Origin of the sequence: Sulfitobacter sp. M05, assembly GCF_029285175.1 — a bacterium.
Classification (GTDB): Bacteria; Pseudomonadota; Alphaproteobacteria; order Rhodobacterales; family Rhodobacteraceae; genus Sulfitobacter.
Map to the genome: position 1 here is coordinate 280,207 of NZ_JABEDH010000003.1, position 56,013 is coordinate 336,219.

At 58.5% G+C, this 56,013-nt stretch carries 57 protein-coding genes, 1 pseudogene and 1 riboswitch (2 of these 59 cut by a window edge); of the genes and pseudogenes, 38 read left to right on the forward strand and 20 right to left on the reverse strand.

Going from position 1 to position 56,013, the window contains the following annotated elements; all coding sequences use genetic code 11:
* A protein-coding gene (locus HKX44_RS15100; RefSeq protein WP_276152193.1) for a hypothetical protein crosses the window boundary here: on the forward strand, nt 1-267 show its end. The gene continues 642 nt to the left of window position 1, outside the view; the window shows 267 of its 909 coding nt (coding positions 643-909); its start codon lies beyond the left edge, outside the window; it ends in the stop codon at nt 265-267.
* Between the two features lie 97 nt (nt 268-364).
* Here HKX44_RS15100 and HKX44_RS15105 read toward each other — a convergent pair whose 3' ends face one another.
* Nucleotides 365-1,234, reverse strand: a complete 870-nt coding sequence (locus tag HKX44_RS15105; RefSeq protein ID WP_276152194.1) for a hypothetical protein — start codon at nt 1,232-1,234, stop codon at nt 365-367.
* Nucleotides 1,235-1,350: 116 nt separating this feature from the next.
* On the opposite strand from HKX44_RS15105, the gene miaB reads away from it, so the two are divergent.
* The 8 genes from miaB (at nt 1,351) to metK (ending at nt 9,245) form a co-directional block, all read left to right on the forward strand.
* Nucleotides 1,351-2,670, forward strand: coding sequence for a tRNA (N6-isopentenyl adenosine(37)-C2)-methylthiotransferase MiaB (gene miaB / locus HKX44_RS15110; RefSeq protein WP_276152195.1), 1,320 nt, complete (start codon nt 1,351-1,353; stop codon nt 2,668-2,670).
* 215 nt (nt 2,671-2,885) lie between these two features.
* Nucleotides 2,886-3,473, forward strand: coding sequence for an OmpA family protein (locus HKX44_RS15115; RefSeq protein ID WP_276152196.1), 588 nt, complete (start codon nt 2,886-2,888; stop codon nt 3,471-3,473).
* Nucleotides 3,474-3,529: 56 nt separating this feature from the next.
* Nucleotides 3,530-3,811, forward strand: a complete 282-nt coding sequence (locus HKX44_RS15120; protein ID WP_276152266.1) for a hypothetical protein — start codon at nt 3,530-3,532, stop codon at nt 3,809-3,811.
* A 130-nt stretch (nt 3,812-3,941) separates the two neighbouring features.
* Entirely contained in the window at nt 3,942-4,952 is a 1,011-nt protein-coding gene (locus HKX44_RS15125; protein WP_276152197.1) for a PhoH family protein, read from the forward strand.
* 86 nt (nt 4,953-5,038) lie between these two features.
* The gene (gene ybeY / locus HKX44_RS15130; RefSeq protein WP_276152198.1) at nt 5,039-5,542 is read left to right on the forward strand and encodes an rRNA maturation RNase YbeY; all 504 of its coding nucleotides are present in this window, start codon (nt 5,039-5,041) and stop codon (nt 5,540-5,542) included.
* Nucleotides 5,543-5,577: 35 nt separating this feature from the next.
* Nucleotides 5,578-6,477, forward strand: coding sequence for a hemolysin family protein (locus HKX44_RS15135; RefSeq protein ID WP_276152199.1), 900 nt, complete (start codon nt 5,578-5,580; stop codon nt 6,475-6,477).
* Nucleotides 6,474-7,979 carry an apolipoprotein N-acyltransferase gene (gene lnt / locus HKX44_RS15140; RefSeq protein ID WP_276152200.1) on the forward strand — a complete coding sequence of 502 codons (1,506 nt, stop codon included), beginning with the start codon at nt 6,474-6,476 and terminating at the stop codon, nt 7,977-7,979. Before HKX44_RS15135 ends, lnt begins: the two co-directional genes overlap by 4 nt.
* Before the next feature lie 33 nt (nt 7,980-8,012).
* Nucleotides 8,013-8,060, forward strand: a riboswitch (SAM-SAH riboswitch).
* 3 nt (nt 8,061-8,063) lie between these two features.
* Complete coding sequence (metK, locus tag HKX44_RS15145) at nt 8,064-9,245, forward strand: methionine adenosyltransferase (protein WP_276152201.1); 1,182 nt, start codon at nt 8,064-8,066, stop codon at nt 9,243-9,245.
* Between the two features lie 171 nt (nt 9,246-9,416).
* Here metK and HKX44_RS15150 read toward each other — a convergent pair whose 3' ends face one another.
* On the reverse strand, nt 9,417-10,193 hold the full coding sequence (locus HKX44_RS15150; protein WP_276152202.1) for a response regulator: 777 nt from the start codon (nt 10,191-10,193) through the stop codon (nt 9,417-9,419).
* Nucleotides 10,194-10,395: 202 nt separating this feature from the next.
* Here HKX44_RS15150 and HKX44_RS15155 point away from each other — a divergent pair, with 202 nt between their 5' ends.
* The 8 genes from HKX44_RS15155 (at nt 10,396) to HKX44_RS15190 (ending at nt 17,363) form a co-directional block, all read left to right on the forward strand.
* A complete protein-coding gene (locus tag HKX44_RS15155; RefSeq protein WP_276152267.1) occupies nt 10,396-11,097 on the forward strand; it encodes a tRNA (guanine(46)-N(7))-methyltransferase TrmB in 702 nt (233 codons plus the stop codon).
* Nucleotides 11,098-11,277: 180 nt separating this feature from the next.
* Nucleotides 11,278-12,630: a 3-phosphoshikimate 1-carboxyvinyltransferase gene (aroA, locus tag HKX44_RS15160; protein ID WP_276152203.1), complete on the forward strand. Its 1,353-nt coding sequence runs from the start codon at nt 11,278-11,280 to the stop codon at nt 12,628-12,630.
* Entirely contained in the window at nt 12,627-13,136 is a 510-nt protein-coding gene (locus HKX44_RS15165; RefSeq protein ID WP_276152204.1) for a hypothetical protein, read from the forward strand. Before aroA ends, HKX44_RS15165 begins: the two co-directional genes overlap by 4 nt.
* Nucleotides 13,133-13,756, forward strand: coding sequence for a d(CMP) kinase (locus HKX44_RS15170; protein WP_276152205.1), 624 nt, complete (start codon nt 13,133-13,135; stop codon nt 13,754-13,756). The genes HKX44_RS15165 and HKX44_RS15170 overlap by 4 nt, the downstream gene beginning before the upstream one ends.
* Nucleotides 13,757-14,122: 366 nt before the next feature.
* A complete protein-coding gene (rpsA, locus tag HKX44_RS15175; RefSeq protein ID WP_276152206.1) occupies nt 14,123-15,796 on the forward strand; it encodes a 30S ribosomal protein S1 in 1,674 nt (557 codons plus the stop codon).
* Nucleotides 15,797-16,072: 276 nt separating this feature from the next.
* Nucleotides 16,073-16,357, forward strand: coding sequence for an integration host factor subunit beta (ihfB, locus tag HKX44_RS15180; RefSeq protein ID WP_276152207.1), 285 nt, complete (start codon nt 16,073-16,075; stop codon nt 16,355-16,357).
* A complete protein-coding gene (locus HKX44_RS15185) occupies nt 16,357-16,707 on the forward strand; it encodes a LapA family protein (protein ID WP_276152208.1) in 351 nt (116 codons plus the stop codon). The genes ihfB and HKX44_RS15185 overlap by 1 nt, the downstream gene beginning before the upstream one ends.
* Nucleotides 16,708-16,715: 8 nt before the next feature.
* Nucleotides 16,716-17,363: a phosphoribosylanthranilate isomerase gene (locus tag HKX44_RS15190; protein WP_276152209.1), complete on the forward strand. Its 648-nt coding sequence runs from the start codon at nt 16,716-16,718 to the stop codon at nt 17,361-17,363.
* 178 nt (nt 17,364-17,541) lie between these two features.
* Here the strand turns inward: HKX44_RS15190 and HKX44_RS15195 are convergent, their stop codons facing one another.
* The 6 genes from HKX44_RS15195 to HKX44_RS15220 all read right to left on the reverse strand — a co-directional run bounded on the left by HKX44_RS15195 (nt 17,542) and on the right by HKX44_RS15220 (nt 23,793).
* Nucleotides 17,542-19,038, reverse strand: a complete 1,497-nt coding sequence (locus HKX44_RS15195; protein ID WP_276152210.1) for a phosphomannomutase/phosphoglucomutase — start codon at nt 19,036-19,038, stop codon at nt 17,542-17,544.
* Between the two features lie 14 nt (nt 19,039-19,052).
* Nucleotides 19,053-19,886, reverse strand: a complete 834-nt coding sequence (gene kdsA, locus HKX44_RS15200; protein WP_276152211.1) for a 3-deoxy-8-phosphooctulonate synthase — start codon at nt 19,884-19,886, stop codon at nt 19,053-19,055.
* A complete protein-coding gene (locus HKX44_RS15205; RefSeq protein ID WP_276152212.1) occupies nt 19,883-21,580 on the reverse strand; it encodes a capsule biosynthesis protein in 1,698 nt (565 codons plus the stop codon). Before HKX44_RS15205 ends, kdsA begins: the two co-directional genes overlap by 4 nt.
* Nucleotides 21,558-22,217: an ATP-binding cassette domain-containing protein gene (locus HKX44_RS15210; RefSeq protein WP_276152213.1), complete on the reverse strand. Its 660-nt coding sequence runs from the start codon at nt 22,215-22,217 to the stop codon at nt 21,558-21,560. The genes HKX44_RS15205 and HKX44_RS15210 overlap by 23 nt, the downstream gene beginning before the upstream one ends.
* Before the next feature lie 198 nt (nt 22,218-22,415).
* A complete protein-coding gene (locus HKX44_RS15215; protein ID WP_276152214.1) occupies nt 22,416-23,456 on the reverse strand; it encodes a permease in 1,041 nt (346 codons plus the stop codon).
* On the reverse strand, nt 23,449-23,793 hold the full coding sequence (locus tag HKX44_RS15220) for a metalloregulator ArsR/SmtB family transcription factor (protein WP_276152215.1): 345 nt from the start codon (nt 23,791-23,793) through the stop codon (nt 23,449-23,451). The genes HKX44_RS15215 and HKX44_RS15220 overlap by 8 nt, the downstream gene beginning before the upstream one ends.
* A 114-nt stretch (nt 23,794-23,907) precedes the next feature.
* Here HKX44_RS15220 and HKX44_RS15225 point away from each other — a divergent pair, with 114 nt between their 5' ends.
* The 4 genes from HKX44_RS15225 (at nt 23,908) to HKX44_RS15240 (ending at nt 26,419) form a co-directional block, all read left to right on the forward strand.
* A complete protein-coding gene (locus HKX44_RS15225; RefSeq protein WP_276152216.1) occupies nt 23,908-24,495 on the forward strand; it encodes a uracil-DNA glycosylase family protein in 588 nt (195 codons plus the stop codon).
* Entirely contained in the window at nt 24,488-25,270 is a 783-nt protein-coding gene (locus tag HKX44_RS15230) for an SseB family protein (RefSeq protein WP_276152217.1), read from the forward strand. The genes HKX44_RS15225 and HKX44_RS15230 overlap by 8 nt, the downstream gene beginning before the upstream one ends.
* A gap of 130 nt (nt 25,271-25,400) precedes the next feature.
* Complete coding sequence (locus HKX44_RS15235; protein WP_276152218.1) at nt 25,401-25,925, forward strand: YHS domain-containing (seleno)protein; 525 nt, start codon at nt 25,401-25,403, stop codon at nt 25,923-25,925.
* Entirely contained in the window at nt 25,925-26,419 is a 495-nt protein-coding gene (locus HKX44_RS15240) for a rhodanese-like domain-containing protein (protein WP_276152219.1), read from the forward strand. The genes HKX44_RS15235 and HKX44_RS15240 overlap by 1 nt, the downstream gene beginning before the upstream one ends.
* A gap of 54 nt (nt 26,420-26,473) precedes the next feature.
* Here the strand turns inward: HKX44_RS15240 and mdoH are convergent, their stop codons facing one another.
* The 8 genes from mdoH to HKX44_RS15280 all read right to left on the reverse strand — a co-directional run bounded on the left by mdoH (nt 26,474) and on the right by HKX44_RS15280 (nt 37,212).
* On the reverse strand, nt 26,474-28,348 hold the full coding sequence (gene mdoH / locus HKX44_RS15245) for a glucans biosynthesis glucosyltransferase MdoH (RefSeq protein WP_276152220.1): 1,875 nt from the start codon (nt 28,346-28,348) through the stop codon (nt 26,474-26,476).
* Nucleotides 28,345-29,874: a glucan biosynthesis protein G gene (locus HKX44_RS15250; protein ID WP_276152221.1), complete on the reverse strand. Its 1,530-nt coding sequence runs from the start codon at nt 29,872-29,874 to the stop codon at nt 28,345-28,347. Before HKX44_RS15250 ends, mdoH begins: the two co-directional genes overlap by 4 nt.
* Nucleotides 29,871-31,121, reverse strand: coding sequence for an OpgC domain-containing protein (locus HKX44_RS15255; RefSeq protein ID WP_276152222.1), 1,251 nt, complete (start codon nt 31,119-31,121; stop codon nt 29,871-29,873). The genes HKX44_RS15250 and HKX44_RS15255 overlap by 4 nt, the downstream gene beginning before the upstream one ends.
* Nucleotides 31,122-31,140: 19 nt before the next feature.
* Nucleotides 31,141-32,490 (reverse strand): tetratricopeptide repeat protein, encoded by a 1,350-nt coding sequence (locus tag HKX44_RS15260; protein ID WP_276152223.1) that lies wholly within the window; start codon nt 32,488-32,490, stop codon nt 31,141-31,143.
* Between the two features lie 184 nt (nt 32,491-32,674).
* Nucleotides 32,675-33,880 (reverse strand): CoA transferase, encoded by a 1,206-nt coding sequence (locus HKX44_RS15265; protein WP_276152224.1) that lies wholly within the window; start codon nt 33,878-33,880, stop codon nt 32,675-32,677.
* The gene (locus HKX44_RS15270; RefSeq protein WP_276152225.1) at nt 33,867-35,483 is read right to left on the reverse strand and encodes a thiamine pyrophosphate-binding protein; all 1,617 of its coding nucleotides are present in this window, start codon (nt 35,481-35,483) and stop codon (nt 33,867-33,869) included. Before HKX44_RS15270 ends, HKX44_RS15265 begins: the two co-directional genes overlap by 14 nt.
* A gap of 138 nt (nt 35,484-35,621) precedes the next feature.
* Entirely contained in the window at nt 35,622-36,200 is a 579-nt protein-coding gene (locus HKX44_RS15275; protein ID WP_276152226.1) for a GcrA family cell cycle regulator, read from the reverse strand.
* A gap of 103 nt (nt 36,201-36,303) precedes the next feature.
* A complete protein-coding gene (locus tag HKX44_RS15280; RefSeq protein WP_276152227.1) occupies nt 36,304-37,212 on the reverse strand; it encodes a DMT family transporter in 909 nt (302 codons plus the stop codon).
* Nucleotides 37,213-37,487: 275 nt separating this feature from the next.
* On the opposite strand from HKX44_RS15280, the gene HKX44_RS15285 reads away from it, so the two are divergent.
* From HKX44_RS15285 to HKX44_RS15295, 3 genes are all read left to right on the forward strand, one after another.
* The gene (locus HKX44_RS15285; RefSeq protein ID WP_276152228.1) at nt 37,488-38,663 is read left to right on the forward strand and encodes an aspartate aminotransferase family protein; all 1,176 of its coding nucleotides are present in this window, start codon (nt 37,488-37,490) and stop codon (nt 38,661-38,663) included.
* Nucleotides 38,664-38,730: 67 nt separating this feature from the next.
* Nucleotides 38,731-39,636, forward strand: coding sequence for an ornithine carbamoyltransferase (gene argF, locus HKX44_RS15290; RefSeq protein ID WP_276152229.1), 906 nt, complete (start codon nt 38,731-38,733; stop codon nt 39,634-39,636).
* Nucleotides 39,626-40,675 carry a 2-dehydropantoate 2-reductase gene (locus HKX44_RS15295; RefSeq protein WP_276152230.1) on the forward strand — a complete coding sequence of 350 codons (1,050 nt, stop codon included), beginning with the start codon at nt 39,626-39,628 and terminating at the stop codon, nt 40,673-40,675. Before argF ends, HKX44_RS15295 begins: the two co-directional genes overlap by 11 nt.
* On the opposite strand, the gene HKX44_RS15300 is transcribed toward HKX44_RS15295, so the two are convergent.
* A complete protein-coding gene (locus tag HKX44_RS15300; protein ID WP_276152231.1) occupies nt 40,661-41,119 on the reverse strand; it encodes an NUDIX hydrolase in 459 nt (152 codons plus the stop codon). The genes HKX44_RS15295 and HKX44_RS15300 overlap by 15 nt on opposite strands.
* Before the next feature lie 153 nt (nt 41,120-41,272).
* Between HKX44_RS15300 and gndA the strand changes: the two genes are divergently transcribed.
* Nucleotides 41,273-42,703 (forward strand): NADP-dependent phosphogluconate dehydrogenase, encoded by a 1,431-nt coding sequence (gndA, locus tag HKX44_RS15305; protein WP_276152232.1) that lies wholly within the window; start codon nt 41,273-41,275, stop codon nt 42,701-42,703.
* 48 nt (nt 42,704-42,751) lie between these two features.
* On the opposite strand, the gene truA is transcribed toward gndA, so the two are convergent.
* Nucleotides 42,752-43,525, reverse strand: a complete 774-nt coding sequence (truA, locus tag HKX44_RS15310) for a tRNA pseudouridine(38-40) synthase TruA (protein ID WP_276152233.1) — start codon at nt 43,523-43,525, stop codon at nt 42,752-42,754.
* A 91-nt stretch (nt 43,526-43,616) separates the two neighbouring features.
* On the opposite strand from truA, the gene HKX44_RS15315 reads away from it, so the two are divergent.
* From HKX44_RS15315 to HKX44_RS15335, 5 genes are all read left to right on the forward strand, one after another.
* A complete protein-coding gene (locus HKX44_RS15315; protein WP_276152234.1) occupies nt 43,617-45,032 on the forward strand; it encodes a YcjX family protein in 1,416 nt (471 codons plus the stop codon).
* On the forward strand, nt 45,029-45,472 hold the full coding sequence (locus HKX44_RS15320) for a GNAT family N-acetyltransferase (RefSeq protein ID WP_276152235.1): 444 nt from the start codon (nt 45,029-45,031) through the stop codon (nt 45,470-45,472). Before HKX44_RS15315 ends, HKX44_RS15320 begins: the two co-directional genes overlap by 4 nt.
* Nucleotides 45,472-46,470: a TIGR01620 family protein gene (locus HKX44_RS15325; RefSeq protein ID WP_276152236.1), complete on the forward strand. Its 999-nt coding sequence runs from the start codon at nt 45,472-45,474 to the stop codon at nt 46,468-46,470. Before HKX44_RS15320 ends, HKX44_RS15325 begins: the two co-directional genes overlap by 1 nt.
* A 286-nt stretch (nt 46,471-46,756) precedes the next feature.
* Nucleotides 46,757-49,669 carry an isoleucine--tRNA ligase gene (gene ileS / locus HKX44_RS15330; RefSeq protein ID WP_276152237.1) on the forward strand — a complete coding sequence of 971 codons (2,913 nt, stop codon included), beginning with the start codon at nt 46,757-46,759 and terminating at the stop codon, nt 49,667-49,669.
* 83 nt (nt 49,670-49,752) lie between these two features.
* On the forward strand, nt 49,753-50,208 hold the full coding sequence (locus tag HKX44_RS15335; protein WP_276152238.1) for a methylated-DNA--[protein]-cysteine S-methyltransferase: 456 nt from the start codon (nt 49,753-49,755) through the stop codon (nt 50,206-50,208).
* Nucleotides 50,209-50,312: 104 nt separating this feature from the next.
* Here the strand turns inward: HKX44_RS15335 and HKX44_RS15340 are convergent.
* Nucleotides 50,313-51,005, reverse strand: a pseudogene (locus HKX44_RS15340) (CDP-alcohol phosphatidyltransferase family protein).
* Nucleotides 51,006-51,194: 189 nt separating this feature from the next.
* Between HKX44_RS15340 and HKX44_RS15345 the strand changes: the two are divergent.
* The 5 genes from HKX44_RS15345 (at nt 51,195) to HKX44_RS15365 (ending at nt 53,294) form a co-directional block, all read left to right on the forward strand.
* Complete coding sequence (locus tag HKX44_RS15345) at nt 51,195-51,566, forward strand: hypothetical protein (protein WP_276152239.1); 372 nt, start codon at nt 51,195-51,197, stop codon at nt 51,564-51,566.
* Between the two features lie 63 nt (nt 51,567-51,629).
* A complete protein-coding gene (locus HKX44_RS15350) occupies nt 51,630-51,893 on the forward strand; it encodes a hypothetical protein (protein ID WP_276152240.1) in 264 nt (87 codons plus the stop codon).
* A 139-nt stretch (nt 51,894-52,032) separates the two neighbouring features.
* Nucleotides 52,033-52,332, forward strand: a complete 300-nt coding sequence (gene rpmB / locus HKX44_RS15355) for a 50S ribosomal protein L28 (RefSeq protein ID WP_276152241.1) — start codon at nt 52,033-52,035, stop codon at nt 52,330-52,332.
* Between the two features lie 103 nt (nt 52,333-52,435).
* On the forward strand, nt 52,436-52,777 hold the full coding sequence (locus tag HKX44_RS15360) for a hypothetical protein (RefSeq protein ID WP_276152242.1): 342 nt from the start codon (nt 52,436-52,438) through the stop codon (nt 52,775-52,777).
* A 37-nt stretch (nt 52,778-52,814) separates the two neighbouring features.
* Entirely contained in the window at nt 52,815-53,294 is a 480-nt protein-coding gene (locus HKX44_RS15365) for a copper chaperone PCu(A)C (protein WP_276152243.1), read from the forward strand.
* Nucleotides 53,295-53,380: 86 nt separating this feature from the next.
* Here HKX44_RS15365 and HKX44_RS15370 read toward each other — a convergent pair whose 3' ends face one another.
* Nucleotides 53,381-54,073 carry an NAD-dependent deacylase gene (locus HKX44_RS15370; protein WP_276152244.1) on the reverse strand — a complete coding sequence of 231 codons (693 nt, stop codon included), beginning with the start codon at nt 54,071-54,073 and terminating at the stop codon, nt 53,381-53,383.
* Nucleotides 54,074-54,202: 129 nt separating this feature from the next.
* Here HKX44_RS15370 and HKX44_RS15375 point away from each other — a divergent pair, with 129 nt between their 5' ends.
* The 3 genes from HKX44_RS15375 to HKX44_RS15385 all read left to right on the forward strand — a co-directional run.
* Entirely contained in the window at nt 54,203-55,078 is an 876-nt protein-coding gene (locus HKX44_RS15375; protein ID WP_276152245.1) for a carbon-nitrogen hydrolase family protein, read from the forward strand.
* A gap of 179 nt (nt 55,079-55,257) precedes the next feature.
* The gene (infA, locus tag HKX44_RS15380) at nt 55,258-55,476 is read left to right on the forward strand and encodes a translation initiation factor IF-1 (protein ID WP_005978431.1); all 219 of its coding nucleotides are present in this window, start codon (nt 55,258-55,260) and stop codon (nt 55,474-55,476) included.
* Nucleotides 55,477-55,517: 41 nt separating this feature from the next.
* Nucleotides 55,518-56,013, forward strand: partial view of a Maf family protein gene (locus tag HKX44_RS15385; protein ID WP_276152246.1) — the 5' portion only. Its footprint extends 80 nt past the window's final position; 496 of the gene's 576 nt are visible here — the first part of the coding sequence; it begins with the start codon at nt 55,518-55,520; its stop codon lies beyond the right edge, outside the window.

Below are 56,013 nucleotides of genomic sequence, written 5' to 3' on the forward strand. Positions count from 1 at the left end.
GACTCCGCGCGTGATCTGATTGAGGCAGGTGACCTGAAAGCGGCGAAAGGCTATATCAAAAAGGCAGAAATGCTGGTGAAAAAGCTGAAGCCTTGGGCCAAAGATGCCAAGACTGCTTCGACCAAAATGAAGGCAGAGATCAAGGCGAACGAGGACGCCAAAGCGATTGATGCGCTGATCAAGAAAATGACCGATACCTATAAAGACGGTGAAAGTCAGATTGAGGAGCTGACGAAAGAGTTGAAAATTCAGGAAAACGCCAAGTGATCAAGTGAAAAGATGCAGCGCAGATGGGGCCTGAGACTATGGTGATGCCAAAGGGGAATGACCCGCGCTAGCATCTGACACGCGTTATTTCGCCGCTCTAAAACCATTGTCCCGGTTCCATCAGCCCAAGGTCGAGCAGCTGGCGTGAATGCCATTCAAAGGGCGCGGAATTGTGCCATTTGAAACTGTCGATTTCGTATCTGCTGCCGGGGTTGGTCTTGAGCGCTTTTGCGGTGCGGAACGAACAGACCGCGGCGGTGATGTTGTGATGCCATGGGCAGGCAAAGGTATTGTATTCCTCATCCGAAAACGTGTGATCCCATCGGATTTCCAACCCCTTCTTGGCGCGAAATAGCGGGATGCGATCAATCTTGCGCCGCAGTTTCGGCACATGTTCCTCAAAGCGCCAGCGTAATCCGCCGAAAAAGTCGAGCTGGCGTTCTTTGGGGTGGCCGTGGTTGTCGGCATCGGGCCGTGCCAGCGCATAATAGCCAGAGCGATCCATATGGGCGTTGTCCAGAGACACCGCATTCGGATGCAGTTCCAGATCGTCCGAATAAAGATCAATCACATAGGCCAGCATCGCGTCACGCCGTTCCTCGGTATGAAAAGCCAGCATTTCGACAACATTTCGGGTCTCGCAGAACGGGAAAAACAGAAACTCTGCATTATAGCAATAGTAGAGCCATTGACCTGCCGCAGGCTCCATCAACGCGTTGATTGCCTGCTCCATGGCGTGGTAGTCGGACATGTTGTAATCGACGCGGATTACGGTTTCTTCTAAATCGCGGGGCAGGTCGAAAACCGCCGGCATCAAGGCGACAACTGCTTTGAATCCCATCTGCTGGTGGTGGCGCAAAGAGGTGGCAACCTCGACATCGTCCTCGATCATGACGACGGCCAGCGGCCCTTTGGCAAGGGTTGCGGCCTCTGCTGTGATCATCTGTGATAGGTTGGCGTACTGCATGGGGCCTCTTGTCGGCGCGATTTTCTGGCAGAATCGGTTAAATTGGCGTGCATTGCAAGCCATGGGTGGCCCTGCTATGCCGCCTTTGATTTTTCCGCACCGGTTGGACCGATATCATGACTGCGCCCAAAAAGCTGTTTATCAAAACCTATGGCTGTCAGATGAATGTTTATGACAGTGAACGCATGGCCGAAGCGCTGGGCGGTCAGGGGTATGTCGAAACATCGCAGGCTGAAGATGCCGATATGATTTTGCTCAACACCTGCCACATCCGTGAAAAAGCTGCGGAAAAAGTATATTCCGAGCTGGGTCGGCTGAAGCCCTTGAAGGATGCCAAACCTGATTTGAAAATCGGGGTTGCGGGATGTGTGGCGCAGGCCGAAGGGGCCGAGATCATGCGCCGCCAACCGGCGGTCGATCTGGTGGTGGGGCCGCAAAGCTATCATCGCTTGCCCGAGATGGAGACAAAGATTCGCGATGGCGGCACCGCGCTCGACACGGATTTCCCCGCAGAGGACAAGTTTGAACATCTGAAATCCCGCCCCAAGGCGCAACGTGCCCCAGCTGCGTTTTTGACCGTTCAGGAAGGCTGTGACAAATTCTGTGCCTTCTGCGTCGTGCCCTATACCCGCGGTGCTGAGGTCAGCCGCCCCGCCAGCCGCGTCTTGCAAGAGGCCCGCGATCTGGTGGAACGCGGCGTGCGCGAAGTGACGCTTTTGGGTCAGAACGTAAACGCCTATCACGGGGCAGGGGATACCGGTGATATGACGCTGGCCCAGCTCATTCGCGCCTTGGCCAAGGTCGACGGGTTGGAACGTATCCGTTACACGACCAGCCATCCAAACGACATGGACGATGATCTGATTGCTGCCCACGGCGAAGTGCCCGAACTGATGCCCTATCTGCATCTGCCGGTGCAATCCGGGTCCGACCGGATTCTCAAACGGATGAACCGCAGCCATACGGCAGAAAGCTATTTGCGGCTGCTGGAGCGGATCCGTGCCGCGCGGCCTGATATCATCCTCTCAGGTGATTTTATCGTCGGCTTCCCGGAAGAGACCGACGCCGATTTCGAGGCCACAATGGATTTGGTGCGAGAAGTGAAATACGGCTATGCCTATTCCTTCAAGTATTCGACCAGACCGGGCACGCCGGCGGCGGAACGCCCCTTGGTCGATGCCGAGGTGGCGGACGCGCGTTTACAACGTCTGCAAGCGCTGATCACTGGCCATCAACGCGAAATTCAGGAAAGCATGGTCGGGCGAGATGTTTCGGTTCTGATCGAACGGACGGGGCGTGAAAGCGGGCAGATGCTGGGCAAATCCGAATATTTGCATTCGGTCCATATTGATGAGTGTACTGCACAGATCGGCGACATCCTGAATGTCCGCGTTGTGGATGCAAAAACGAACTCTCTCACCGCGCGGTCGCTCTGACAAGGTGCCACAACCCTAGGGCATTGTCGGGCATCTGGTGCGGGTTTGCCACATTTTCGCCATAATTCGATGTGTTCGCCCTGCAAATAACCACTAAATGTAGATAACAGTGCTTCACAGCCCGCCAAATATTACGTATCGTGAGAAGTTAATCGGGGCTGGGCGATCGTGCAGTCGGACAAGCCTTATCCGTGGGAACAAAAAAGGAAAATGCTGTGGTGAACACAATCTCTAAAGCAATCCGCGCGGTGGCGAGCCTGTCACTTGCAGCAGTGATTGCCGTGCCGATGGCCCTCGCGCCAGCAAATGTCGATGCGCAAACCCCGTCACAGGCCGGCCGCGACAAGGGGGTCTATACGCCGACGATCTGGGTTGATCCCGATGGCTGCGAGCATTGGGTGATGGATGATGGTGCCGAAGGATATATGACACCGCATACAACCCGTCAGGGCATTCCGGTTTGCCGCCGTGGCAATGTTTGTGGGGTGATGAAATCGGATCAGTTCTTTGCCACTGACAGCTACCGTATCCACAAAGCGGGCAAGGCGCGACTGAAAGAGTTTTTCGCAAAAACCGGCGCTGTTTCATACATCATTACCGGTCATACCGACAGCCGCGCCTCTGATGCCTACAACATGAAACTCAGCTTCAACCGTGCGAATGCTGTTGCGGCAATTGGGGCGGCAAGCGGTGCACGCATTGCTGACGTACGTGGCTATGGCGAACGGATGCCGGTTGCCGCAAATAACTCTTCGCATGGGATGGCCAAAAACCGTCGCGTCGAAATCATCTGCATTCGCTAAGGGGACGTGTCGTGATCAAAACCAAAATCCTAACCGTGTTGGCCTGCGTTGCAGGGCTGTCCGCTTGCGGTGATATCGAAACTGGCGTGCCATTCCAGGGGTTGCCGTCTGACAAATCCGTTGACCGTGGCGTCAACGCCCACCACCTGAGCACACTTCAGGCCGGTATCTGGGTCGATCCGAATGGCTGTGACCACTGGATCATCGACGATGGTGTCGAGGGTTACCTGTCTGCCCGTCTGGACAAGTATGGCAAGCCCGTCTGCTCCGGTGTTGCGCCCCCCACCCACACGGTTGGCGACTTCAAAGGTGGTTCCAATATCCCGGATCCAAACTGATTTTTGCTGAAATCACAGCAAGGTCGGGCCGGGGTGTTATACGCCCCGGCCCTTTCTGTATGTTAGAGGGTGTATTTTCCGGCGTTTGTCCCTACCTGACTTCTAACCGTCTTATTCCAAGGAGCTTCCCTTGCCCCCAAGCGACCAAATCACAGCACCGCCACCGGCTGATCCAATTGTGCTTGAATTTGCCGACAACAGGCTGCTGATTGACCTGTGCGGTGCCTATGACGCCCATCTGGCTGCAATCGAAAAGGCGCTGATGGTCCAAATCATTCGGCGCGGCAACCAGTTGAGCATTCTGGGCGACACGGACAGCAAACAGCAGGCCGAAGCTGTGCTGAACACGCTTTACGCGCGTCTGGAAAGTGGCCGATTGGTGACCCCGGCCGAAGTCGAAAGCCTGTTGCGTATGGAGCGGCCAAAGCCCGGCACGCGGCCACAGGTTGGCGGCCAGCTTGAAATGCCGGTGGGCGATACGCTTGAAATCCAGACCCGCAAAAAACGTGTCGAGCCGCGCACCGATGCGCAAAAAGCCTATGTCAAAGCTCTGTTTGACGACGAGCTGACCTTTGGCATCGGGCCTGCCGGTACGGGCAAGACCTATCTGGCTGTCGCGGTCGGGATCAACATGTTCATCGGCGGCCATGTGGACAAGATCATCCTTAGCCGCCCTGCGGTGGAAGCGGGTGAAAAACTCGGCTACCTGCCCGGCGACATGAAAGACAAGGTCGATCCCTATATGCAGCCGCTCTATGATGCGCTGAACGACTTTCTGCCAGGCAAGCAACTGGCCAAGCTGATCGAGGAAAAACGCATTGAAATCGCCCCTTTGGCCTTTATGCGGGGCCGTACTCTGTCCAATGCATTTGTGGTGCTGGACGAAGCCCAGAACGCCACCTCCATGCAGATGAAAATGTTCCTTACCCGGCTTGGCAAGGGCTCTCGTATGGTTATCACAGGGGACCGCACCCAAATCGACCTGCCGCGCGGCGTGCCGTCGGGCCTTGCTGACGCTGAACGTTTGCTGGCGCAGATCCCAAAAATAAGCTTCAATTATTTCACCTCCAAAGACGTGGTGCGCCACCCTCTGGTTGCGGCCATCATTGAAGCTTATGAAGCAGATACGGGTTCCGCATGACGCAACTCTCTTCTGCTCTTTTTGGCCTTATATCCTGCGGGGAGTCAGCTCTGCTGACGGGGCAGAGCCCCAAAAGAAAACACTAAATGCAGAACATGGACATCGACATAGAAGATCCCCGCTGGGCTGCACTCGATATTGAGGCGCTGTGCCAGCGGGCCGTGGCCACCACCTTGACATATCTGGGGCTGCCACTTGAGGCGGAAATCAGCATTCTTGCCTGTGACGATGCGCGCATCGCCGCGCTTAACGCAGAGTTTCGTGCCAAAGCGACGCCCACCAATGTGTTGAGCTGGCCCAGCGAAGAACGCGCGGCAGAGGTTCCGGGCGGCACCCCCATGTCGCCGGAGCCGGACCCCGGCGGCATGATCGAACTGGGCGACATCGCCATTAGCTATGACACCTGCGTCGCCGAAGCCGCCGCAGCAGGCAAGGAGACGGCCCATCACATTACCCATCTGATCATCCACGGAACCCTTCATTTGCTGGGTTATGATCACGAAACTGAGCAAGATGCTGCCTTGATGGAAGGTTTTGAGGTGGAAATACTTGGTAAATTGGGTCTGGATGACCCATATAGGGAATCGTAGACGGTTTTGGCCGTTATTTTGCATGACAGGACCCAATGGGCGACAACGACGGATCATCTGACGCGGCGCAGAGCGCGCAACCGGATGAAATAACTGCTTCACCAGACGACGCGGCCTTGAAAACGGGCGGCTTTCTCTCTCGTGTCATCGGCGCACTCAGCCCATCCGAGGGGGACCAATCTTCTGAAATGACGCCCTTGCCGGTGGATCGGGTGTCGGCACGGGGGATGATGAACCTGCGGCGTATGCGGGTCGATGACGTCGCTATTCCAAAAGCCGAGATCACGGCCGTGCCGGTAACCATTTCAATGGAAGAACTGGTTGCAGTGTTCAAAGATAGCGGGCTGACCCGTTTACCAGTGTTTGACGGTACGCTGGACACGCCGGTTGGCATGGCCCACCTCAAGGATCTGGCCCTGCAATACGGGTTCAACGGCACGCCCGGAGATTTCGATCTGCCGGCATTGTTGCGCCCTTTACTGTTTGTGCCGCCTTCAATGGGGATCGGTGTGCTGTTGACCAAAATGCAGGCCGAGCGGCGCCATATGGCGCTTGTGATCGACGAATATGGCGGGGTTGACGGGCTGGTCACCATTGAAGACCTGATCGAACAGGTGATCGGCGAAATCGAAGATGAACACGACATCGACGAGGCGACCTTCTGGAGCCTTGAGAAACCGGGCACCTATCTGGCATTGGCCAAAACCCCGCTGGAAGATTTCGAGGCAGAAATCGGCCATTCCCTGACTGACCACGATGATGTCGATGAGGAAGAGATCGATACTCTTGGCGGGCTGGTCTTTATGTTATCCGGGCGGGTGCCGACACGGGGCGAGGTGGTGCTGCATCCCGATGGCCCCGAATTCGAAGTCATTGACGCCGATCCGCGCCGCATCAAACGTCTGCGGGTGCGCACAAACGGGGCCGTGGGGTGACATCCCCTCTGACGGGGGGGCGGGTGGTTGCTCTGGCGACTGGGCTGGGCGCAATTGCGGCCTTCGGGCAGGCCCCTTTTGATCAACCTCTGATCCTGATGGCGGCGCTGACCGGGGCGCTCTATCTATTTGCACAGGTAAGGACCCCGCGTCAGGCGGCGCTATATGGCTGGGCTTTTGGCACGGGCTATTTTGCCCATGCGCTGCACTGGATCGTCTCGCCCTTTATGGTCGATGTGGCCCGCCATGGCTGGATGGCCCCTTTCGCGCTGCTCTTTCTGGCGGCTGGGCTGGCACTGTTCTGGGGGCTGGCTTTTTGGTTCGCCCGCCGCTTGAGCCGGCAAACCGCTTGGGCCTTGGTGCTTACCCTGCCGGCGGTTGAATTGCTGCGCGCCTATCTGTTCACGGGTTTCCCATGGGCAATGCTGTCCCAGTCCTTGGTGGACACAAGCGGCGGGCAGGCTTTGGCGTGGATTGGCCCCTATGCGCTGAACCTGCTGGTGGTTGCGGTTGCCGTTGCGATCAGCCAGCCGCCGCGCGATTGGGCCAGTCGCACAGCGCGTTTTGGTGCGGTTCTGCTGGGGTTGGGCGCGGTGATCTTGCCGGTGATGTCCCCTGAGGCCGTGCTGACAGAGCATCGTATCCGATTGATCCAGCCCAATGCCGCGCAGCGCGACAAATGGGACCCGGCGCAGATCCCGGTGTTTTTTGACCGCCAGCTTAGCCTTACCGCCGCCGCTGCCGTCGATGGCGGTGATGCGCCTGATTTGGTTTTGTGGTCGGAAACAGCAATTCCATGGGTGCTGGATCGGGCCGGTCCGGCGCTTGATCAAATCGCACAGGCCGGGGGTCGCGCGCCGGTGGCCTTGGGGGTGCAACGGCGGGATGCGCAAAACTATTTCAATGCGATGGTCGTCCTGGACGGGAATGGCCGCGTCGCGCAATCCTATGATAAACACCACCTTGTCCCCTTTGGCGAATACATGCCTTTTGCGGGCTTGTTTGCGCGTATCGGGGTCTTTGGTCTCGCGCAGCGCGCCCTTGGCGGCTATACGGCGGGTCCCGGTGCGCAGGTGCTTGATTTCGGCGAGATGGGCCGCGCCCTGCCGCTGATCTGTTACGAGGCGGTATTTCCCCACGATGTAAACGCAGCGCCTGAACGTCCCGATTTTCTGATCCAGATCACCAATGACGCATGGTTCGGTAAGGCCGCCGGCCCGCGTCAACACCTGGCCCAAGCGCGGATGCGCGCGATTGAACAAGGGTTGCCTCTGGCGCGTGCGGCCAACACCGGTATTTCCGCGATGATCGATCCTTATGGGCGCGTGTTGGCCGGCTTGCCGCTCAACAGGGCGGGGTTTGTTGATGCGCCGCTGCCGCTGCCGCTGCCTGCGACGGTCTATAGCCGCACGGGAGATCTGCCGTTTGCGATTGTGTTGCTTCTGGGACTCGTCGCGGCGTCAATCGGCGCACGAAGCCGTGAGGAGAGGCTTAAGAATTGACGCCTATAAGGATTGAGCGTTAAGCCAGCGCAACCGATGCCACAACGGCTTCCTGACGTGGTATTTCATTTTACTGGAGCAGCTATGTCCCGACAGAATTATATTTTCACCTCCGAGTCCGTTTCGGAAGGTCATCCTGACAAGGTTTGCGACCGCATTTCCGATGCTGTGCTTGATGCGTTCCTGAGCGAGGAGCCCGAAGCCCGGGTCGCGGCAGAGACTTTTGCGACCACCAATCGTGTGGTCATTGGCGGTGAGGTTGGGCTGAGCGATCAGGCCAAACTGACGCAGTATATGGGCCAGATCGAAGACATCGCCCGCGCCTGCATCAAGGACATTGGATACGCGCAGGACAAGTTTCACCACGAGACGGTCGAGATCACCAACCTGTTGCACGAACAATCCGCCCATATTGCCCAAGGTGTTGATGCCAGTGGCAACAAGGATGAAGGTGCTGGCGATCAGGGTATCATGTTCGGTTTCGCCACGGATGAGACCGAACATCTGATGCCGGCCCCGATCCACTATGCCCATGCGATCCTGCGGCGACTGGCCGAGGTACGCAAGGACGGGACCGAACCTACCCTGCGCCCCGACGCCAAAAGCCAGCTTTCGGTGCGCTATGAGGATGGCAAACCCGTTGGCGTATCATCTATCGTTCTGTCGACACAACATGCGTCGGAGCACCAGACCAGCGCCGACATCCGCGATATTGTCGAACCCTACATCCGCGAAGTGCTGCCCGAGGGCTGGATTGACAAGGACACACAGTGGCATGTGAACCCTACGGGCGTCTTTGTGATCGGTGGACCGGACGGCGACGCCGGGTTGACCGGGCGCAAGATCATTGTGGATACCTATGGCGGGGCGGCACCGCATGGGGGTGGGGCGTTCTCCGGTAAGGACCCGACCAAAGTTGACCGCTCTGCCGCCTATGCTGCGCGCTATCTGGCGAAAAACGTGGTTGCAGCGGGCATGGCGACCAAATGCACCATCCAGCTGAGCTATGCCATCGGGGTTTCTGAACCCTTGTCGATCTATTGCGACACCTTTGGCACCGGAGAGGTGGACGACGCAGATGTAGAACGTGCAATTCGCAAGGTGATGAGCCTGACGCCGCGCGGCATTCGTGAACATCTGCAACTGAACAAACCGATCTACCAGCGCACGGCGGCTTACGGGCACTTCGGACGCGCGCCTGAAGAGGATGGCGGTTTTTCTTGGGAGAAGCTGGACTTGGCAGCCAAGCTGAAGGCGGAAGTTTAGGCCCGTCGGGCCGGATTGGCCGGCAAAAGTACTTGCGTACAGAAAGTGGGGCCAGCGGCCCCGTTTTCGCCTTGGTTAGCCTCGCCTTAAATATTCATCCCCAATACCCTGCCACACATTCGGTATTGGGGATGAATGGACCCTGACCCAAAAATGAAAAAGCCAGGCGTGTTAATGGCGGGGGGCCCTGAAGGGGGAGGGTGGTTTGTTGCCCTTTGCCACATTTGATGTTGCCTGCGGTGTTATCGCCGTATCGGTGATATTGGCCAATAGGGTTGCCCCGTCCTGATCCGCCATCTCGATCAGAAACGACCACAAGCTTTGACAACTTTGCTCTGCCGCGCTTGTTGCGGCGGCACCGTCAGGGCCTTGCTGGCTGCGCAGATTGCGCATTTGCCGCATCAACCGGCTGACCATCGGTTTGATGTCTTGCGCACAGATCGCCGCATTCCGGGCCAGCAACTGTTCGACCACGGCGGCGTCGAATTTGGATTTCTCAGCAGGTAACAGCGGAGCTGTGAGGGGCAGCGCCCCGGTGACCGCGCGGGTAAAAGCCTCTGCGCAGAGGTTGTCTTTTTCAAGGAAACCCGAGCAGCCTGCGGCCTCGGCCCCGTTCATAACCTCGTTTTGGGCCAGACCGGATACCATGAGGGACGGGGTATTCAGGTTGCGCGCGCTAAGCTGCATCATTTTCAGCGCTTCGATTCCGGTGCCATCGGGCAGGTGGTAATCAAGCAGGACGAGACCGAAAACGGTACGTTCCAGTTGGTCCTGAAATTCGGTCAGGCTGGTGGCGTTGCTGACGGTGCAGGGAAAATCCAACCCAGAACACAGGCGGGCCAGTCGGTGCCTGTCAAAACGTTCATCGTCAAGGATCAGAACCGCAAGCGGTGCGCGGGCAGGTAAGGGGTTGAACGGCGACGGACGGGCGGTCTGAGCGGCGGGCATGTGTATGTCCTTTATGGCAAAGCTGGCCCCAGGGTAGGACAGCAGGCTTAACCGCGTATTAAGGTTTGATGTCGCGGGCTGGGAATTTGCGGAAGATTGTCAGGGCTTTTGCCCTGCGCGATCAGCCGTAGGGAGGTTGCAAATGCAGCAGAACCCAAGCGGGGCATTGCAGTGGGGCGCAGTGCAGGCTAAAGCCCCCGCCATGACGACACCAACACGCCCCCACCGAAATTTCTATGGTCGCCTTAAAGGCAAGACCCTGAAACCTGCGCAACGTGGCTATCTGGCTGAGGATCTGGAAGGGCTTTCGCCCGGTCCGGTGTCCTGGGAAGAGAACCCGCAGCGCACACCATTGGATTTGGACGCGTTGTTTGATGGGCGGCCTGTCTGGCTTGAGGTCGGCTTTGGCGGCGGCGAGCATATGGTGCATCAGGCGGCCTCCAATCCGGGTGTCGGCATCATCGGCTGTGAACCCTATATCAATGGGGTTGCGATGTTGCTGGGTAAGATCCGCAAGGCTGGTGTCGATAATGTTGCCGTGTACCCGAATGATGTACGGGATATGTTTGAGGTGCTGCCTGAAGCCTCGATTGATCGGGCGTTTCTGCTTTATCCTGATCCCTGGCCGAAGGCGCGCCACCACCGCCGCCGCTTTGTGACTGAAGAGCATCTTGTGCCATTGGCGCGGGCGTTGAAGCCGGGCAGTATTTTCCGTGTGGCGACCGACATTGAAGATTATGTGCGTCAGGCCTTGGAAGAGGTGCCGAAATTCGGCTTTGAATGGCTGGCCGAGCGGCCCGGTGACTGGCGCACCCCATGGGATGACTGGATTTCCACGCGGTACGAACAAAAGGCGCTGCGCGAAGGCCGTGTGCCGCATTACCTGACGTTTCGCAGGGGGTGAGCGGCAGGTGCGGGCAAGCCCGCATTCGATTTTTTTATTTTCTCAGGAAAATTGATGCGAGGCTCTGCCTCGCGCTCCGCAGGATTTATGGCCAAAAAGAGAAGACATGTGGTGTGCCTTGCCATGGACGCATGTCTTTTGCTGGGCTAGAAGTTTTTTGAAATAGTGAAGGACGGGTTTATGTCGGGCCATGGTGATCCAATTCCAATGATATCGAGCGCTTGCGGGCCGCTTTCGGGAACCGCCGAGGTGCCCGGGGATAAGTCGATTTCGCACCGCTCGTTGATCCTTGGGGCGATGTGTATTGGCAAGACCACCATTTCAGGACTGCTGGAGGGGCAAGATGTTCTGGATACAGCCAAGGCGATGCGGGCTTTCGGGGCAGAGGTGACGGATCATGGTGGCGGATCATGGTCTGTCGAAGGGGTTGGCGTCGGCGGTTTTGCAGAGCCTGACGGGGTGATTGACTGTGGCAATTCCGGCACTGGTGTGCGTTTGATCATGGGGGCGATGGCGACCTCGCCGATTGTTGCAACCTTTACCGGGGATGCCAGCCTGAACGGACGGCCGATGGCGCGCGTGACGGACCCGTTGGCGTTGTTTGGCTGCACGGCGGTCGGGCGCAGCGGTGGCCGGTTGCCGATGACATTGGTGGGGGCAGGTGAGGCCGTGCCGGTGCGTTATGTGGTGCCGGTACCTTCGGCACAGGTGAAGTCGGCGGTGTTGTTGGCCGGGCTGAACGCGCCGGGACAGACGGTGGTGATAGAGGCCGAGGCGACGCGCGATCACACAGAGCGGATGCTGGCAGGATTTGGCGCAGAGATTACAACCGAACAGACTGAAGAGGGGCGGGTGATTACCCTGAACGGCCAACCGGAATTGCAGGCCCAGCATATCGAAGTGCCGCGTGATCCGTCATCGGCGGCGTTTCCGGTTTGTGCGGCATTGCTTGTGCCCGGATCGGATGTTCTGGTGCCCGGTATCGGGTTGAACCCGACGCGGGCGGGGCTGTTCACCACACTGCGCGAAATGGGCGCAGATTTGACTTACGAAAACGAGCGGATCGAGGGGGGCGAGCCGGTGGCGGATTTGCGGGCTAGATTTTCGCCTGATCTAAAAGGCATCGAGGTGCCGCCCGAGCGGGCTGCGTCGATGATCGACGAATATCCCGTGCTGTCGGTGGTCGCCTCTTACGCAGAGGGCAAGACCGTGATGCGCGGCGTTAAGGAGCTTCGGGTAAAGGAAAGCGACCGGATTGATGCCATGGCTGTCGGGTTGCGCGCCAACGGAATTGAGGTGGATGAGGGCCCCGATTGGTGGACTGTGACGGGGCTTGGCCACGGGAATGTGCCCGGCGGTGCAACCTGTGCCAGCCATCTGGATCACCGGATTGCCATGTCCTTTTTGATCCTTGGTATGGCGGCGCAAAAGCCGGTCGGCGTGGATGACGGTGGGCCGATTGCCACGTCGTTCCCGATTTTCGAGCCACTGATGCAGCAGCTAGGGGCACAGGTGGCGAGAACCGCCACATGAAAGCGATCCTGAAGGCCAGCGGTGCTGCTTCGGCGGCACTGATGGTGGGGCTTGCGGTGATGGGCAGGGTCTGGCTGCAACCGGGAGATTTCGGTATTTTCGACGCACATTTCGGCGGCTATTCCGTTGATGCGGCTCGGTTGTATCTTGCTGCGTTGAAGCAGGCGGGGCGAACCGAGCTTTATCTCGGAGTGTTTCGCGTGTTGGATACGGTACTGCCCATCTTGTTGAGTTTCACACTTGCTGGTGTGATCTGGACGCAGGCGCGGGGTATGCCCAAAGTTGTGCGTGGGGTGGTGGCGCTGACCCCTTGCGTTTACCTTTGGCTGGATCTGTCGGAAAATGCAGCCGTCGCACATCTGTTGCGTTTTGGGCCACAGGTCTCGGCGGGGGCGATCTTGCAGGCCAGTGCCTATACCGTGGCTAAGTGGATTTGTCTGACGCTGGCAATGCTGTTGGCGGTCTGGGCGTGGCGTTTAGCCCCCAAAGAGGAAAGAAAAACGTGAGTACGACAAGCGGTTTTACAGTTGCGATCGACGGGCCTGCGGCCTCGGGCAAGGGCACGATTTCCAAAGCTGTAGCGGCGCATTTCGGGTTCGCCCATCTAGATACGGGTCTGTTGTACCGCGCGGTGGGGGTTAAGGTGCTGTTGGGGATCGAAGCGCTAGCGGCGGCGCAAACGTTGGTGCCGGAGGATCTGGACGGAGAGGCGTTGCGTACCCCGGAAGTGGCGCAGGAAGCCAGCAAGGTTGCTGCATTGCCAGACGTGCGGGCCGCTTTGGTTGATTTCCAACGCAGCTTTGCTGCGCGGGCTGGCGGTGCGGTTCTGGACGGACGTGACATCGGCACGGTGATTTGTCCGGATGCACAGGTGAAACTGTTTGTGATTGCAGATGCGGTTGTGCGCGCTCGGCGCCGCTTTGAGGAGTTGTCGGGCAAGGGCATCGAAACCAGCTTTGAGGAGGTGCTGGCCGATGTGCAGACCCGCGATGCCCGCGATATGGGGCGCGCAGATGCGCCGCTGAAGCCGGCGCAGGATGCGGTCGAGATTGATACCTCGTCGCTGAGCATCAAGGACGCTGTGGCGCAAACCGTTGCCGTGATTGAAGCGGCGATGAAGACTTAACTGATTTGCACAGGCGGCGTTGTATCCGCCTGACGAACAGAGCCTTGCAAACCCAAGGCGCGGGTCACAGTAAGGGACGTTTCATTTCCGGCCCAGCCAGCTTCCGCCGCTTCGGCTTTGAGGTGCCAAACCGCCTTGCACACCACTGCTATTTCGCCTATACGCGCCCTTGTCTAAGCGGCGGATACAAGCCACGGGGCGCAATTATGGGCAGGGTCGGATTCTTCCGGCCCTCTTTCGTTTGCGTTTCTCGGTCCACCACGATGACCAATTCACACCGTCTCACCTTGGGTGGGCAATCATCAAAGACCGGCGGAGACAACCGCACGGCCAGAAAACAAGTCTAGATTAGGAAAAATACGCTACATGGCGAATATGATGGACGAGTTTGAAGCACTCTTGAACGAAAGCTTCGAAATGGACACCCCTGAAGAGGGTTCCGTTGTTAAAGGCAAGGTGATCGCAATCGAAGCGGGCCAGGCCATTATCGACGTAGGCTACAAGATGGAAGGCCGCGTCGAGCTTAAAGAATTTGCTGATCCCGGCGAATCCCCGAAAATTGCTGTTGGCGACGAAGTCGAAGTATTCCTTCGTCAGGTCGAAAACTCCCGCGGTGAAGCGGTTATCTCGCGCGAGATGGCCCGTCGCGAGGAAGCATGGGACCGTCTGGAAAAAGCCTATGCCGCAGAAGAGCGCGTCGAAGGTGCGATCTTTGGCCGCGTTAAAGGTGGTTTCACTGTGGATCTTGGCGGTGCTGTAGCGTTCCTGCCCGGCTCTCAGGTTGATGTGCGCCCCGTGCGCGATGCCGGCCCATTGATGGGTCTCAAGCAGCCGTTTCAGGTTCTCAAAATGGACCGTCGTCGTGGCAACATCGTTGTTTCGCGTCGTGCGATCCTTGAAGAATCACGTGCCGAACAGCGTGCCGAAGTTATCGGTAACCTGACTGAAGGTCAGGAAGTTGACGGTGTGGTCAAGAACATCACCGAATACGGTGCGTTTGTTGATCTGGGCGGTGTTGACGGCCTGCTGCACGTTACAGACATGGCATGGCGCCGTGTGAACCACCCGTCCGAGATCCTCGCCATCGGCGAAACGATCAAGGTACAGGTCATCAAGATCAACAAAGAGACACACCGCATCTCCTTGGGCATGAAGCAGTTGCAGGAAGACCCATGGGATCTGGTTGCGGCCAAGTACCCACTGGAATCCTCGCACACCGGTCGCGTCACCAACATCACCGACTACGGTGCTTTTGTTGAGCTGGAGCCAGGTGTTGAAGGTCTGGTTCACGTTTCCGAAATGTCTTGGACCAAAAAGAACGTACACCCCGGCAAGATCGTGTCTACGTCGCAAGAAGTCGAAGTCATGGTTCTGGAAATCGATGGTGCCAAGCGCCGCGTTTCCCTTGGCCTCAAGCAGACCATGCGCAACCCATGGGAAGTGTTTGCAGAAACACACCCCGAGGGCACGGAAGTTGAAGGCGAAGTCAAGAACATCACCGAATTCGGTCTGTTTGTTGGCCTCGACGGCGACATCGACGGCATGGTTCACCTGTCCGACCTGTCATGGGACCAGCGTGGCGAAGAAGCCATTCAGGACTATCGCAAGGGCGACACAGTTCAGGCCGTTGTTTCCGAAGTTGACGTTGAGAAAGAGCGTATCTCGCTCTCCATCAAGGGTGTCGGCGGCGACAAGTTTGCAGAAGCAGTGGGCGGCGTGAAGCGCGGTTCTGTTGTGACTGTGGCTGTGACCTCCATCGAGGATGGTGGCATCGAAGTGGAATACGAAGGTATGAAAGCCTTCATCCGCCGCTCCGATCTGTCGCGTGACCGTGCCGAACAGCGCCCAGAGCGTTTCTCGGTGGGTGACAAAGTCGACGTGCGCATCACAAACGTGGATGCAAAAGCACACCGTCTTGGCGTCTCGATCAAAGCGCGTGAAATCGCAGAAGAGAAAGAAGCAGTCGAGCAGTATGGCTCCTCTGACTCCGGCGCATCCTTGGGTGATATCCTTGGTGCCGCTCTGAAGGGCGACGAATAAGTTACCCTTCCTTCGGTATGAATTTGAAAGGCCCCTCGCTTATGCGGGGGGCCTTTTTCGTTGCGAATCGGCAGCGGGAAAACCAGCAGTTTTGTGCAAGCTTCGGCACCACTGTATCGCTCTCGTGGATTTAATGGGCAAAAAAACGTCCAATAACAGGACGTTCTCCTTGGAAAAACGCAATCTGTGGGTCTTCACTGGCTTCCCGTAGGATATGTTTCTTCCTATAGTCATGCTCATTCGAACAATAAAAATGTCTCGCGGGGGGATGCCAGAATGATCCGGTCAGAACTGATCCAGAAGATTGCGGACGAGAATCCGCATCTCTATCAACGCGACGTTGAGCGGATTGTGAATACCATCTTTGACGAGATTACGACGGCAATGGCCGGCGGCAATCGCGTCGAGCTGCGCGGCTTTGGTGCTTTCTCCGTCAAAAAAAGAGACGCCCGTGTGGGGCGCAACCCGCGCACCGGTGAAACAGTTCATGTTGAAGAAAAACATGTACCGTTTTTCAAAACCGGTAAATTGCTTCGTGACCGTCTGAACGGGAACTCCTAATGCGCTATATACGTTACCTGTGCATCGCGGTTTTTGCCGTGGCGCTGATCTCTGTGGCTTTGGCAAATCGCACGCTTGTGACGTTGCAAGTCTTGCCGCAGGAGGTTGCGGGCTGGTTTGCTGTCAATCCGTCGGTGGAGCTGCCGTTGTTTCTGGTGATCCTTGGCAGCATTGTTGCTGGGGTGCTGGTCGGGTTCATCTGGGAATGGATCCGTGAATTCGGTGATCGTGCGGAAAAAGCCCGACTGGCCCGCGAGGCCCGCAGGCTGGAGCGTGAGGTTGCGCGACTGAAAGGTGAGAAACATCAGGGCAGTGATGAGGTCCTTGCGCTGTTGGACGGGACCAGCTGAGCCCGATCATGCCTTCTCATATCAATGTAAAGATTTGTGGCGTCACCCGGGCGCAGGATATTGAGGCGTCGGTGAAGGCCGGGGCGCGGTATATTGGGCTCAACTTTTTTCCCAAATCGCCGCGCTTTGTGTCGCTGGAGCAGGCGCGGGAGCTGGCACTGGGGACCGCGGAGGGGGTTTGTAAGGTCGGGTTGGTCGTGAACCCCACGGAGGCGGCACTGGATGCGTTGGTGGCAGCTGTGCCTGTCGATATGATCCAGCTGCACGGCGGCGAAACACCCGCGCGTGTGGTGGAGATCAAACAGCGGTATGGTTTGCCTGTGATGAAAGCGGTGGGGGTTGCCGACGCCGACGACCTGCTGGTGCTTGATAGATATGCGCAGGTGGCGGATCAACTTTTGGTGGATACCAAACCACCCAAGAATGCGGATTTGCCGGGGGGCAATGGTCTGGCGTTTGACTGGACGCTTATCGCGGGCCGACGCTGGACTGTGCCCTGGATGCTGGCGGGGGGGTTGAACGCTGGCACCGTTGCCGAGGCGATCCGTGTAACCGGAGCAGGGCAGGTTGACCTGTCATCAGCGGTTGAATCGGCCCCCGGGGTCAAGGATGCCGGGTTGATACAGGCGTTTTGTGACGCTGCCCTTGCAGATTGAGCAGGCAAAGCCTGCATTCGATTTGATTCATTTGGGGCCCTGCCCCAAACCCCGCAGTATTTAAGGCCAAAAAGAGAAAAGGGCCTAATGATGGGGTTCGAGTTTATCAAGCATCGCTTTGACGTGTCTTAGCGCGACCGCAAAGCGATGCTTGGAAGTTCGACGTTTAATCAGGATGTTAGATTGTTTGATCGTAATCGCCAACGCCGGGTTCTGTACGGATAGCGGCATCGATATCGGTAAAAATACTGCGCATTTCGGTTTCGGATTCAGGGCTTTCGCAGACGACAACCAAGTTTGGCGTGTTGGAGGAGGCCCGCACAAGTCCCCATGCGCCATTTTCGAGAATGACGCGGGCACCATTGACGGTGACGACTTCTTTGATCTTGCGGCCTGCGATTTCCTCGCCAGCGCTCTGTTTTGCGACCAGTTTGGCGACGATGCGCTCTAGGATGTCATATTTGTCTTCGTCAGAAGCATAAGGCGACATTGTCGGCGTGGCCCAAGTCTGAGGCAGGGCACGGCGCAGGTCGGACATGGACATATCGGGGTTGCGGTCCATCAGCTTGCAGATTTCGACCGCCACCCGCATGCCGCAGTCATAGCCACGGCCAATTGGTTCGGCGAGGAAGTAATGGCCAGATTTCTCAAAGCCCGCCAATGCGCCGATTTCCTTGACGCGGCGTTTCATGTGGGAATGGCCGGTCTTCCAATAGTCCGCAGTGACCCCATGTTTTTGTAATTCCGGATCAGAGGCAAAAAGCCCAGTGGATTTTACATCAGCGACAAAAGTTGCATTTGGGTGGATCTTGGCCAGATCGCGGGCCATGATGACGCCAACCTTATCCGCGAAAATCTCTTCGCCCTCGTCATCGACCACGCCGCAGCGGTCGCCGTCGCCATCAAAACCAAGGGCCAGATCAGCGCCCGAGGCCTTCACAGAGGCGCTCATATCATGCAGCATTTCCATCGCTTCGGGGTTGGGGTTGTAGTTCGGGAAAGTGTAATCAAGTGTGTTGTGGCTATCGACCACCTCGACACCGATGCGTTTGAACAGCTCGGGGCCAAAAGCAGAGGCGGTGCCGTTGCCTGTGGCGCAGACCACCTTGAGCTTGCGGGTCATTTTGAAATCACCCACCAGATCGTCAAGATAGGCCTCGCGGACGCCGTCGATGAATTCGTATTTGCCGCCATCGCGGGGCTGACCCTGACCGTTCAGCACGATGTCGCGCAATTCAGCCATTTCATCGGGGCCATGGGTCAGGGGGCGTTCAAAACCCATTTTCACACCGGTCCAGCCGTTGGGATTGTGGCTTGCCGTGACCATCGCAACAGCAGGGGCATCAAGGTGGAACTGTGCAAAATAGGCCATAGGGGACACGGCAGGGCCGATGTCCTTGACGTGAATGCCGGCCTGCATAAGCCCGAGCATCAGCGCGTTTTTGATCGACAGGGAATAGTCGCGATAGTCATTGCCAACGGCGATTACCGGTTCGATGCCGCGGCGATGCATCTGTGTACCAAGACCAAGGCCAAGCGCGGTGATGCCCGGCAGGTTGATGTCGTCAGGAAATTTCCAACGGGCGTCGTATTCGCGGAAACCAGTGGGCGTGATCATGGCATCGCGCAGGAATTCCCATGTATTTTGGGAAACGGTAGGGGCGGGTTTGGTCACGCGGGGGCCTCGCTTTAGAATGTGAGTGGGTGCGACTTGGCCAGGGCGTCAAACTGCATCAATGTTTTGATAAGGCCTGGCATCTGATCAAGGTAAATTGAGTTCGGTCCGTCACTTGGCGCGGTGTCGGGATCCTCGTGGGTTTCAAGGAACACGGCCGCCACACCGATGGCCACAGCGGCGCGTGCCATCACGGGCGCAAATTCACGCTGACCACCGGATGATCCACCAAGACCGCCCGGCTGTGCGACAGAGTGGGTTGCATCCATCACAACAGGATATCCGGTCTGTGCCATCTGGGGCAAGCTGCGCATGTCCGCGACAAGGGTGTTATACCCAAAAGCGGTGCCACGTTCGGTCAGCAGGATGTTCTTGTTGCCTGTTGACTCAATCTTGTCGACGATATTGCCCATTTCCCAAGGGGCCAGCCACTGGCCCTTTTTCACATTCACCGCTTTGCCGGTGTTGCCGGCAGCGACCAGCATATCGGTTTGGCGGCACAGAAAGGCGGGAATTTGCAGCACATCGACCACTTCGGCGGCAATGGCGCATTGCGCTTCGGTGTGGACATCGGTCAGCACCGGCACGTCATTGGCGCGGGCGACAGATTGCAATACCTTCAAGCCCTCGTCGATCCCGAGGCCGCGAATGCCGGCCAGCGACGTGCGATTGGCCTTGTCATAGCTGGCCTTGAACACGAATTGCGCACCTACGGCGGCGCAGGCCTCTTTCAACTGGCCCGCAATCATTTGGGCGTGGGTTTCGCTTTCGAGTTGGCAAGGGCCGGCAATGATTGTCAGCGGACGGTCGTTGCCGACGGTGACATCACCAAATGTGACCTGTGTCATGAAGTTACCTGTTCTCTGAGGATCGACGCTGTCAAAGACAACATCAGATAGATGCCTGCAAAGATCAGGAAAGCCAAGATCGTGTTTTCAAATTTGCGTGGATAGGTGGGTTCTTGCGGAGCCACAGGTTCAACCGCAACGGTCAGGTAACGTACTTGCCGACCGGCCTCTGTGCGGGCCTGATCCAGTGCGGTCTGGGCGGATTGCAGCACCATATCTGCGGCGGCCAGATCGGTTTGGGCCAGTTGCAAACGGACAGATTGTTCGGCCAGCGAGTTTTCACCGGTGGTCGATGAGTTCATCTTTTCCTTCAGCTTTTCTAGCTGCACCTGAAGACGGCGCACATCACCGCGGGCACCGTCAACCTTGGCACGGTTCGGGCGGGCGTTGTCCAGCAGGGCTGCCAGCTCAAGCTCTTTCTCGATCAACATCCCTTCATAGGTGGTGATCTGGGTGCGGATCGCGACGATCTCTGCCTGCGGATCAACCCCGTTTTCAACCTGCATCCGGATCAGCGCTTCCTGGGCGTCGCGGCGCTTTTTCTGGGCGATGTCAAAGCCGGCCAAAGCATCCCTCATGCCGTCTTCGCGCTTTTGTTTTGACAGGTTGTTCACCCGCTCTTCGGCATATTTGATCAGGCTTTCCGAGAAGGAGGCCGAGATATTCGGATCACCGGCGATGACCTCCAGACGGATGACCCCTTCGGTGGGATCATAGCCGATTTTGACGTTCTTTTTATAGGTCTTATAAGTTTCTTCGTTGGTGGCATCCGGTTCCAGGCGCTGGATCGGGTCGATTGTTTCGTCGGAAAAGTGATCCTTAAAACCAACATCGCGGTCCAGACGCAGCATGGCGTCTTTGGATTGCAGATAGGCCTGAGTGGCGATGCTGTCGGCAGAGTTGGCGAACTGCGTTGGCAGGATACTGCCGAAGGGACTGGCGCCGCCGCCGCCTTCACTCTGGATGATCAAGAACTGACTGTTGGTGGCGTACATTGGGGTCGCCACGTTATAGAAATAATACCCGGCAGCGATGGTCGGGAGCATGACGAAAAAGGCAAGCCGGACCAGCAACAGACCCAGTTTGCGCCGCCTGCGGTTTGTTATTTCGCGCTGGATGTCGGAAATTTCGCGGGCGCGGCGTTCTGCGGGGCTGATTTCGGTCGAGGGCAGGGAGGTGCCATCTGCCGGTACTGTCTGTGGCAGCTGCGTTCTGGTGGTTTCGATACGGCCCAGTTGTTGCGCACCATCCGCGCCATTGCCTTGGGGCACCACCAGTTCCAGCATGTTGGAGCGTTCGAATGGGTCGATCCCTTTAGCGCGTAGCAGGCGCACGGCATCAAAATCCGAAATCGGCGCGAGGTCGTGCTTTTGGGCGACCCGGCGTGCCATGCGCAACTGCCGTCCGGTCAGGCCTTCGCGACGGATCGCGTCAATATCGGTTTCGCCGGCCACTTCCGCGGCGGAAGAAACCGCGCCCGCACGTCCGGGGGGCGCATCTGCAGGGGAAGGTGTCGCGTCTTTTGCTGGGGTGGGCGTGGGGCCACCAGCGGGTGGGCGGGCCTGCGCAGCCCGAGCCGCGATGGGTTCCGGCATGGTGTCGGGGGCTGCCGGTGCGGCGGTATCCGTTGGGGTGTCGGATGTCGGCGTATTCCGCTTGATGCGGAACTTTCTAGCCTTGGGTTTCGTAGTCATACAACTGTTTCGCTTCTTCCAAGGTGTCGAACATGCGCAGCTGACCGTCCAGCAGGACAGCAGCAGAGCGGGCGAATTTTTGCAGGGTCTCGGCCTGATGGGCGACGATGATGATGGTGGTCGTCCGCAGCCGTTCTTGCAGGAGGTCTCCGGCCTTGCGGTTAAACTCCACGTCTGTGGAGGCGGGCATGCCCTCGTCGATCAGGTACATGTCGAAATCAAGCGCAAGTAGCAGCGCAAAGGAAAACCGCGCCCGCATACCGGTGGAATAGGTGCCCAGCGGCTGGTCGAAATATTCGCCAAGGTTGCACAACCATCGGCAAAAGCTCTCGACATAGTCAGGGTCAAGGCCATAGAGCCGCGCAATATAGCGGGCATTCTCCATGGCGGATACTTTGCCCACGACGCCGCCCATGAACCCAAGCGGAAAGGAAATGTTACAGCTGCGGCGGATTTCGCCCTCGTCAGGTTTTTCAAGGCCGGCCATCATGTTGATCAAAGTGGTTTTGCCGGTCCCGTTGGGGGCCAGAATGCCCAGCGACCGACCCAATTCGACCTTGAACGAAACATTGTCCAGGATCACCTTGTGCTGGCTGCCGGTCCAATAGGACTTTGAAACATTTTCGAATTCCAGCATGCCTGCTCCGGTTGCTGCTTACGTGACTTGCCTCGCCCCCTTTTCCAGAGGGTCCTTCAACGGATTATACCGCGACTTTGGCGACATTATGTCCTAAGTGGAAACAAATGTCCAAGTCACGTTATGGTGGTATTCCCCGACAATCACGATCTTTGGTTAAGCCGTGGTTAAATGCGGCCTATTGCGGGGGCAGTCTGGTCAGGCGATTGCCTGCCAGACCAGACCCGCGGCAATTGCACCGGTCAGCGCGAACCCCAGATAGGCGGCAAAGACGCGCGGTTTCACCAGTGCCCAGACCGCGATGGCGGCGGGGATACAACTGACGCCGCCGGCGATGACAAATGACATGGCGGCCCCATTGCTCATCCCTTGGGCCAGCAGCGCATCAATCAGTGGGACAGCAGCATAACCGTTCAGATAGGCAGGTGCGCCCACCAATGCGCCCAGCAGGATCGGCACAACTCCGGTACCGCCAAGGAAGTTGGCGATTAGGTCTGCCGGCACATAGCGCAGCATCAAGGCTTCGATCAGATAGGCCAGCGTCAGCCATTTGATCAGGAACAAGGCGTTGCTGCGCGCAGTATCTGTGAAGGTCGCGCGCCGGTCTGGTTCGTTCCAGAACTGCCAGACAGGCGTGCCGGAAAACGGTTTTGACGTGGAACAACAGCCGTTTGCGGCGGGGGTTTCACGGAGAGGATTGGCAAAGATCGGCGTATTCGCCATCAGCATAACCCCGAACCCGCCGAACATGCCAAGGCTGACCGCGGCAACTGTCTTGGCCAAGGCAAAGTCAAATCCCAAGGTGCCCGAAGTGATTGCAAACATGGCCGGGTCCATCAGCGGCGAGGCCAGCCAAAACGCCATTACCGCACCCAAAGGAGCGCCGACAGCGAGGAGGGCGGCGATGAAGGGAATGACCTCGCAGGAGCAGAATGGCGACAGCCCGCCAAGTAACGCGGCCATAACGATCATCCGCGCGGGGTTGCCCTCGAAGGCTTTGGCCAACAGGGTTTCCGCCCCAGATGCCTTGAGATAGGCGACGGCGAGCACAGCAAAGGCGATAAACGGTGCGGTGCCACCAAGCGCCTTGAGTGTGAAGGTGATTGTCTCGGCCAAAGTGTCGGGGGCGAAAATCGCAACCAAGGCGAGGATCAGGGCAATCACGCCCCATGCGCCGGGGTTCCAGCGTTTGGATGGGGGCCCTGATGGGGCGCTGTGGGAGTGGGTGGTATCAGCCATGATCATGATCCTTACAGGGGGCGGCGGCATCCGCGCAGCATTCAGTCAACAGGAAATGCGCAAGGGCTTCGACCTCGGCATAGGCAACTGCGGCACAGATGGTGCTGCGGCCTTGGCGTTGTTGGCGCACCAGACCGGCGGCGGTCAGCATCTTGAGGTGATGGGTCAGCGTGGAGCCGGTGACACCGGTGCGTTCACCCAATGCGCCGATGCTAAGCCCTTCGGGGCCTGCACGCACAAGGCTGCGCAACACGGACAGACGTTGCTCGGACCCCAGCGCGGCAAAGCTGGCGGCGGCAAGGGTGAGGGGCGGGAGGGTTTCTGGTTCTTGTTTCATATTTCTAGAAATATAGAAATGATGGGCTTGTGCAAGCTTTATTTCGATATTTGTCGAAATGAATTGCCCCCCTCTGGGGGTTGGCAGCCGGTCTGCATCGGGTATCTATCGGGTATGAAAGACATGCGTGATGATCTGAAAGCTTGCAAAATCTGTGCGGACAGGTTCGCGGCAACCGCGACGGCACATCAGCCCAACCCGATTGTCTGGTTCGCACCGCAAGCGCGAATTTTGATTGCCGGGCAAGCACCGGGCATCAAGGTGCATAACAGTGGGCGGCCTTTCGATGATGCCTCAGGCGATCGGCTGCGCGACTGGCTGGGAATGGATGGTGCCACCTTTTATGATACTGATAAGGTTGCGATCCTGCCGATGGGGTTCTGCTTTCCCGGTTACGATGCCAAGGGCAGCGACTTACCGCCACCGCCCGTCTGTGCGCGGACGTGGCGGCCTGACGCCTTGGCAATGCTGCCCGACCTCCGGCTGAAAGTCCTGATCGGCGGTTATGCAATGAAGTACCATATGGAGGGATTTACCAAGGTAGGTGATGCGGTGGCGGGGTGGCGCGATCACCCTGACGGCGTGTTTTGCTTGCCTCATCCCTCGTGGCGCAATACCGGATGGCTAAAGAAAAACCCGTGGTTTGCGGCAGATGTGCTGCCGCTTCTTCAGGGTGCTGTGAAAGAGGTGCTGAATGGCTGAGACAACCCCGTTGGATGTGGCCCATGCCGCGATGATGGCGGCAGAGCAGGACGATGCCGCGCGTTTGCGGTTTTACGAACGTATCGCAGACGTTGAGCTGTTTCTGCTGCTGGAAGCAGAACCTGTCGAGGATCAGATCAACCCGGTGTTGCTGGACGAGAGCTATGTCATTGTCTTTGACCGGGCCGAACGGCTGGCGGCCTATGTTGGCAACCCGGCCCCTTATGTGGCTCTGTCGGGCCGGGCTATTGCCGGCATGTTAGAGGGGCAGGATCTGGGGCTGGCGGTCAATATCGGTGTGGCCCTGTCGGAAATCCTGTTGCCGGCGGATTCGATGGCATGGCTGCGCGACACGCTGGCGCAACAGGCCGGTGAGGTTGAGGCGCGGATTGAAACATTGTTGCCGCCCAAAGGTCTGCCCGAAAACCTGATCACTGCCATAGATGGCAAGTTGGCCACGGCAACAGGTATGGCGGCGGGGGCGTTTCTGGTAGCGGTTGAGTATCAGGGCGGTGGGCGCGGGCATCTGTTGGCCTTTGTTGGGGCAATCCCACGGGCGCAGGACGCGCTGGTGCGGGCCGCCTCCGAAGCGCTGACGTTTTCCGGGATCGAAGCGGGGGCGATGGATGTTGGATTTTTTGCGCCAGATGATCCGACGGTGGCGAAACTGGCCAAAGTTGGCTTGCGTTTTGATCTGCCGCAGGGGGAGGGTTTGCAACATACACCGCGGATGCCACCGGGGGCAGACCCCTCAAAACCGCCGATTTTGAAATAATCGGGGTGGATTGATCGCGTTTTCCCCCGGGCACCTCACGTCGGCGAGAGGTCACGGCCTCGTGGGGTGCAAACTGCTGGGGGGCTGCCTAGCTTGGTGTCACAGAGACCATCGGACAGGAGAACCGACAATGAACCGTTTCACACTTACCATCGCCGCCGCCGCAACTGCCCTTGCCATAGCAGGACAGGCCTTTGCCGGCGAGCAATACGTCGATGGTACCGGCTATGCAGCCTCCGGGCATGACGTCGTCGCCTATTTCAGCCTGCCGCAGAATGCTGTTGGCCAGTCACAGCCCGCCGCCGTGCCGGGCAAAGCAGATATTACAGCCGAGTATAACGGAGCGACCTTTGCCTTCTCGACCGAAGCGAACCGAGAAACGTTTCTGGCGAATCCTGAAAAATACGCGCCGCAATATGACGGTCACTGCGCTTATGGCGTGTCCAAAGGCGGTAAGGTGCCGGGCAATCCCAACCTGTGGCGCATCGTGGACGACAAGCTGTTCTTGAACATCAATAAGAACGTGGTGGGTTTCTGGGAAGAAGATATTCCCGGCAACATCAATCTGGCCGAAACCAACTGGCCTTCCATCGAGGCGGCCCCCGGTTCGGACAGTGTGATCCCGCAGTATACATCCACCGCGCCGATCAAGTAATGACAACAGCCGGCAAGCCCTTGCCGGACGGCTCCACCCCGTCGCGTTTTTCGCGGCGGGGGTTTTTGCTTGCCGGGGTTGGCGCAATTGGCCTTGCAGGTGTGGCTGGTGCGCGCTGGTTTAACCTTGGTGCGAGCGTGCAAAGGGGCGATCTGACCGCGCCGGCTGCATTGGCGGCGGCGGCCACGGGCGAGGTTTTGTTGATCGACATCCGCCGGCCCGAAGAATGGGCGCGCAGCGGCATCGGTCAGGGGGCGGTGCCGATCGACATGCGCAGGAAAGATTTCATCAATGCTCTTCTCGGACATTCCGGCGGCCGCAAAGATATTCCCGTGGCGCTGATCTGCGCGCGCGGTGTCCGCTCTGCACGGATGGCGGCACGGTTGGAGGCGGCGGGTTTCACGCGGGTTCTGGATGTGCCCGAAGGGATGTCGGGATCAGGGGCGGGGCCGGGGTGGTTAAAGCGCGGCTTGCCCGTGGTGCAGCCGCATTAGAACGTCCCCCCTTAAACATGAATCGCTTGTTCGCGGCCTCTGCCTCCATGCAGGTCATTCTGCGGGTGGGGTGACGCCCAATTGTGTTTTCATCTCTGCGCGGGCTGATTTGGCGCGGGTCACAATTGCCGGTTCCCGCAAGGTATAGGGGCTGTTCATCGCAAGGCTGCGCGGGGCGCATTTCGCGATGTTCAGCGCAGAGAGCGCCGACAGGGGCACCGCCAGCACCAAGCTTGCCGCGATGGGCACCAGCCAAAGCGACACCAAACCTGCACACAGCCCGACGGTCAGCACCCCCCCCAAGAGAGTTTCAACCCAATGGAACTTTGCCAATGTGGCAAGCGGATAGTGTTGCGCATCGCGCATCTGGGGGGCCCAAGGTTCGGACCCGCTGAAAATGGCCCGCAACACGGCCTTGGTCTGTTGGATCATCATCACCGGGGCATAGGCAACTGACAGCAAGACCTCGGTGACAAAGGCAGTCAGGAACGGGCCATGCCCACCAAACACACGGGTGGCCGCAGGGCTGGCAACGATCATTGCGGCGGCGGTGAATTTTGGGGTCAGCAACATAGCATACATGATGATCAGAAAGATCGCTGAATCGATATGGCTCATGGCGGGGGGCCAGTCGGGGAAAAACGGGTTGGCCTCGTTGAAATAGCGCACGACATTGGTGTCCGCGTCCTTGCCCAGCAGGGCCCAGATCACCAAAAGCAAAAACCACGCGGGCGATAACAGATAGCTGACCGCGCCGTGAAACAGATGAAACCGCGAGACCGGGTGCAAGCCGCGTGTCGTCAACAAACGCAAATGTTGCAGATTGCCGCGACACCACCGTCTGTCACGCAGGGTATAGTCAATCAATGTGCAGGGGGTTTCCTCAAAGCTGCCGGTGACCCGGGGCAAGAAGCGCACGCGCCAGCCTGCGCGGCGCAACAGCCCGGCCTCGACAAAATCATGGCTCAGGATCAGATCGTCGCGCCCCCGCGCGGTGAGATGGGGCAAGCCAGCACTTTGGGCAAAGGCACGGGTCCGGATGATGGCGTTATGGCCCCAGTAGTTCCCCTCGGAGCGTGACCAGAGCGACAGCCCTTCGGCCAGCAGCCAACCATAAGCGATATTGGAGAACTGTTGCAGGCGGGCAAAAAGGGTTTCCGCCCCGATCAGCATCGGAAAGCTCTGGATCAGGCCGGTGTCGGGGGAGACTGACAATTCAGAGGCAAGGCGGTCAATGGCGCGCCCTGTCATCAGGCTGTCTGCGTCCAGCACCAACATGCCTTCGTACGCGGCACCCCAGCCGGTGATCCAATCCAGCAAATTGCCTACCTTCTTGTCTGTATTGTCCCGGCGGCGCCGGTAATACACAGGAAAGGGGGCGGTGGTGCGCAGGCGGGCAAAGGCCTGTTCCTCTTGCGCGGCTATGGTGTCGTCACGGGTGTCTGACAGGATAAACAGGGCGTAGCGGTGCAATGTGTCGCGCCTGGCAAGATCCTCCAGCATGGCGGCGGCATTGCCAAAAACATCCCAGGGCACCTCGTTGTAGACCGGCACCAAAAGCGCCACGTCAATGGGGGTGACATCAGCCGGTGCGCGGGTGTCTGATGCAGCCCGAGCAAGAATGCCGGCGATGGCGACGCCCACGGTGCTGACCGACAGGGTAACCCAAACGAAGGTCGCGCCGATCATTGTCAGCAAGGCCCATTCCAGACCTGTCATTCCCATGCCTGCCAACCAGCTGTACATGCCAAAAATCAGGCAGGCCGTCGCGATCAGGGCCGGAACGAAGACGGCAATTCGCCAAGGTGTGGCGCGCGGCTGTGTGGTGCTTCCGACGCGGCAGACAGGCGCCTTGGAAAAATCCTGTGGCTGCATCGGCAGGGGGGCCAGTGGGGGCATGGCGGTGGAACAGGAGGCATGATCTCTCATGTTGTCGTCCACCGGTACAGCCACACTTCGCTCAGCGGTTCGCCAGCCAGCCGCAGCTGGGCGCGAAACTCGACCAAGTTCGCCCCCTGCGGATCAAAGGTAAAGGCGAGCCGTGGGCCACCGGTCTCAGGATTTTTCTGCAAGATACCTGGCGTTATCGTGCCGGTGTTGCTGCGCAAGATGACCTCGATTTCGTTCAGATTCTGGGGCACGCGGCTGGAGGTGGCAAAGTCGATGGCAACAATCTGTCCGCCTTCGGGACGTCCGCCGATGGCTGTGTTCAACACTTTCACCGGGATGTCTGCGGTGGCGGGCACCGGATCAGCCCCCCAGTGCAAAGTATAACTCATGGCGTGTTCACTGCCCGCCTTGATCGGCTGTGCAGGACGCCAGTAGCTGACGATATTGTCATAGATTTCAAGGTCGGCTGGGATTTCAACCAGTGTCACTGCGCCTTTACCCCAGTCCTCGCCGGGGGTGATCCAGACGGCGGGGCGGTTATGGTACAATGCTTCCAGATCGTTGAAGTCGCTGAATTTGCGTTTGCGCTGGCACAGGCCAAACCCGCGCGGATTATTGTCGCTGAAGGCGCTGATTTGCAAATTGATCGGATTGGCAAGCGGGCGCCACAAGACCTCGCCGCCACCGTTATGGATCAGCAGGCCGTCGCTGTCATGGACCGCGGGGCGGAAGTCGGAGAAACGCTGGCGCATGGTGTCGTCGAACAAAAACATCGAGGTCAGCGGCGCAATCCCGATATGGGTCAGATCCGTGCGTGCAAAAACGGTTGCTGTGACCTTCATTTGCAAGACAGTGCCATGGGTGATCTCGAACCGGTAAGCACCTGTGCAGGACGGGCTGTCGAGCAGCGCATGAAGGATGATCATGTCACTGCCGGCGGCGGGGGGCTGCAACCAGAATGCGGTGAAGTCGGGGAACTCCTCGCCCATTGGATCGCCGGTCTTCAGAGCCAGCCCGCGCGCCGACAGACCATAGATATTGCCGGTGCCGATGCCGCGGAAATAGCTGGCCCCCTGAAACACTGCGTATTCCTGAAAAATGCCGGGTTTCTCCAGCTCGGCGCGCAAGCGCAACCCGGAATAACCCAGCGTGCTGTCGATTTCGACGTCAGGAAAAGTGTCCGCCGTGTCAAAGACATTCATATCGAAGCGGATCGGGCGACTGGTACCATTCTCGACGAGGTTCAGTGCCACCGCTTGCGGAAAATAAAGACCAGGGGGGAATACATCTATGCGGTGCGGGACATCGGTATTTTCCCACAGCGCATTTCGCCCATCGAACCAGATTTTGCGGTAGTCGTCATAAGACAGGCTGCGCCAGCTTTCGGGGATTTGCGGGCGGGGTGTATAGGGTTTTGCCGCCATGGCACGGGCCAGCCCCGTCACGGTTTGCGCGTCAAACTGGGTGGCCTTTTCGGCAAGGCGCAGACCCGGTTCGCCGGCCCATCCGCTGGCGGGAACAAGGGCAAGCGCGGCAAGGGATTTCAGGACATCGCGGCGGATCATGATGCAACCTTCACGCGCCATGGCTGGGATTTGAACCAGCCCGCACCATAGGCCGCAGCGATCAGCACAGCAAAACCGAACAGATTGACCAACAGCGTCATGGCGATGCTGCGGCCGGTGACATCCAGCATAAAGCCCATCAGGCGGGCGGTGAACATACTGGTTATAAAGACCGCAAGGCTTTGCTGTCCGACCTTCAGAATGATCTTGAGCGTGACCGCCCAAATCCGGGCAAAGGCCCCGCGCCCCGAGGCCAGAAGGTTATTGCCCTTGTCGCCTGCGAGAACCCAGAAAATATAGGCGAGGGACAGGAAATGCACAAAGCGCAGGATGCCGAAATCGCTTTTGTTGAACAGTGGAGCAAATGCCGCGCGCCATTCGCGGGCCCATTGCAGACCCAATTCACGCACGCCAACATTGGACAGCGGGATGTTGCCCAATACAACGAGCAGAGCTAGGCCCAACAGGACCGCGATAACGGGTGGCTTGGGCAACCAGCCGCGCATGAAGGCGAAACCGGTAAAGAAGATCAGCTGCCAGCCAAAGGGATTGAAGAACCACGTGCGATCACTCCAGGGTTCGGCAGGAAATTCAAGGTGATACGCACCAAGGCTCAAGCCTTGCATCAGGGCGGTCTGTGCCATCAGCCAGACACCGATCACAAAGGCTGCGACCAGCCGCAAGTCGATACGCGACAGTGCCATCACCACCGGCATCATCAGCAAAACGATCATATACATCGGCAGGATGTCGAAATAATTCGGCACATAGCGCAGGGTCATAAAACTGAGCAGAATATCGGGGTTATCCCATTTCTCGCTTTCGACAAAGATCATCCAGAGGTTCAGCTGGCCCCAATAATTGCGCCCCGTTATATCCAGATCGGTCAGGTAAACGGTTAGGGCCAATGTGGCGAAAAACAAACCCACGTGCGCCCAATAGACCTGCCAGACACGGAACAAAACGCGGGCAGTGCCCAGCAGCCAGCCGGCACGATCAAAGCCGCCACCAAACGCGATGGCCGAAGCCATCCCTGAGCAGAAGACAAAGATTTCGGTCGCATCGGAAAAACCCCAGCGGGCAGGAATCCACGATGTCAGGAAGTTGCCGGGCGTATGTGCGATCAGGATAATGAACATCGCAATACCCCGGAAAAAGTCGAGACGCAGGTCGCGCACACGTGGGGCGGCCTGCCCTGCGGGCAGGGCGGTGGGCGAAGCGATTGATGTGGCGTCGGCAAGTGTCATCTGGCGGCGGTTTCCGAAGCTATTGCGCGGGAATACGTCGCGCGCGTGACAGTTGATCGAAACGAGTGGCTGCGAACCGGTCTTCCTGGCCCGCGCGCAGGGTCAGACGTTCTTGCAAGATCTGTTCTGCCGCGTCGAAATGGCCTGCACGCAGGCCTGCGTCAATGGTCATTCGCTCGAACACATCGCGTTGTGCATGACTTCCGCCGATGGTCTGCATTTTTCGGCGGGCATTTGCCAATTGGCTAAAGGCATCGCTGTAACGCCCCTCGGCAAAGGCATTTAAACCGGCGAGTGCGGCCAGCCCGGGATCGGCCACCCGTTGCGCCATGTCGCCGTTGTGACGAGCATCGCGGGCAAAACGGGCCGTCATGGCGGCAGCAGCCTCGCCTTTTTCGGCACCGGCGAGGGCAAGTTGGTAATGCAGATCGGCAAAGACCAGACATCCGTCATCTATGCGGTTTTCGGCAAATGCGCCCAGTTCATCCCAGCGGTCGCCGATGTCGATGTTTTCAAGTTCCAGCCGCAGCAGCAAGGACGTCGCATTCGAAATGTCGCGATAGTCGTCGGTCTTGTCGGCGCGGATCTGATGGTCGTAGAGATCAAGCGCGACGTCGAATTCTCCCCGGTCCAGATGCAGCAAGGCCTTGTGCCACCACACGTGGTAGCGAAAATTGTTTGATCCGTCCCAAGCGGCTTTATGGGTTTCGATCAAGGTGATGCCGGCATCTGCTTCGGCGCGCATGTCATGGACATGGGCCACGGCATGCAGCCCCCAAGCGTCATCTGGCGCATAGGTCAAACCGGCCCGACCGGCCAGCTCCGCAGCATCATACGCGCCTGTCTCTTCCAAGGTGAAGGCGTGGCACCCCATCAGATAGCCGCGCAAAGGGTGATCCGGTCCATGCGCCGGCAGGACCCGTTCAACAGAGGCGCGCATACCAACGGCGTCACCCAGAATAAAGCGGATTGCGTGGCTGGCCTTGGCTGTCAGCGTGTCTTGCGGGGTGTCGTCCAGAACCCGTTCAAGGGCCGCAATAGCACCCGTGGGGCTATCGGCAAGCCATTGATCCAGCGCGCTTATCCAGCTGTCCTCGCGGCTGTTCACGGGCAGGGCCGCGCGCGCGGCATGGGCGGCGGTGCGGGCATCCTCGGCAACCTGCCACATTTCTGCCCGCCCCATCATCAGCGAAAACAATCCCCGTGCGGCATGGGCCATGGCAAACTGAGGTTCCGCCGTGATCACAGCACCAAGATGTTCCGGCGTTGCCGGTTTATGGGCCAGAAAGGCGCGGATCATGGCATTCCAGCTTTCTATGGCCGGTCGGGTCTGCAAGCTGACGGGGGCGTTGCAAATATCGTGGTACATGGGTGCTGGCCTTTCGCGAACAGTCATTGTCGCGATTAGGCTACGCTGGATTATTGCGCCACATAATGGGGATGGTGCTGCCTACACGCCAACGTGAAGCCGGTGCGCGATTTCGTGAGCAATTATGTCAGGCAGCGCTCATTTCGCGGGGGATTTGGCGACAATCCCCTGCAATTTTCTGGGGTTAACCCTGATTCGTTGCTCCCTCAGGCCCCCATGTTTCAAGAACCTCGGCGGTGTCCTGTCCGAAACGTGGCGGCGCGTGGCGATAAGTTACTGGCGTGGCCGAGAATTTCAACGGATTGCCCAGCAGGCTGACGTGTCCCTTGTCGATGTCGCTGCGCGGGATATCGACCACACCGCTGCGTGCCTGTGCTTGTGGCGAATTCAGCGCATCGCCAATCGTGTTAATCGGACCGCAAGGCACCCCAACACCGCGCAGCCGCGCCAGCAGATCTTGGGTGGACAGGGCCTGCATCGCGGGGCGGATCACCGCCATAAGTGCGGCCCGGTTCTCGATCCTGGCAAGGTTGGTGGTGAACCGAGGGTCAGCGGCGGTTTCCGGCAGTTCCAGCGCATCGCAATAGCGGGCAAACTGGGCGTCATTGCCAACCGCCAGCAAGATATGTCCGTTGCTACATGCAAAGGTGTCATAGGGAACAATATTGGGGTGTGCATTGCCGCGCCGCTCGGGCAATTGGCCTGAGGTCAGAAAATTGGTGCCTTCATTGATGAGCCATGCGATGGAGGAATCCACCAGAGACAGGTCGATATGCTGGCCCTCTCCGGTCTGGTCGCGGTGACGCAGGGCGGCCAAGACGCCAATGGTTGCGTACATGCCGCACATCACATCCGAGATGCCGACGCCGACTTTCATCGGCGGGCCATCCGGATCGCCGGTGATTGACATGATGCCGCCAAACCCCTGCGCCATCAGGTCGTACCCCGGCTGGCTGCGGTTCGGGCCGGTCTGGCCATAGCCGGAAATGGAGCAATAGATCAGGGCAGGGTGCGCCTTGAGCAGGGTTTCATGATCCAGCCCGTATTTACTCAGGCCGTCAGGTTTGAAGTTCTCGACCACGATGTCGGCGCGGGCGGCAAGGTGGCGCAGAATACGTTGACCTTCACCGGTGGCGATATCAACGGCGACAGAGCGTTTGTTGCGGTTTGCGGCCATGTAGTAGGCGGACAAATCGGATGGAGAACCGTCAGCATTACGCGCGAAGTTCGGGCCCCAGCCCCGGGTGTCGTCACCGCCGGTCTTGGGGTTTTCGATCTTGATCACGGTGGCACCAAGGTCACCCAGCATTTGCGTGCAGGTCGGCCCCGCCAGAATCCGGCTGAGGTCGAGGACAAAAAGCCCGTCGAGGGCCCCTTTAGATGCGGCCATCATAGGCTCCCTGATCGATAATTGCGGCGATGACGGTGAATGTTTCCGCCTGCATCGCGTTCTGTAATGCGGTTTCCAGCGCCGCACGGCTGCGCACGGTCACACCCACCCCGCCAAAGGCCACGCCCATGGCGGCAAAATTGTGCTGGGCGAAATCCACACCAAGGTTCCGGAGCTGGCGTTCGCGTTGTTTCTTTTCGATCAACGCCAGTGAGGCATCGACAAACACCACGAAGATCGGGCTGACATCCAGCTCTGCTGCGGTTGCCAATTCGCCTGCGACCATCAGAAATCCGGCGTCACCTGAAAACGACACCACCGGGCGGTCTGGCGCAGCAAGTTTTGCACCGATGGCCATCGGAACGGCGCACCCCATGGTGCAAAGCGCAGAAGATTGCATCAGGTCACGCGGGGCATAACATTCCCACATCTGCGACAGCAGGATGCGGTGCGCGCCACTGTCAGCAGATGCAATTGTATTGCGGGGCAAGGTATTGCGGCAGGTGTCGATAATGGCGGCAGGGCCCCAGTCTTCACCCCTAGGAAAGCTGGCGCTAAGAGCTTGTTTCAGAGTGGGGATTTCCCCATCTGGCCAAGTGTCCTGACCGTCCAGCCCGTCACTGAGTGCATGAAGCGTAGCGGCGCAATCGGTGATGAAATTCAGAGTCGCCTGATGCATATAGTGGTGGTTGGGGACTGCGGAGATATCAATAACATTCTGCTGGGTGGGGGCCCAAACATCGCGCCAGCCCGGGCGCATTTCAATCGGGTCATACCCAACACATAGGATCAGATCGGCAGAGCGCACAAACGGCAGAAGATGGGTGTCGGCCAGTGGGGAAAGGCCGGCACCGCCCAAAGACAAGGCGTGATCCTCGGGCAGGATACCCTTGGCCTTATAGGTGGTGATCACAGGAATATTGTGATCTTCGGCAAATTCGACCACAGCCTTGCCAGCGTTCTGGTTCATCGCATCAACGCCGACAATCATCACCGGACGCTGGGCTTTCTCCAGCCAGTCCCGCGCAGTGGCCAGGTCGCTGCCGTCAGGGACAGCGGGCGATGCTTTGGCACGTGAAACAGGCACCTGCGCATTGACGGGCGCGTCGGCCACAGAGATCGGCACATCGATATGCACCGGCCCCATCCGCCCCTCGGTGGCGATGGCCACGGCCTTGTCTGCGATGGTATGGGCGGCCCCGGCGTTCAGGCGGAATGTGGCCTTGGTGACAGGGGCAAAGACCGCCTGATGATCGATCAGCTGATGGGTATAACGTTGAGCCTCGTCGGCATCCATGCAGCCAGAAATCACAATCAGCGGCACCTGATCCTGCAAGGCATTGGCGACGGTGTTCACCCCGTTCAGCGTGCCCGGCCCAATGGTACCAATCAGGATAGCAGGCGCGTGATCACGGTGATGCACCGCCTCGGCCATAAATCCGGCAGCATTCTCATGTTTGGCGAGAATAAACCGGATGCCAGCGGCCTCCAGCGCATCAATGACGGTCAGGACTTCACCGCCGGGCATCCCGAATGCGGTGCGACATCCCGCAGCATAAAGCCGGCGGGCAAGGGCATCTGCGGCGCGGATGGTATCGGGCATGTTCAGGCCTCCTTAACTGGATGCCTTTGGTGAACCATGCCCTGAAGGGATGTGCAATTCAAACTCTCGTAGGAATTGTTGCAATGCGGGGCTGTGTCGTGAACGGCCCCGTCTTTTCAGCCCAGTGAGGGGGATAGGTTACCGGCGACGATCGCGCCGTGATGACATCGGCTGAAAGGCCACGCCGACATGGGCTTCGCAATAGGGTTTGCCCTGTTTCACCGGCAGTCCGCAGAACCAGAAATCTTCGGTTGCGGGGTCGCCCACGGGCCATTTGCATGTCCGCTCTGTCAAATCCATCAGACCAATCTTTTTCGCATTTTTTTCGACTTCATTGACCTTGGCCAGGGCCTCGGGCGAGATTTCGTTGGCCGATGGCTGTGGCGGCAGGGGCTGGCCCGCCGGAATGATTTGTTTGCGCGCTGGCAATGTTGATTTCGGCGGTGCCGCAGCAACGGTTTGCATGATTACCGGCTCTTTCGCCTCGACCTTGGCCTTTGGCTTTGCCTCTGGCTTGGGGGCGGGCTTGGCCTTGGGTTTTGCATCGGGTTTGGCTGCTGTGCCAGTTGTCGCGCGGTTAGACAGGCCCAAGCGGTGGACTTTGCCGATCACGGCATTGCGGGTCACACCGCCAAGTTCTTTGGCGATCTGGCTCGCCGACTGGCCTTCGCCCCACATTTTTTTCAGCGTTTCAACGCGTTCATCGGTCCAGGACATTGCAAGTCTCTCTTATCAAAAAGCGGCCCCGCCAAGAGGACCGCCTAAGCAAATTCAAGTCCCTATACTAAACCTTCGGCGGGCACGTGCAAGGGACGATGCGCTATTGCTGTGCTGCGCCCTCGTTTGCCGCCTGTTTTAACTGCGCCTCGCGCAGCAACAAAATGACCGCGCCGGCAATGATGATACCGGCACCCAGATAGGTGATGCTGTCAGGTATCACATTGTAAAATAACACATCGTAAAGGGCGGCAAATATCAATGTACCATAGCTGAAAGGCGCGACAAAGCTGGCGTCGGCGCGGGCCATGGCGTTTACGAAAAAGCTCTGTGCGATGGCCATACAGAGCCCGATTGCAACCAACAGCCCCCATTGTGCGCCAGTGGGCGGTTGCCAGAAAGTAATCACGGCGACGCTGGCAATGCACAGGCCCAGCCCGTTGTTGAACAGCAGAATCTGAAAGGGATTTTCCCGTCCCGCCAGCTTTTTGATGAAAATCAGCTCCAGCCCCATAATCGCAGCAGCCCCCAAAGCCAGCAAGGCCGCGGGATCGAAACTTGCCGGTGTTGGGCGCAACAGGATCAAGGCACCGATAAAGGCCAGCGCAGCTGCCGACCAACGGATACGACCAACGGTTTCCCCCAACAGTGGGATGGCAAGGATCATGCCGAAAACCGGATTGAGAAAGGTAATCGCAGTGGCATCGGCCAGCGGAATATAGGCGACCGAGCCGAACATCAGCGTCACCCCGGCCCAACCGCAACTGGTGCGCGCCAGATGTAAACCCCAATGCGGGCGGGCAAGGCGTGGGCGCACAACGCTTGCCGCGATGCCAAGTCCCATAAAGGCGAACAGGAACCGCCCGTGGCTGATCTGCAAGGCGTGCAACGGTGGCCCGAAGGCGTCGCTTCCCAATGCTTTGGCGATCAGCATGGTTGCAGCGATAAATGCTGTTGCCGTGGCAATCAGAGCCGCGGCGGTGGCATTGCTTTGGGGCTTGGTGCTGTACATGCACTCCCTATGCGCGCTCTGGGATCACACGGCAAGAGTGCAAAAAGGGGCTAGGCAAACCGGTAACCCCGCAGTATCAACGCGTCATGATCACACAGAAACACATTTTGCTTCGACGACGCCAAGGCTAACCCGCTTTGCCGTGGCCTGCATGTCGCAGGTCTGATCCAGGTGCCTTGCACCCCCCCAAACCCACTTGACCCGATACGCCGCGCATGGCCTTTTGCCCCTTTCAGGGCAAAGCGTTAAAGCGGCCTCTTATAAGGATGATCCAGATGATCTCTTCCGTTCTGCCGACCTATTCCCGTGCCCCGCTGAGCTTTGTCTCCGGCGCAGGCACATGGCTTGTGGAAGCGGACGGGCGACGCTTTTTGGATCTGGGGGCCGGCATTGCGGTGAATGCGCTGGGCCATGCCCACCCGGCGCTGGTTGAGGCGCTGAACACCCAGGCGGGGCAACTCTGGCATACTTCGAACCTCTATCAGATTCCGCAGCAACAGGCGCTTGCCGACCGGCTGGTCGAACATACATTCGCCGACACGGTATTCTTCACCAATTCCGGCACTGAGGCCTGCGAACTGGCAGTTAAAATGGCGCGCAAGCATTTCTACGACAAGGGCCAACCCGAGCGGGTCGAGATCATCACCTTTGACGGCTCTTTTCATGGCCGCTCGGCTGCTGGTATCGCCGCAGCCGGATCGGAAAAAATGACCAAAGGGTTCGGTCCTCTGCTGGGCGGTTTCACACATCTGGCATTTGGCGATCACGAGGGGCTTGCGGCGGCGGTCACGGAGACGACATGTGCGATTATGGTCGAGCCGGTTCAGGGCGAAGGCGGCATTCGCCCGCTGTCGGACGCCTGTCTTAAAGGAATGCGCGACCTCTGTGACGAACATGGCATCCTGCTGATCCTCGACGAGGTGCAATGCGGCGTTGGCCGGACCGGCAAACTGTTTGCCCATGAATGGGCCGGTGTTACGCCGGACATTATGATGGTTGCCAAAGGCATTGGCGGCGGTTTTCCCCTTGGGGCAGTTCTGGCCACAGAAAGCGCCGCTTCCGGCATGACTGCGGGCACCCATGGATCCACCTATGGCGGTAACCCCTTGGGCTGTGCTGTGGGCTGCGCCGTGATGGATATCATCAGCGATCCGGCCTTTCTGGCCGAGGTGAACCGCAAGGCCAGCCTGATGCGCCAAAAGCTTGAAGGGCTGGTTGCCAGCTATCCAGATGTCTTCGAAAGCCTGCGCGGCGCGGGCCTTATGCTGGGCCTGAAATGCAAAGTTACGCCAGGGGACGTGGTGTCCGCAGGCTATGGCCAAGAGGTCATCACCGTGCCCGCCGCGGATAATGTGGTGCGCCTGCTGCCGCCGCTGACCATCACCGATGAAGAAATCACCGAGGCGGTTGCCCGGTTGGACGCGGCGGCGGCTACGCTCTCCGCTTCCTGACTCTTTTTGGCTTTAAATACTGTCCGCACTCAAAACCGGGCGCCGGACCTCAATTGAAAAGTACCTTATGACCCATTTCCTCGATATCGACTCCACCCCTCAGGACGACCTGCGCGGCATCATCGACAGCGCCATCAGCATCAAAAACACCCGTGCGGGCCGCCCGAAAGGAGCGCCGGACGATGATCAGCCGCTTAAGGACCATATGGTTGCGCTGATCTTTGAAAAACCATCAACCCGGACCCGTGTCAGCTTTGATGTCGGGGTGCGCCAGATGGGCGGGCAGACGCTTGTGCTGTCAGGCGCGGACATGCAGCTGGGCCATGGGGAAACCATCGCCGACACGGCCCGTGTCCTGTCGCGGTATGTCGATCTGATCATGATCCGCACCTTTGAGGAACAGACCCTGCTGGATATGGCCGAATACGCCACCGTGCCGGTGATCAACGGGCTGACCAACCGCAGTCACCCTTGCCAGATCATGGCCGATATCATGACGTTCGAAGAGCATAACGGCCCAATCAAGGGCAAAAAGGTGGTCTGGTCCGGTGACGGTAACAACGTGTTCGCCAGCTTCGCCCATGCGGCCAAGCAATTCGATTTTGAACTGGTCTTTACCGGCCCGTCCCCGTTGGACCCTGAGCCTGCGTTGCAGGGGCTTTATACCATTGAACGCAACCCGGATCATGCGGTGCGGGGTGCCGATCTGGTGGTTACTGATACCTGGGTGTCGATGCATGACCCACAGTCAGCCCGGGAACGGCGTCACAATCAACTGCGCGGGTATCAGGTGAACGAGGCGCTGATGGCGCAGGCCAAGCCGGACGCGTTGTTCATGCATTGCCTGCCGGCCCACCGTGAGGACGAGGCAACATCAGCAGTGATGGATGGTCCCAATTCGGTGATCTTTGACGAGGCCGAAAACCGTCTACACGCCCAAAAGGCGGTCATGCGGTACTGCCTTGGAAAATAGCGATCCGCATATCGTTGTTGCCGGCGCGGGTTCCATCGGATGTTTTGTGGGGGGGCTGTTGGCGGCGGCGGGGTGCAATGTTACCTTGCTGGCGCGGCCCCGCATTGCAGCTGAAATCCGCGCCCACGGCCTTACACTGACTGATCTGGACGGGATGGCCGTTCGGGTCGGTGCTGATGAGATCGGTGTGCGCACAGAGCCGTCTGCACTGGCGACGGCGGATGTGGTGCTGGTAACGGTAAAGTCACGCGACACCGAAGCCATAGGCGCGTTGATTGATACCCATGCAGGGCGCGCAGCGCAGGTGGTCAGCTTGCAAAACGGGGTCACCAATGCGCCGGAACTCTGCCGATTGCTTGCGGCGCTGGATGTGCGGGCCGGCATGGTGCCGTTCAATGTCGTGCCGATGGGACAGGGGTGTTATCACCGCGCGGTTGCTGGCGACATCGTGATCGAAGCCGGGGCAGGTGATCTGGCGTCGGTGCTGTCGGTACCCGGCTTGGTCTGTACAGAAAGCCGCGAGATTGAGAATGTTCAATGGGGCAAGTTCCTGATGAACCTTAACAATGCGCTGAATGCGTTAAGCGGGATGCCGATACAGGCACAGCTGAAGAATCGTGACTGGCGCAGGTTGATGGCGGATCAGTGGAGCGAAGCCCTGCGGGTGATCCAGCGCCACGGCATCCGGCCCATGTCGTCCACGCCGGTACCTGTTTCTATGATCCCCTGGGTGCTGCGCCTGCCGACGGGGGTCTTTACCCGGGTGGCTGCGGCGATGTTGCGGATTGATCCACAAGCCCGCACGTCAATGTCCTATGATTTGATGGAGGGGCGCGCCACAGAGATTGACGCGCTTCAGGGGGTGGTTGTCAGGATGGGCCAGACCCTCGGCATCGCCACACCAATCAACGCTATGGTGTGGGATGTGATGTGTGCAGCAGAATTGGCCGGCGAGGGCCTGCCTGACCTGACGCCGCAGGCCCTGCGTCGCGAGCTGGCCACAATTGTCGCGCCGGCACAACCGTCAGATCGCGCGTAAGATCTTTTTCAAATCTGGCTCGTCGACCAATTCTGCGGCGTCTTTTGGATTGAACCATTCCCGTGTCCGCTGATGCACTTCGGGATAGGATTTTTGCAAATCCCGCACCCGTGTCAGATAAACCTGAGCCTCAACGGGCACGCTGTCGCCCGACGACAACCCTTTCGCATATTCGAAAACGCCCATTGGTTCTTCTTCGATGTCGGCCTTGCTGACACCGGCCTCTTCCCAGGCTTCGATCAATGCGGCTTCGTGATCGTCTTTACCCTTCATCGGCCAACCTTTGGGCACGATCCAGCGCCCTGTGTCACGGCTGGTGATCAACAGAACCTGTCTGCCCCTCTTGGTTTCCTTATAGCACAAGGCAGCAACCTGCAGGCGCTTGTCGCGCCGCAGTTTTTTGGATGCTGGTTTTTTGCGCCTGCGGTTTGTAACGTTGCTCATCGGATCTATGCGGATAACTTCGTTATTTTTATCAGACAGATATATAGCTGTTCTCGATTCGTTTTTCAAGTTTGCGGCAAAAGCTGTTCCTATCCCCTTGTGCTGGCCGGCCTCTGGCCGCAGTTTGTACCTACCCACAGGAGCAGCTGACATATGACAAAAACAACCGGCAGTGCAGACATTGGTGTCTACGGGTTGGGCACCATGGGATCGGCTTTGGCACTCAACCTTGCGGACAAGGGGTTCCATGTGGCCGTTTCAAACCGCGAGGCGGGCTGGATCACGGAATTTCTGACAGAGGCCGGACCGCTGTCCAACCAGATGACAGGCACCGCCGATCTGGCCGAATTTGTCGGCAGCCTCGCGCGGCCCCGCAGCATTCTGTTTATGATCCCATCCGGTGCCCCGATGGACGCGATGATCACAGCGATCACGCCCTTTCTCGAGGACGGGGATACGTTGATCGACGGCGGGAATGCCGATTTCAACGACACCCGTCGACGCGCAAAGGCCTTTGAAGGCACGGGGCTGCATTTTGTTGGCATGGGGGTGTCCGGCGGCGAAGAGGGCGCGCGTCACGGGCCGTCGATGATGGTGGGCGGCACGGATCATTCATGGCAGGCCCTGCGTCCAATGGTCGAGGCGATTGCAGCCAGATTTCAGGGCGAGCCCTGCGTGGCCCACCTTGGCCCTGACGGTGCGGGTCATTTTGTGAAGACCGTGCATAACGGTATTGAATACGCTGATATGCAAATGATTGCAGAGGTTTACGGTTTGTTGCGTGATGCTGGTGGGATGGATGCCGGCACCATCGGTGCGCTGTTTGAAAACTGGCGGACCGGTCCATTGGATTCGTATCTGATGGATGTGTCGGCAGCGGCTTTGCAGGCGGTCGATGCGCAGACAGGGCTGCCCATGGTCGACGTTATTCTGGATCAGGCAGGTCAAAAAGGCACAGGCCGCTGGACCTTGATTGAGGCGCTCAAGATGGGGCAATCGGCCAGTACGATCGAGGCCGCTGTGGGCGCGCGGGGGTGGTCCTCGGAAAAGGCGCTGCGGGTGATGGCAGAGCCGTTGCTGCCGGCGGGGGCAGACCTGGGCGCGGTGGATATGCCGGGCGCAGATAATCTGGAACGGGCCCTGTTGGCGGGGCGTATTCTGGGGCATGCACAGGGGTTTCGCATTTTGTCCGCCGCTTCTGACGAATTTGACTGGTCGCTGGATCTTGCCAGAATTTCCGAAATTTGGCGTGCGGGGTGCATTATCCGCTCAAGCTTGCTGGACGATCTTGCAGAGGCCTTTCGCGGTGATCTTCCGATGGGGCAGCTTGTCCTTGCGCCCAAGATCATTGCCTTGCTGAGTGATAGTATTCCCAGCCTGCGGCGGGTTGTGGCGGCGGGGGCGATGTTTGGGGTGGCTTTGCCCGCCCTGTCGGCGGCACTGGCGTGGTATGACAGCATCCGGCGGGGGCGTGGTGCGGCGAATATGATTCAGGCCCAGCGGGATTTCTTTGGTGCCCATGGTTTCGCGCGCGTCGATGCAGAGGGCAAGCATCACGGTGACTGGCCAGCGCTCGGATCCTGATGACCGTGTGGCATATGCTGAACCGCGACTAATGCCTCGTCAGCCGGGTTACCCTTCGGCGAAAGGATCTTTTTCGTAGGTCACATGGGCAAGGTACAGCCCGTGGGGCGGGCTGACCGGCCCGCAGGCGGCGCGATCACGGGCTGCAAGCGCGTCTTTCACATCCTGCGGCGTCCATGTGCCAGCGCCAACACGTTCCAGCGTGCCGATAAAGCTGCGCACCTGATTGTGCAGGAAGGAGCGCGCGCGGACATCAAAATGGTACTCCGTGCCGGCCGGTGTTTCGACCCGTTCAATGTCCAGCCGGTCCAGTGTCTTTAGCGGGCTTTTGGCCTGACAGATGGTGGAACGAAAAGTCGTGAAATCATGTTGCCCCAGCAGAAAGCCCGCTGCGTCGCGCATGGCTTGTAAATCCAGTGGCCCTTTTACCTGCCAAACCAGACCGGCCTGATGAATGGCGGGGGGGCGGCGGCTTAGGATGCGGAAATGATAACGCCGTTCCAACGCGGAGAACCGGGCATGGAAATCATCGGTTACTTTCACACAATCGACAATGGCTACCGGATGCGGCTTGCAATGGTAATTCAGGGCTTCCCACAGGCGGAAGGGGTCCCATTCCCGCTCTAGATCGCAATGGGCAACCTGACCCAAGGCATGAACCCCTTTGTCAGTACGTCCCGCCGCGGTAATCGTATGCTCGCCTTTCTGCAGCTTGGCCAAAGCCGCCTCGATCACGCCCTGCACTGAGGCATGGTCGTTCTGGCGCTGCCATCCGACAAATGGCGCGCCGTTGTATTCAATTTTTAGGGCATAGCGGTGCATAGGCGGCGCTCTACCCTGCGGCATGGCTTCTGGCAATCCCTCTGGTGGGTCCCTATGTTATCGGCTGAGACAACAAAGGGTGGAAACGGGTTTGGTCATCACACGCATTGCCGATGGCATCTGGCGTCAGATTGAGGCGGTGCAGGACACTGTATCCGAGACCCTGTTCGAACCGGTGATCCGGTTGGGCGTCACAGGGTTGGCGCGGTCTGGCAAGACAGTGTTTATCACGTCACTGGTGGCGAACCTTTTGGATCGCGGGCGTATGCCCGGCCTGTTGGCGGCGGGCGAAGGGCGGATCGAAGCCGCGTTTTTGCAGCCACAGCCCAACGATACCTTGCCACGGTTTGAGTACGAGAAACATCTTGCAGCCCTGACCGGCCAGACCCCGCATTGGCCTGAAAGTACGCGCGCGATTTCCGAGTTGCGTCTGTCACTGAAGGTGCGGCCCAACGGATTGCTTTCGGGATTGCAGGGGTCGCGCACGGTACATCTGGATATTGTGGATTACCCCGGCGAATGGCTTCTGGATTTGGGGTTGATGGAGCGCAGTTTCGAAACCTGGTCACAGGAGACCCTTGCTCGTATCAAGGACCGTGCCTGTGCTGATGGCTTTATGGCGATGGCGGCAGGGGTTGACCCGGCGCAGGAACACGACGAGGGCCTTGCACAAGACCTTGCCCAACGGTTTGCCGCTTATTTGAATACGGCGCGCGAGGCCGGTTTTTCCGACTGTACGCCGGGGCGGTTCCTTTTGCCGGGTGATTTGGCGGGGTCTCCTGTGCTGACCTTTGCGCCGATTCCGACAGATGGCGCATCAAAGCGCGGCAGCTTGCACCGGGAAATGGCACGTCGGTTTCAGGCTTATAAGTCCCGCGTGGTACAGCCATTTTTTCGCGACCACTTTGCGCGGATCGACCGGCAGGTGGTTCTGGTGGATGTGCTGGGCGCTATTCATCAGGGGCCGCAGGCAGTGGATGATCTGCGCCACGCGATGGGCGAAACCCTGAGTGCGTTCCGTCCCGGCAAGAACCGGTTTCTGTCCCATCTGCTGGGCGGCAAGCGGGTCGAAAAAATTCTGTTCGCGGCGACCAAGGCAGATCACCTGCACCATACCCAACACGCCAAGTTAAGTGCGATTATGGAGGCGCTGACCCGAGAGGCCCGCGACCGTGCCCAATATGCGGGGGCAGGAACGGCGGCCATGGCGATTGCATCATTGCGCGCCACCACCGAGGCGGTGATGACGCATGACGGTACCCCGTTGAATGTGGTGCGTGGCAGTTTGCTTGAGACGGGTAAGGAAGCCGCGTTCTATCCCGGTGAACTGCCCGCCGATCCTGCACACCTGCTGAATCCGGCGCGGGCGGGGGCCGAGAAATGGCTGGATCAGGATTATCAGGTGATGCGCTTTGCACCGGCACCGCTGACCCTGAAACCCGGGGACGGGCCGCCGCATATCAGGCTGGACCGCGCGGCGGAATTTTTGATCGGGGACCGGCTGTGATTGGGGTGCGTGCTGCGCGCCCCACGGATGCGGGCAAGGTGGGCGCGATCCAGTCGGAATTCGTGGCCACGACAGAGTGGATGCCTCAGTTACATACCGGAGCCGAGGATATTGCCCATGCGGGGGCAATGATTGCGCGGGGCTGGGTTTCTGTGGCCGAGGTGGACGGGCAGGTCGCAGGGTTTGTCGCCTGTGAGGGGGGCGATCTGGATGCGCTTTATGTGGCCCGTGCGCAGCGCCGGCATGGGGTCGGGACCGCGCTTTTGCGGCATGTGCAACAAGGACATGCTGCTTTGGCGCTCTGGACGTTTCAGGCAAATCTGCCTGCGCAGGAGTTCTATTTGAAACACGGATTTATTGAGCAAATGCGCACCGACGGGGCGGGCAATGACGAAGGTTTGCCTGACATCCGGTTTCATTGGCGCAGAGGGGATATGTGATGGCAAAAGGTCCGGTTCTGTTTGATCTGGAAGAGGATACCGCGCCGCGCCCGCAGGTCGCGGCGGCCCCGCCTGTGCCCGATCTGGTTGCTGCTGCGCCGCAAGGGCAGGCGATGCAAATGGCGGCAAGCCTGGCGGCACGCAAACCCTCCCGTCTGGTGCGGCTGTTCTGGTGGTTGGCGACGGCCTTGATTGGGGCGGTGGTGTCGATTGCCGCATGGACTTTTGTGGCCGATTTGATGGCACGTTATCCGTTGCTGGGTCTGGTGATGGCGGCGCTTTTGGTGGCGTTTGTTTTGGTGTTGGCGCTGTTGGGGCTGCGTGAAATGGCGGCTTTCGGGCGGTTGTCCCGGTTGGACGGGCTGCGCCATGATGCGGGCGAGGCGCTGGTGCAAGAAGATCTGGCTGCCGCCCGCAAGGTGACCGACCGGCTTGTAGCGCTTTATAAGGGCCGCGAGGATACCCGTTGGGGGCGCGAGCGGCTGGCCGAGTTGCGCGCTGATCAGTTGGACGCGCAGGGGCTTCTTGCACTTGCCGAAGTCGAAGTGTTGGCCCCTTTAGACAAAGCCGCCAGCCGTGAAGTAGAGGCCGCGGCGCGTCAGGTGGCAACGGTGACGGCGCTGGTTCCTTTGGCGCTGGCGGATGTGGCGGCAGCGCTGACGTCGAACTTGCGGATGATCCGCCGGGTGGCTGAAGTCTATGGGGGTCGGTCTGGCTTTTTTGGGTCTTGGCGGCTGACCCGCGCGGTGCTGAGCCATATGGTAGCGACCGGCGCAGTTGCCGTGGGGGATGATCTGTTGGAACCCGTATTGGGGGGCACGGTTTTGGCCAAACTGTCGCGCCGTTTTGGCGAGGGGCTGGTGAATGGGGCATTGACGGCGCGCGTTGGCGTGGCCGCGATGGAAGTGTGCCGCCCGTTGCCTTTTGGAGAGGGCAAACGACCCAAGGTGCGCAGCATTATCAAAAACGCGCTGGGCGGTTTGTTTGGCAAAGGCTGATCCAAAGGTGCAGGCAAGCCTGCATTTCATTTTTTCGGGGGCTCTGCCCCATCGGCCAAGGGCCGATTCCCCGCAGTATTTCCGGCCAAAAAGAGGAGGGCTTGTCGGGCTGTTGGTGGCTGCGTATAAGCGGCGCATGGCTTGGCATTTGTTGACCCACATTCGAATTATATCCCCGGCGCTCTGAGTTGAAGAGACGCCGGGTAAAGGTGCTTGAGTTGATCGCACCGCCCTGATCTCAGGTATTCACCTGACCCATTCCACTATTATCCGAAGGACGCCTGACATGTGCGCCGATACGCCAGAGACTGTTGACTATAAATCCACACTGAACCTGCCCAAGACCGATTTCCCGATGCGGGCGGGCTTGCCCAAACGCGAGCCCGACTGGCTGGCGCGGTGGGAGAAAATTGGCGTTTATGACCGTTTGCGCGAGAAGGAAGGGCGCACGCCTTTCACGCTGCATGACGGCCCGCCCTATGCGAACGGGCATTTGCACATCGGCCATGCGCTGAACAAGACCATCAAGGATATGATCGTGCGCAGCCATCAGATGATGGGGCGTGATGCGCGCTATATCCCGGGTTGGGATTGCCATGGCTTGCCGATTGAATGGAAGATCGAAGAGCAATACCGCAAGAAGGGCCGCGACAAGGATCAGGTGCCAATCAACGAGTTCCGCGCCGAATGCCGCAACTTTGCTGCCGGCTGGGTCGATGTGCAGCGCGAGGAATTCAAGCGGTTGGGTGTTCAGGGCAATTGGGCCGATCCCTACCTCACGATGGATTTCCATGCGGAGCGGGTGATTGCCGAGGAGTTCATGAAGTTCCTGATGAACGGAACACTCTATCAGGGTTCAAAACCTGTGATGTGGTCGCCGGTGGAGCAGACGGCATTGGCCGAGGCCGAGGTGGAGTATCACGACAAAGACAGCTTTACGATCTGGGTGAAGTTCGATGTTGTGGGCGGCGCTGATCTGGAAGGGGCGCAGGTGGTGATCTGGACGACCACGCCTTGGACCATGCCGTCAAACAAGGCTGTCGTATATGGTGCTGGCATTTCCTATGGGCTGTATGAAGTGACTTCGACGCCGGAAGAGTGCTGGGCATCCGTTGGGGATAAATTCCTGCTGGCGGACAACCTGGCTGCGGATGTTCTGGGCCGTGCCCGTCTTGAGGACGGCATGTGGACGCGGGTCCGTGATGTGACGGCGGATGAGTTGGCTGGTCTGTCTTTAAAGCACCCGTTGCATGGTGCCGAAGGCGGCAACGGCGAATGGGACGATCTGCGCGACTTCCGTGCTGCTGAGTTTGTTACCGACACCGAAGGCACAGGATTCGTGCATTGCGCGCCAAGCCATGGTTTGGAGGAATATGATCTTTACCGCGATCTGGGCATGTTGGAGCAAGTGATCACCTATAACGTCAACCCTGACGGGCGCTTTCGCGATGATCTGCCGTTCTTTGGGGGCAAGGCGATCCTCAAACCCAACGGCAAAGAGGGCAATGCAAATGCGGCCGTGATCGACAAGCTGGTCGAGGTCGGTGGCCTGCTGGCGCGGGGCAAGATCAAACACAGCTATCCGCATTCGTGGCGTTCCAAAGCGCCAGTGATCTATCGCAACACACCACAATGGTTTGCCGCGATTGATAAGACGGTGGGCGACGGGCAGGACATGCACGGCACCACAATCCGCGCGCGGGCGCTGACCGAGATCGACAATGTGAACTGGACACCGCAATCAGGACGCAACCGCCTGCACGCGATGATGGAGGCGCGGCCCGATTGGGTATTATCACGTCAGCGCGCATGGGGTGTGCCGTTGACCTGTTTCACCCGCAAAGGGGTGTTGCCGACGGATGAAGGATTCCTGCTGCGCAATGCCGAAGTGAATGCCCGTATTGTCGAGGCCTTCGAGGTCGAAGGCGCGGATGCGTGGTATGAGGACGGCGCGAAAGAGCGGTTCCTTGGCGGGATCGTTGATCCAGCGGAATATGATCAGGTTATGGATATTCTGGATGTCTGGTTTGATTCCGGTTCGACCCATGCGTTCACCCTGCGCGACCGCGAGGACGGCACCGAGGACGGCATCGCGGATGTCTATATGGAAGGCACTGACCAGCATCGCGGCTGGTTCCATTCGTCGCTGTTGCAATCGGTTGGCACCACCGGCCGTGCGCCTTACCGCAATGTGGTGACACACGGGTTTACGCTGGATGCGAAGGGCATGAAGATGTCCAAGTCTATCGGCAATACCATCGTGCCCGAAAAGATCATCCAGCAATATGGCGCGGATATCCTGCGTCTTTGGGTGGCACAGACGGATTACACGCAGGACCAGCGGATCGGTGACGAAATCCTGAAAGGGGTGGCGGACAGTTATCGCCGCTTGCGCAACACCATGCGGTACATGCTGGGGTCGCTCAGCGACTTTACAGAGGCGGATCGGGTTGATCCGGCTGACATGCCGGAACTGGAGCGGTTGGTGCTGCACCGCTTGGCCGAGCTGGATAAGGTTGTGCGCGAGGGCTATGCCAAGTTCGACTTTCAGGGCGTATTTCAGGCGGTGTTTACCTTTGCCACCGTTGATCTGTCGGCCTTCTATTTCGATATTCGCAAGGATGCGCTGTATTGTGACGGCGATACAGAACGCCGTCGCGCGGCGCGTACTGTGTTGGACATCCTGTTTCACCGTCTGACAACCTGGCTGGCCCCTGTGCTGGTGTTTACCATGGAAGAAGTCTGGCTGGAGCGGTTCCCGGGCGCGGACAGCTCGGTCCATTTGACGGATATTCCTGAAACGCCCAGTACGTGGTTGAACCCGGAGCTGGCGGCGAAATGGGCCAAGGTCCGTGCCGCGCGTCGGGTGGTGACCGCGGCGCTGGAAGTGCAGCGGGTCAATAAGGTGATCGGTGCGTCATTGGAGGCAGCCCCCACCGTCTATGTCGCGGATGCGGATCAGCGGGCGGCGCTGGAAAGCGTGTCGTTCGAGGATGTCAGCATCACATCGGACGTTACGATCAGTGGTGATGCGGCCCCGGCGGACGCCTTTGTGATGCCCGAGGTCGAAGGCGTGGCCGTTGTCTTTGCCAAGGCCGAGGGGGGCAAATGTGCGCGCTGCTGGAAAGTGCTGCCAGATGTGGGTACACATGCTCATGCGGGTGTCTGCGGGCGCTGTAACACGGCGGTGGATGCGTAAACCTGTGGCGGGGTAAAACCCGGCCCTACGGAAAACGCAAATTTCGGATTGAGACCCTGCGCCATGCGGTGCAGGGTCTTTTTATGTTAAAACGCTCTGTCTCTACGCCTTTTGGTGATCTGATGGTCACAGAACAGCACGGTGCCATCACGGCGCTGGACTGGAAACGGGCTGATGTGCAGGCTGCATCGGATCTGCTGGACGAGGCGGTGCAGCAACTTACAGCCTATGCTGCGGGCCAGCTGGAGCGGTTTGATTTGCCGCTGCATGTTGCAGGGTCGGAATTTCAACAGGATGTCTGTCGCGTGATGTCGGAAATCCCATTTGGCTATACCCGCACCTACGGAGAGATCGCCAAAGAGCTTGGCGTGCCAGCGCAAGCGGTGGGGCAAGCCTGTGGTGGCAATCCGATTCCGGTGATTATTCCCTGTCACCGCGTGGTGGGTGCCAAAGGGCTGACCGGGTTTTCAGGGCGTGGCGGTGTGGAGACCAAGGTTGCCCTGTTGCGGCATGAGGGAGCAGCGGGGCTGCTGATCTAAAGCGTTCGGTTTTTTGACCTGCGGTTCCCGTTTCATCAATGTCTCGGGAACGCGAGGCGCAGCAGGGTATCGGTGATAGATGTTTAGGACCCGGTGCTGAACACCTAGGTTCTCGGTTCGGTCAGTTGTTGCACGGCACCGGCAACGCAGAGGTAAATTGAGGTCAGGACCAGCCCGAAATGTGCCCAGCTTTCAGGGTGGAAATCGACCCAAGCGGCCCAGCCGGCGAAGCCGACCCACGCCAGCGCCATCGGCAGGGTGACAAAACGCCAGCGCTGCGTGCGTACGGGATGCACAAATTTCACCGGCAGAAACATGGTCACTGACAGAATGGTCACTATGATCAGGCAGACCCACCACGCGGGCGAAAGTGCAAACAGCACCAGCACCAGCATGTTAAAACACCCCGGGAAACCCCAGAAGGAATTATCCTTTGTTTTCATGCGTGTGTCACAGAAATACATCGCCGAGGCAAAGGTGACGATAATGATCATGACCCAGCCGCTTCAACCGTCCATCAGACCGGATTTGAACAGGGCAAAGGCGGGAATGAACACGTAAGTTAAGTAGTCGATGATCAGATCCAACAACACGCCGTCGAACTGCGGGGCGTTGGTCTTGACATCATACCGGCGGGCCAGCGGACCGTCGATGCCATCCACGAAGAAGGCAACAACAAGCCAAAGGAACATCATGTCCCATTTGCCATCTACCGCTGCCAGCATGGCCAGCATGGCGAAAACCGCCCCTGTTGCTGTGAAGAGATGGACGAGAAGGGCGCGTGTCTGGATGCTCATGGCAGGAACTTTGCAAATCTGGTAACGGGATGGAAGGGGGAATGCTTGGGCCGAATGGCAAAGTGAGTTTGCTGTCTCATGCGGCGGATTATTGACGGATGATTGCGAACGGTTTGCTGTTTGTCATATTATATCCGACTACTTTTTACGTTACTCGTTATTGCTACCTGATATTTTAGGGAGATTACAATGCCCTTACCCGTTGCTGCAATTGCGGCTATTGGCGCAATCGGGCTGGTTGCAGATGTTCTTTCGATTTATTCGTTTTTTGGGTCGGCGGAGGATGACGAAGCCCAGCAAGCCGATCTGGACCAGTTGAAATTCGACCTATCCAGCTTGCAAAACCTGCCGGGGATCGTGGTGAATATTAACATTGCGCAATTCTTGGGGCAGGCGGATACGGCGCTGGACGACCTCGCTCTTTACCGGACCACAGAAGACCCGACAGCGCGCAATGATTTGGCGAACAATGCCATCTTGTCTGCGCAAGGCGCGCTGAACGATATCAAGTTCCAGGTTTCGGCCACTTACGAGTCCGCCCCGATGGAATCTTTATCTTAGGGTCAGGACTCATTAATTCTGTGCCGTCAGTTTGCCCGATTTTTTCGCTAACAAGGAACATCTGTGCAGGAATCCCCTCTCGGGATCATCCTCTGGATGACCCTGCCGGGCAATGGGAAGCGGCAAAATCCGGCAAACCCGCAGGGCGGCAATTTCACTTCATTTCTGCGGTTTGACGACAGTGTTGTCGCGCTGGAGGAAGGATCGGCTTTGGATGCTGCCATCAGCCCCGAGAACGCCAGCGGATCAACGCAGGTCTTGCAAAGCTTGTTCGAAAGTTCGAGTGGTGGGTGGCGTTTCTATGATGACAGTTTGGCGATCGTTTGAGAATCCTGACCCACTACGGCTTGACCCCTCTGGCGATTCCCACTAAAGCCCAGAAACAAGTTTCAGGGTCGCCCCGCGGCCCCTTTTATGTGTTGCGTCCAAAAAGGGTGCCACACCACTAAAACAAAAGGATGAACCCATGTCGCGCGTTTGCGAATTGACCGGAAAAGGCCCGATGACGGGCAACAACGTAAGCCACGCGAACAACAAGACGCGTCGCCGCTTTTTGCCGAACCTGAACCAGACAACCCTGCAGTCCGAAGCACTGGGTCGTTCGTTCAAGCTGCGTATCTCTGCACATGCGCTGCGCTCTGTTGATCACCGCGGTGGTCTGGACGCGTTCCTTGCCAAAGCAAAAGACACTGATCTGTCTGCCAACGCGCTGAAGATCAAAAAAGCGATCGGCAAATCTTCTACCGAAGCAGAAGCGCTTAGCTAAGCTGCGACTGATCTTTGATCTGATAGACAACCCCGGACCTAGCGTTCGGGGTTGCGTCGTTTTGCCTATCGTAATCTGCTGAACCGTTGGGTAGATCGGACATATGAGCCGTTTGATTTTTTCCCTTCTGTTGGCCCTGTCGATGGCCATGGCATCCCAGTCGATGGCGGTGGCTCGCGGTGCTGCAGCGGCGACAGGCCAGATGGTGATTTGCACCGGTTCCGGCACAATGACGGTTTTTACCGATGCGGACGGGGTGCCGACCGGTGCCCCTTATATCTGCCCTGACTGTGTTGCAGGCGTCATTTTTTCTGCTGTGCAGGCGGTTGTTAAGCCACCTGCAAGGGTTGCCATGGGGCAATTGGCCCTGCTGGTCGCCTTGCCGGTTCGGGTTGCGGGCCTGCGGATCATGCCGCCGGTGCGTGCCCCGCCGGTGGCTGTCTGATCCACCCTTTCAAATACAGACAACCAAGGACAATGAAATGAAATTCACGACAGTATTCGCAGCTGGTATTGCGGCTTCCATCCTCAGCGCCACAGCCCTCTTTGCGGGCGATATCAGCATTAAAGATGCCTATGCGCGCAGTTCAACGCCAACCTCGAAAACCGGCGCTGCCTTCCTGATGCTGATGAATGCCGGTGATGCGGATGACCGGCTTGTGGCGGCCTCCAGTGATGTGGCCAAACGTGTCGAGCTGCACACCCACAAAGATGCCGGCAACGGTGTGATGCAGATGGTTGAAATCGAAGGCGGGATTACCGTTCCGGCGGGCGGCATGCATATGTTGCAGCGTGGCGGTGATCACATCATGTTCATGGGGCTGACAGGCCCGTTGGAGCAAGGCCAAGAGGTCAATGTGACCCTTACCTTTGAAAAAGCCGGCGAGGTCGAGGTGGTGATTCCCGTCGACCACGAGCGCAAGGCCGATCATGGTGCGATGAAGCACGACCACAGCAACTAAGGCCAGAGGCGGGCAGGGACCAGTATTTACGCGGCGGCGTGCCATAGGCACCTGCTGCGCAAGGGGTGTCCCGCCCGCCTTTTATCCTAAGTGGCAAGCACCTCTGCGACCCATGCTGTTACAGTTTCAGAGGCGGGTCCGATCCGGTGTTCGGCAAACTGGTTGCCCACGGCGGAAGGTTCCAGATTGAATTCAATCGTATGGGCACCCGCGCGACGGGCTTCGGCGACGAAACCAGCCGCGGGATAGACGTTGCCCGAAGTGCCAATAGCGACAAATATATCCGCCTGCGAAATGTGATCCGCGAGCGTATCCATGTCATAGGGCATTTCCCCAAACCACACGATGTCAGGCCGTGCCGCGGGCGCGCCACAAGACGGGCAGGGATCGCCAGCGGCCATGACCATCGGGGCAGGCCAGCGGTGATCACAGGAGGCACATAGCGCCCCTTTAAGGTGCCCATGCATGTGATACAGCGCCTTGGTGCCGCCACGTTCATGCAGGTCGTCGACGTTCTGTGTGATCACGACAACCTCTCCGTCATGCTCTGTTTCAAGCTGGGCCAGCGCATGGTGAGCGGCATTGGGTGCGACCTCTGCTGCCTGCGCGCGGCGGGCGTTGTAGAAATTTACCACCAGTTCGGGGTCGCGCATAAACCCTTCCGGGGTTGCCACATCCTCGACCCTGTGCTGCGCCCAAAGCCCATCTTCGGCGCGAAAGGTTTCGATGCCACTTTCGGCAGAAATGCCGGCACCGGTCAGGATGACGATTTTGCGCATAACAGGGTCCTTTGGTTGGGTCGATTTTTTGTTGTTCAAACTGTGTGAAACGATCCTTGTCGCGGGTCAAGGCGGCTTGCGGTTCTAACAGATTGGTCGCAGTGTCGCGTAACCTTTGGAGATCATACAATGAAAATCGCAACCGCTGCCTATCCGCTTGATGTGCTGACCTCTTGGGCGCAATACGAGGACAAGCTGGCCCGATGGGTCGCAGATGCCGCCGGACAGGGGGCTGATCTCTTGGTCTTTCCTGAATATGGCGCGATGGAGCTGGCTACATTGGACGGGCTTGACGTGGCTGGTGATCTGGAGAAATCGCTGTTTGCGGTGTCTGACAGGGTGGCGGATGCGGATGCATTGCACCTGCGGTTGGCAGCGGAGCATAATGTGCATATTGTCACGGCCTCTGCGCCAATGGCAACGCCGACACGACCGGTGAACCGCGCCCGGTTGATTACCCCGACAGGGCAAACCGGTGCGCAGGACAAGCAAATCATGACACGGTTCGAGGAAGAGGTCTGGGATGTGGTTCCCGGCAATGCGCTTCAGGTTTTTGATACTACGCTAGGGAAAATCGGTATCCTGATTTGCTATGACAGTGAATTTCCGCTGCTGGGGCGGGCTTTGGCTGATTGCGATGTGATCTGCGTGCCCAGTGCAACCGAAACCTTGGCGGGATACTGGCGGGTGCGTATCGGGTCGATGGCGCGGGCGTTAGAAAATCAATGCATCACTGCGATGTCATCTGTGGTCGGGCCTGCAGAATGGTCAGAGGCGCTTGGCACTTGTTTTGGGGCAGGGGGCATCTATGGCCCGCCTGACCGTGGCTTTCCCGAAACTGGTGTGCTGGCTGCGGGCACGTTGAATGCACCGGCCTGGACCATCGGCGAGGTTGATCTGACGCAGGTGGCAGAGGTGCGCCGCGACGGGATCGTGTTGAACCGCAAACATTGGCATCATCAGATCGGGCGCGAACACTCCGCCTTGCCGTTCCGCTTACGATAATCCCCCCTTGTCGGGGGAGGATGCCGTTTCAGGAGGGCATAAGGTGCTGGAATCGTTGATTTCAGGCCGCAATTAGCGTTTCAAGCGGGTTCAAAGGTGCTAAACCCCTTGAAAAATGCTGCAGATGCGCCCATCTAGGCGCGTACCCCGCATTTGGGGTGAGTCTATTAGGAGAGACCATGGCCAAGGAAGATACGCTCGAATTTCCCGGTGTTGTGAAGGAACTCTTGCCTAACGCGACGTTTCGGGTCGAGCTGGAAAACGGCCATGAGATCATCGCGCATACGGCAGGCAAGATGCGCAAGAACCGCATCCGTGTTCTGGCAGGCGACAAAGTACAGGTCGAAATGACCCCATATGATTTGACTAAAGGTCGGATCAACTATCGCTTTAAATAACCTTTAGAGGGCTGCGCGGGTTTTGCGCAACGTGTGCAACCATGCAGTTCATTCTGGGATCAGGCTCCCCACGCCGTTTGGAACTCCTCGCCCAGATGGGTGTGGTGCCTGACGATGTTCGCGCGCCAGACATTGACGAAGATCCTGTGAAAGCAGAGCTGCCACGCCCCTATTGTGGGCGTATGGCACGCGAAAAGGTTGCGGCGGTTTCGGCGGGAGCGGATGATATCGTGCTGTGCGCTGATACCACTGTGGCTGTGGGGCGTCGCATCCTTGGCAAACCTGTTGATGCGGCGGAGGCCGAAGGTTTCCTGCGTTTGATGTCGGGGCGTCGCCACAAGGTTATTACCGCGGTTGCCGTGAGGCGCGGGCCCAAAATCTGGGAACGCGATGTGCAATCGGTTGTCAAAATGAAATCCCTTTCCGACGCGGAAATCAAATCCTATCTCGCCACTGGTGATTGGCAGGGTAAGGCCGGCGGGTATGGCATCCAAGGACCGGCAGGTGCTTTGATCCCCTGGACCAGCGGCTCTTTCA

Coding starts and splice junctions, on each gene's coding strand:
- aroA (WP_276152203.1), top strand. CDS start 11,278: ATGTCGGGCCATGGTGATCCAATTCCAATGATATCGAGCGCTTGCGGG.
- HKX44_RS15280 (WP_276152227.1), bottom strand. CDS start 37,212: ATGTACAGCACCAAGCCCCAAAGCAATGCCACCGCCGCGGCTCTGATT.
- rpsA (WP_276152206.1), top strand. CDS start 14,123: ATGGCGAATATGATGGACGAGTTTGAAGCACTCTTGAACGAAAGCTTC.
- HKX44_RS15210 (WP_276152213.1), bottom strand. CDS start 22,217: ATGCTGGAATTCGAAAATGTTTCAAAGTCCTATTGGACCGGCAGCCAG.
- HKX44_RS15265 (WP_276152224.1), bottom strand. CDS start 33,880: ATGGCCGCATCTAAAGGGGCCCTCGACGGGCTTTTTGTCCTCGACCTC.
- HKX44_RS15375 (WP_276152245.1), top strand. CDS start 54,203: ATGAAAATCGCAACCGCTGCCTATCCGCTTGATGTGCTGACCTCTTGG.
- HKX44_RS15150 (WP_276152202.1), bottom strand. CDS start 10,193: ATGCCCGCCGCTCAGACCGCCCGTCCGTCGCCGTTCAACCCCTTACCT.
- ihfB (WP_276152207.1), top strand. CDS start 16,073: ATGATCCGGTCAGAACTGATCCAGAAGATTGCGGACGAGAATCCGCAT.
- gndA (WP_276152232.1), top strand. CDS start 41,273: ATGACAAAAACAACCGGCAGTGCAGACATTGGTGTCTACGGGTTGGGC.
- ileS (WP_276152237.1), top strand. CDS start 46,757: ATGTGCGCCGATACGCCAGAGACTGTTGACTATAAATCCACACTGAAC.
- ybeY (WP_276152198.1), top strand. CDS start 5,039: ATGCAGAACATGGACATCGACATAGAAGATCCCCGCTGGGCTGCACTC.
- HKX44_RS15185 (WP_276152208.1), top strand. CDS start 16,357: ATGCGCTATATACGTTACCTGTGCATCGCGGTTTTTGCCGTGGCGCTG.
- HKX44_RS15370 (WP_276152244.1), bottom strand. CDS start 54,073: ATGCGCAAAATCGTCATCCTGACCGGTGCCGGCATTTCTGCCGAAAGT.
- HKX44_RS15235 (WP_276152218.1), top strand. CDS start 25,401: ATGAACCGTTTCACACTTACCATCGCCGCCGCCGCAACTGCCCTTGCC.
- HKX44_RS15230 (WP_276152217.1), top strand. CDS start 24,488: ATGGCTGAGACAACCCCGTTGGATGTGGCCCATGCCGCGATGATGGCG.
- HKX44_RS15360 (WP_276152242.1), top strand. CDS start 52,436: ATGAGCCGTTTGATTTTTTCCCTTCTGTTGGCCCTGTCGATGGCCATG.
- rpmB (WP_276152241.1), top strand. CDS start 52,033: ATGTCGCGCGTTTGCGAATTGACCGGAAAAGGCCCGATGACGGGCAAC.
- kdsA (WP_276152211.1), bottom strand. CDS start 19,886: ATGACACAGGTCACATTTGGTGATGTCACCGTCGGCAACGACCGTCCG.
- HKX44_RS15220 (WP_276152215.1), bottom strand. CDS start 23,793: ATGAAACAAGAACCAGAAACCCTCCCGCCCCTCACCCTTGCCGCCGCC.
- miaB (WP_276152195.1), top strand. CDS start 1,351: ATGACTGCGCCCAAAAAGCTGTTTATCAAAACCTATGGCTGTCAGATG.
- HKX44_RS15240 (WP_276152219.1), top strand. CDS start 25,925: ATGACAACAGCCGGCAAGCCCTTGCCGGACGGCTCCACCCCGTCGCGT.
- HKX44_RS15190 (WP_276152209.1), top strand. CDS start 16,716: ATGCCTTCTCATATCAATGTAAAGATTTGTGGCGTCACCCGGGCGCAG.
- HKX44_RS15215 (WP_276152214.1), bottom strand. CDS start 23,456: ATGGCTGATACCACCCACTCCCACAGCGCCCCATCAGGGCCCCCATCC.
- HKX44_RS15275 (WP_276152226.1), bottom strand. CDS start 36,200: ATGTCCTGGACCGATGAACGCGTTGAAACGCTGAAAAAAATGTGGGGC.
- HKX44_RS15335 (WP_276152238.1), top strand. CDS start 49,753: ATGTTAAAACGCTCTGTCTCTACGCCTTTTGGTGATCTGATGGTCACA.
- HKX44_RS15300 (WP_276152231.1), bottom strand. CDS start 41,119: ATGAGCAACGTTACAAACCGCAGGCGCAAAAAACCAGCATCCAAAAAA.
- HKX44_RS15165 (WP_276152204.1), top strand. CDS start 12,627: ATGAAAGCGATCCTGAAGGCCAGCGGTGCTGCTTCGGCGGCACTGATG.
- HKX44_RS15155 (WP_276152267.1), top strand. CDS start 10,396: ATGACGACACCAACACGCCCCCACCGAAATTTCTATGGTCGCCTTAAA.
- argF (WP_276152229.1), top strand. CDS start 38,731: ATGACCCATTTCCTCGATATCGACTCCACCCCTCAGGACGACCTGCGC.
- HKX44_RS15205 (WP_276152212.1), bottom strand. CDS start 21,580: ATGACTACGAAACCCAAGGCTAGAAAGTTCCGCATCAAGCGGAATACG.
- HKX44_RS15365 (WP_276152243.1), top strand. CDS start 52,815: ATGAAATTCACGACAGTATTCGCAGCTGGTATTGCGGCTTCCATCCTC.
- truA (WP_276152233.1), bottom strand. CDS start 43,525: ATGCACCGCTATGCCCTAAAAATTGAATACAACGGCGCGCCATTTGTC.
- HKX44_RS15255 (WP_276152222.1), bottom strand. CDS start 31,121: ATGACACTTGCCGACGCCACATCAATCGCTTCGCCCACCGCCCTGCCC.
- infA (WP_005978431.1), top strand. CDS start 55,258: ATGGCCAAGGAAGATACGCTCGAATTTCCCGGTGTTGTGAAGGAACTC.
- HKX44_RS15260 (WP_276152223.1), bottom strand. CDS start 32,490: ATGTACCACGATATTTGCAACGCCCCCGTCAGCTTGCAGACCCGACCG.
- HKX44_RS15270 (WP_276152225.1), bottom strand. CDS start 35,483: ATGCCCGATACCATCCGCGCCGCAGATGCCCTTGCCCGCCGGCTTTAT.
- HKX44_RS15225 (WP_276152216.1), top strand. CDS start 23,908: ATGAAAGACATGCGTGATGATCTGAAAGCTTGCAAAATCTGTGCGGAC.
- HKX44_RS15325 (WP_276152236.1), top strand. CDS start 45,472: ATGGCAAAAGGTCCGGTTCTGTTTGATCTGGAAGAGGATACCGCGCCG.
- HKX44_RS15285 (WP_276152228.1), top strand. CDS start 37,488: ATGATCTCTTCCGTTCTGCCGACCTATTCCCGTGCCCCGCTGAGCTTT.
- metK (WP_276152201.1), top strand. CDS start 8,064: ATGTCCCGACAGAATTATATTTTCACCTCCGAGTCCGTTTCGGAAGGT.
- HKX44_RS15250 (WP_276152221.1), bottom strand. CDS start 29,874: ATGATCCGCCGCGATGTCCTGAAATCCCTTGCCGCGCTTGCCCTTGTT.
- HKX44_RS15105 (WP_276152194.1), bottom strand. CDS start 1,234: ATGCAGTACGCCAACCTATCACAGATGATCACAGCAGAGGCCGCAACC.
- HKX44_RS15135 (WP_276152199.1), top strand. CDS start 5,578: ATGGGCGACAACGACGGATCATCTGACGCGGCGCAGAGCGCGCAACCG.
- HKX44_RS15345 (WP_276152239.1), top strand. CDS start 51,195: ATGCCCTTACCCGTTGCTGCAATTGCGGCTATTGGCGCAATCGGGCTG.
- mdoH (WP_276152220.1), bottom strand. CDS start 28,348: ATGAGAGATCATGCCTCCTGTTCCACCGCCATGCCCCCACTGGCCCCC.